This is a genomic window from Candidatus Enterococcus wittei, from assembly GCF_002140175.1.
Classification (GTDB): domain Bacteria; phylum Bacillota; class Bacilli; order Lactobacillales; family Enterococcaceae; genus Enterococcus_B; species Enterococcus_B wittei.
In genome coordinates this window covers 266,927-320,429 of record NZ_NGMO01000002.1, presented here as the reverse complement: position 1 = coordinate 320,429, position 53,503 = coordinate 266,927, and the positions used below count along the sequence as shown (strand labels likewise).

38 protein-coding genes are annotated in these 53,503 nt (G+C 36.8%); 10 read left to right on the top strand and 28 right to left on the bottom strand.

What is annotated here, in order from left to right:
- Both A5844_RS05755 and queA read right to left on the bottom strand, forming a co-directional pair.
- A partial coding sequence (locus A5844_RS05755) for an HAD-IC family P-type ATPase (RefSeq protein ID WP_086284313.1) occupies positions 1-2,149 on the bottom strand: 2,149 nt, incomplete at its 3' end.
- Between the two features lie 767 nt (positions 2,150-2,916).
- Positions 2,917-3,948 (bottom strand): tRNA preQ1(34) S-adenosylmethionine ribosyltransferase-isomerase QueA, encoded by a 1,032-nt coding sequence (queA, locus tag A5844_RS05750; protein WP_086284675.1) that lies wholly within the window; start codon positions 3,946-3,948, stop codon positions 2,917-2,919.
- 235 nt (positions 3,949-4,183) lie between these two features.
- On the opposite strand from queA, the gene A5844_RS05745 reads away from it, so the two are divergent.
- Genes A5844_RS05745 through A5844_RS05730 form a run of 4 tightly spaced genes read left to right on the top strand, consistent with a single transcriptional unit; the run spans position 4,184 to position 7,580 of the window.
- Positions 4,184-5,359 (top strand): betaine/proline/choline family ABC transporter ATP-binding protein, encoded by a 1,176-nt coding sequence (locus A5844_RS05745; RefSeq protein WP_086284312.1) that lies wholly within the window; start codon positions 4,184-4,186, stop codon positions 5,357-5,359.
- A 3-nt stretch (positions 5,360-5,362) separates the two neighbouring features.
- On the top strand, positions 5,363-6,004 hold the full coding sequence (locus A5844_RS05740; RefSeq protein WP_086284311.1) for an ABC transporter permease: 642 nt from the start codon (positions 5,363-5,365) through the stop codon (positions 6,002-6,004).
- Positions 6,001-6,918 (top strand): osmoprotectant ABC transporter substrate-binding protein, encoded by a 918-nt coding sequence (locus A5844_RS05735; protein WP_086284310.1) that lies wholly within the window; start codon positions 6,001-6,003, stop codon positions 6,916-6,918. The genes A5844_RS05740 and A5844_RS05735 overlap by 4 nt, the downstream gene beginning before the upstream one ends.
- Positions 6,919-6,923: 5 nt before the next feature.
- Positions 6,924-7,580, top strand: a complete 657-nt coding sequence (locus A5844_RS05730) for an ABC transporter permease (RefSeq protein ID WP_373419209.1) — start codon at positions 6,924-6,926, stop codon at positions 7,578-7,580.
- 596 nt (positions 7,581-8,176) lie between these two features.
- Here the strand turns inward: A5844_RS05730 and kimA are convergent.
- From kimA to A5844_RS05715, 3 genes are all read right to left on the bottom strand, one after another.
- Positions 8,177-10,000, bottom strand: a complete 1,824-nt coding sequence (kimA, locus tag A5844_RS05725) for a potassium transporter KimA (RefSeq protein ID WP_086284308.1) — start codon at positions 9,998-10,000, stop codon at positions 8,177-8,179.
- 317 nt (positions 10,001-10,317) lie between these two features.
- Positions 10,318-13,023: a YhgE/Pip domain-containing protein gene (locus tag A5844_RS05720; RefSeq protein WP_086284307.1), complete on the bottom strand. Its 2,706-nt coding sequence runs from the start codon at positions 13,021-13,023 to the stop codon at positions 10,318-10,320.
- Between the two features lie 271 nt (positions 13,024-13,294).
- Complete coding sequence (locus tag A5844_RS05715; protein ID WP_086284306.1) at positions 13,295-14,239, bottom strand: NADP-dependent oxidoreductase; 945 nt, start codon at positions 14,237-14,239, stop codon at positions 13,295-13,297.
- Positions 14,240-14,431: 192 nt separating this feature from the next.
- Between A5844_RS05715 and rpsN the strand changes: the two genes are divergently transcribed.
- On the top strand, positions 14,432-14,701 hold the full coding sequence (rpsN, locus tag A5844_RS05710) for a 30S ribosomal protein S14 (RefSeq protein ID WP_086284305.1): 270 nt from the start codon (positions 14,432-14,434) through the stop codon (positions 14,699-14,701).
- Between the two features lie 233 nt (positions 14,702-14,934).
- On the opposite strand, the gene A5844_RS05705 is transcribed toward rpsN, so the two are convergent.
- The 6 genes from A5844_RS05705 to A5844_RS05680 all read right to left on the bottom strand — a co-directional run bounded on the left by A5844_RS05705 (position 14,935) and on the right by A5844_RS05680 (position 22,097).
- Complete coding sequence (locus A5844_RS05705) at positions 14,935-15,300, bottom strand: type II toxin-antitoxin system PemK/MazF family toxin (protein ID WP_086284304.1); 366 nt, start codon at positions 15,298-15,300, stop codon at positions 14,935-14,937.
- Between the two features lie 10 nt (positions 15,301-15,310).
- Positions 15,311-16,429 carry an alanine racemase gene (alr, locus tag A5844_RS05700; protein ID WP_086284303.1) on the bottom strand — a complete coding sequence of 373 codons (1,119 nt, stop codon included), beginning with the start codon at positions 16,427-16,429 and terminating at the stop codon, positions 15,311-15,313.
- Positions 16,430-16,445: 16 nt separating this feature from the next.
- Positions 16,446-16,796: a holo-ACP synthase gene (gene acpS / locus A5844_RS05695; protein ID WP_086284302.1), complete on the bottom strand. Its 351-nt coding sequence runs from the start codon at positions 16,794-16,796 to the stop codon at positions 16,446-16,448.
- A gap of 816 nt (positions 16,797-17,612) precedes the next feature.
- Positions 17,613-19,142, bottom strand: a complete 1,530-nt coding sequence (gene cshA / locus A5844_RS05690) for a degradosome RNA helicase CshA (protein ID WP_086284301.1) — start codon at positions 19,140-19,142, stop codon at positions 17,613-17,615.
- Positions 19,143-19,461: 319 nt separating this feature from the next.
- Positions 19,462-20,814, bottom strand: coding sequence for a UDP-N-acetylmuramoyl-tripeptide--D-alanyl-D-alanine ligase (locus A5844_RS05685; protein WP_086284300.1), 1,353 nt, complete (start codon positions 20,812-20,814; stop codon positions 19,462-19,464).
- A 215-nt stretch (positions 20,815-21,029) separates the two neighbouring features.
- Positions 21,030-22,097, bottom strand: a complete 1,068-nt coding sequence (locus tag A5844_RS05680; RefSeq protein WP_086284299.1) for a D-alanine--D-alanine ligase — start codon at positions 22,095-22,097, stop codon at positions 21,030-21,032.
- Between the two features lie 212 nt (positions 22,098-22,309).
- Here A5844_RS05680 and A5844_RS05675 point away from each other — a divergent pair, with 212 nt between their 5' ends.
- On the top strand, positions 22,310-24,049 hold the full coding sequence (locus A5844_RS05675) for an ABC1 kinase family protein (protein ID WP_086284298.1): 1,740 nt from the start codon (positions 22,310-22,312) through the stop codon (positions 24,047-24,049).
- Between the two features lie 116 nt (positions 24,050-24,165).
- Here the strand turns inward: A5844_RS05675 and A5844_RS05670 are convergent, their stop codons facing one another.
- The 7 genes from A5844_RS05670 to A5844_RS05640 form a co-directional block, all read right to left on the bottom strand.
- Positions 24,166-24,531: a DUF2512 family protein gene (locus A5844_RS05670; RefSeq protein WP_086284297.1), complete on the bottom strand. Its 366-nt coding sequence runs from the start codon at positions 24,529-24,531 to the stop codon at positions 24,166-24,168.
- Positions 24,532-25,021: 490 nt separating this feature from the next.
- Positions 25,022-25,474 (bottom strand): YaiI/YqxD family protein, encoded by a 453-nt coding sequence (locus A5844_RS05665; protein ID WP_086284296.1) that lies wholly within the window; start codon positions 25,472-25,474, stop codon positions 25,022-25,024.
- Positions 25,458-26,831, bottom strand: coding sequence for a hypothetical protein (locus A5844_RS05660; RefSeq protein ID WP_086284295.1), 1,374 nt, complete (start codon positions 26,829-26,831; stop codon positions 25,458-25,460). The genes A5844_RS05665 and A5844_RS05660 overlap by 17 nt, the downstream gene beginning before the upstream one ends.
- A 556-nt stretch (positions 26,832-27,387) precedes the next feature.
- The gene (locus A5844_RS05655) at positions 27,388-27,990 is read right to left on the bottom strand and encodes a TVP38/TMEM64 family protein (protein WP_086284294.1); all 603 of its coding nucleotides are present in this window, start codon (positions 27,988-27,990) and stop codon (positions 27,388-27,390) included.
- Positions 27,991-28,210: 220 nt separating this feature from the next.
- Positions 28,211-28,840, bottom strand: a complete 630-nt coding sequence (gene udk, locus A5844_RS05650; RefSeq protein WP_086284293.1) for a uridine kinase — start codon at positions 28,838-28,840, stop codon at positions 28,211-28,213.
- A gap of 83 nt (positions 28,841-28,923) precedes the next feature.
- The gene (locus tag A5844_RS05645) at positions 28,924-29,619 is read right to left on the bottom strand and encodes a YjjG family noncanonical pyrimidine nucleotidase (RefSeq protein ID WP_086284292.1); all 696 of its coding nucleotides are present in this window, start codon (positions 29,617-29,619) and stop codon (positions 28,924-28,926) included.
- An 18-nt stretch (positions 29,620-29,637) separates the two neighbouring features.
- The gene (locus tag A5844_RS05640) at positions 29,638-30,354 is read right to left on the bottom strand and encodes a 16S rRNA pseudouridine(516) synthase (RefSeq protein WP_086284291.1); all 717 of its coding nucleotides are present in this window, start codon (positions 30,352-30,354) and stop codon (positions 29,638-29,640) included.
- Positions 30,355-30,676: 322 nt separating this feature from the next.
- Between A5844_RS05640 and A5844_RS05635 the strand changes: the two genes are divergently transcribed.
- The 3 genes from A5844_RS05635 to A5844_RS05625 all read left to right on the top strand — a co-directional run bounded on the left by A5844_RS05635 (position 30,677) and on the right by A5844_RS05625 (position 33,627).
- The gene (locus A5844_RS05635; protein WP_086284290.1) at positions 30,677-31,285 is read left to right on the top strand and encodes a 50S ribosomal protein L25/general stress protein Ctc; all 609 of its coding nucleotides are present in this window, start codon (positions 30,677-30,679) and stop codon (positions 31,283-31,285) included.
- A 406-nt stretch (positions 31,286-31,691) separates the two neighbouring features.
- The gene (locus tag A5844_RS05630) at positions 31,692-32,015 is read left to right on the top strand and encodes a DUF960 domain-containing protein (RefSeq protein ID WP_086284289.1); all 324 of its coding nucleotides are present in this window, start codon (positions 31,692-31,694) and stop codon (positions 32,013-32,015) included.
- Positions 32,016-32,247: 232 nt separating this feature from the next.
- The gene (locus A5844_RS05625) at positions 32,248-33,627 is read left to right on the top strand and encodes an MATE family efflux transporter (RefSeq protein WP_086284288.1); all 1,380 of its coding nucleotides are present in this window, start codon (positions 32,248-32,250) and stop codon (positions 33,625-33,627) included.
- Positions 33,628-33,931: 304 nt separating this feature from the next.
- Here A5844_RS05625 and A5844_RS05620 read toward each other — a convergent pair whose 3' ends face one another.
- The 5 genes from A5844_RS05620 to rpsO all read right to left on the bottom strand — a co-directional run bounded on the left by A5844_RS05620 (position 33,932) and on the right by rpsO (position 40,699).
- Complete coding sequence (locus A5844_RS05620; protein ID WP_086284287.1) at positions 33,932-35,239, bottom strand: hemolysin family protein; 1,308 nt, start codon at positions 35,237-35,239, stop codon at positions 33,932-33,934.
- 317 nt (positions 35,240-35,556) lie between these two features.
- Positions 35,557-37,548 (bottom strand): KUP/HAK/KT family potassium transporter, encoded by a 1,992-nt coding sequence (locus tag A5844_RS05615; RefSeq protein ID WP_086284286.1) that lies wholly within the window; start codon positions 37,546-37,548, stop codon positions 35,557-35,559.
- 98 nt (positions 37,549-37,646) lie between these two features.
- Positions 37,647-37,904: a GlsB/YeaQ/YmgE family stress response membrane protein gene (locus A5844_RS05610; protein WP_086284285.1), complete on the bottom strand. Its 258-nt coding sequence runs from the start codon at positions 37,902-37,904 to the stop codon at positions 37,647-37,649.
- A gap of 220 nt (positions 37,905-38,124) precedes the next feature.
- Entirely contained in the window at positions 38,125-40,245 is a 2,121-nt protein-coding gene (gene pnp, locus A5844_RS05605) for a polyribonucleotide nucleotidyltransferase (protein ID WP_086284284.1), read from the bottom strand.
- A 184-nt stretch (positions 40,246-40,429) separates the two neighbouring features.
- Positions 40,430-40,699: a 30S ribosomal protein S15 gene (gene rpsO / locus A5844_RS05600; RefSeq protein ID WP_086284283.1), complete on the bottom strand. Its 270-nt coding sequence runs from the start codon at positions 40,697-40,699 to the stop codon at positions 40,430-40,432.
- 245 nt (positions 40,700-40,944) lie between these two features.
- On the opposite strand from rpsO, the gene def reads away from it, so the two are divergent.
- Entirely contained in the window at positions 40,945-41,508 is a 564-nt protein-coding gene (def, locus tag A5844_RS05595; RefSeq protein ID WP_086284282.1) for a peptide deformylase, read from the top strand.
- 300 nt (positions 41,509-41,808) lie between these two features.
- Here the strand turns inward: def and A5844_RS05590 are convergent, their stop codons facing one another.
- The 5 genes from A5844_RS05590 to A5844_RS05575 all read right to left on the bottom strand — a co-directional run.
- The gene (locus tag A5844_RS05590; protein WP_086284281.1) at positions 41,809-43,287 is read right to left on the bottom strand and encodes a hypothetical protein; all 1,479 of its coding nucleotides are present in this window, start codon (positions 43,285-43,287) and stop codon (positions 41,809-41,811) included.
- 141 nt (positions 43,288-43,428) lie between these two features.
- Complete coding sequence (locus A5844_RS05585; RefSeq protein ID WP_086284280.1) at positions 43,429-44,919, bottom strand: hypothetical protein; 1,491 nt, start codon at positions 44,917-44,919, stop codon at positions 43,429-43,431.
- A gap of 138 nt (positions 44,920-45,057) precedes the next feature.
- Complete coding sequence (locus tag A5844_RS05580; protein ID WP_086284279.1) at positions 45,058-50,196, bottom strand: hypothetical protein; 5,139 nt, start codon at positions 50,194-50,196, stop codon at positions 45,058-45,060.
- 349 nt (positions 50,197-50,545) lie between these two features.
- The gene (locus A5844_RS14415) at positions 50,546-50,704 is read right to left on the bottom strand and encodes a hypothetical protein (protein ID WP_154670114.1); all 159 of its coding nucleotides are present in this window, start codon (positions 50,702-50,704) and stop codon (positions 50,546-50,548) included.
- 237 nt (positions 50,705-50,941) lie between these two features.
- A partial coding sequence (locus A5844_RS05575) for a hypothetical protein (protein WP_086284278.1) occupies positions 50,942-53,503 on the bottom strand: 2,562 nt, incomplete at its 5' end.

Sequence of the window (53,503 nt, the reverse complement as noted above, 5' to 3'; positions counted from 1 at the left end):
GACCTAAAGCAAAACCAGGCAAGCCATCTGCTACCACATTTACAAACAATAGCTGAACAGCTGTGAAAGGCGCTCCCCAACCTAACAACATCGCAAGCAAAACAATAAAAATCTCTGAGATGTTACAACTCAACAAGAAATTGATGGCTTTTCGAATATTTTGATAAACGGATCGCCCTTGACTCACTGCATCAACGATCGTTGCAAAGTTATCATCAGTTAAAATCATATCTGATGCACTCTGCGCAACGTCTGTACCAGCAATCCCCATGGCACAACCTACATCACTAGCTTTCAATGCAGGAGCATCATTGACACCATCACCAGTCATCGCTACAACCGCTCCTGTACGTTGCCATGATTTAACGATCCTGATTTTGTCTTCAGGTGTCACTCGAGCATATACAGAAAGGTCTTTGACCTTAGCATCTAATTCTTCATCTGATAATGCTTGTAGTTCTGATCCCGAAAGTGCTTCAGAACTGTTGGTTAAGATCCCTAATTCTTTGGCAATTGCACTAGCCGTCACTACATGATCTCCAGTGATCATTACAGTCTTTATCCCAGCCTTTTTCGCCCGTTTGATTGCTCCCTTACTTTCAGGACGAGGCGGATCGATCATCCCGATTAAGCCAATCAAACGTAGATCTTTTTCTAAAGCCTCTGAAGTGATCTCTTGGGGCTTTTCATCATAAGTGGCATAACCTACAGCAATGACACGTAATGCCCGCTTACCGAAGCGATCATTAACGACTGTAGCTTGTTCAATATCTCCAGAAGTAAATTTTGGTGCTAAAACATCAAATGCTCCTTTTGTAATGGAAATATATTGATCTCCCATTTTATGGACAGTCGTCATCATTTTACGATCTGAATCGAAAGGGATCTCATCGATTCTCGGATATTTTTCTTCTAATTCTGCTTTTGTATGATAATTTTCTTCGACTGCACGAACGATTGCTGCTTCTGTGGGATTTCCTTTGACAATCAGTTCATCGGCTTCTTTCTCCACAGTTACATCCGTACACAGAGCTGCCATCTTCAAGATTTCCATGGCACTATTCGTCATCGAATCTTCAATATCTGTGACCTCATCTTCTTTGCTCCAAACACGACGGACTCTCATTCTGTTTTGTGTCAATGTCCCTGTTTTATCCGAACAAATAACATTAGCTGTTCCAAGTGTTTCTACAGCTGGGAGTTGTCGAATGATGGCATGTTTTTTCGCCATCTTTTGAACACCGTAAGCCAATGTGAGTGTCACGATAACTGTCAATGTTTCAGGCACTGCCGCTACTGCTAGTGAAATCGATGTCATGAACATTTCAAGTAATGGTTCCCCTTGAAGCTCACCGATCAGAAACACTAAACCAGCTGCTACTAATGCTATGATACTGATTCGCTTCCCTAACTGGTTCAAGCGAACCTGCAATGGTGTTTTCTGCATGGTATGATCATTTAACAATCCAGCAATTTTACCCATTTCCGTTTGCATACCGATTGCTGTAACAATCGCTTTTCCACGACCTGCAGCAACCGTACAACCTTTAAAGACCATATTTAATTGGTCACCGAGAGAGTCATCTTCTTGACTTATGTAGCCTGCGTCTTTTTCGACAGCCTCACTTTCACCGGTTAAAGCAGATTCCTCTACGCGTAATTGTGATGTCTCTACTAAACGAGCATCTGCCGTAATGGCTGAACCCGATTCTAACACTAGCACATCGCCAACAACTAAATTCTCCGCGTCTACTTTTTCTACTTTACCATCTCGGATCACGGTTGCCGTTTGTTTATTCATATCCTGAAGCGATTCCAGTGCTTTTTCTGCATTTCCTTCTTGAACAATGGCTAACACTGAATTGATGATAACGATCGCGATGATCAATAGACCTTCAAATAGATCTCCATGTTCTGTGGCAAATGCAGTGTAAAAAGAAATCACTGCGGCAACTAATAAAATAATCGTTGTAAAATCAGAAAGGCTACGCATAAATTTTTTGAAGAGTGATTCTTTGGGGGCTTCATCGAATTGATTCTTTCCTTGTTTTTTACTTCGTTCCTCTGCTTCTTTGGTCGTCAGACCTTTATCAATCATTGTATCTGTTTCTTCTTGTACTTCTTCCACTGTTTTCTTGTATTCGTCCATCCTATACCTCCTTTAAATTAGTACACAAAAATAAGGTACTTATTTTAGTATAACATCTTCTTTTTAATTAATTCAACTAAATAAACTATATATATATGAAGAAACACAACAAAAAAAATGTTAGATTTCCCTATTGCAAACGCTACCAAAATATGCTATTATATAGTTGTAAGGAAGGAGGATACCATCAAATAAATAGAAGAATTTCTCGATAGAATAGAATAGGCAAACAAAGTTGTTAGAAGTACAGGTTTCACCTTAGAGAACATGTAAAGTACCTGAATATAAATAGTGAATGCGTATGACTGTTTGATACGATCAAAACAAGAAGTAGTCTGATACGTAAAAAATAAAGCAACATGAACATCTGAAAATTGAATAGGGAAAAGAGATAGTTCAACTATTGAAGTTGTAACGAAAACAAGATTTTTTGTTTATCAAGAAGAAATTCAACATCGTACTTTGCATGACTAATGGAAAGTTACACTCATTCTATTTATTTGATTCCTTCCGAAACGTACAAGCCCGACTGGTCGAGAGTCGGGTTTTTTTGTTGCTTCATCCTACTCCTCTACAAGAAATAGATTCTTATACTTCATCAAATAAGCCACAAAAAAAATCTTATTTCTCTAAAATCAAGTACATGACTTAGTTTAGAGAAATAAGATTTATCGTCCTACCTATTACCCATTTACTTAAACTCACTTTTTAAACTACTGGTTGCTTTGAATCCTAAACAGTAAAAAAAACTGATCATCGTCACCTATTTACTTCACAAACATCGCATCACCGAAACTAAAGAAACGGTAACGTTCTTCAATGGCATGTTGGTAAGCAGCTAGTGTTAATTCCCTTCCAGCAAATGCACTGACAAGCATGACTAATGTGGATTTTGGTAAGTGGAAATTTGTAGAAAAAGCTTCTACTATTTTGAATTGATAGCCTGGCGTAATGAAAATATCAGTCCAACCACTATCAGCTTTGATCTCTCCATCAAATTTTGTTCCGATCGTTTCCAGTGTACGAATCGATGTCGTACCTACCGCAACGATTTTCCCTCCATTTTTCCGAACTTGGTTCAAGCGGTCAGCGGCTTCTTCTGTCAAACGATAGAATTCACTGTGCATTTGATGTTCTTCGATTTTATCTACACTCACTGGACGAAATGTACCCAAACCTACATGTAAGGTCAAATAAACAAGCTCTACGCCTTTTGCTTTGATTTCGTCTAGGAGTTCAGTCGTAAAGTGCAATCCAGCTGTCGGAGCCGCTGCAGAACCGTTTTCTTTTGCATAGACTGTTTGGTAACGTTCTGGATCTTCTAAACGTTCCTTAATGTAAGGAGGCAATGGCATTTCCCCTAATGATTCAAGATTTTCTAAGAAAATCCCTTCATAAGTAAATTCGATGATCCGCCCACCATGATCTAATTCTTCTTTAACAGTGGCTTTTAATCGTCCATCACCAAAAGTAATTTCCGTTCCAACTTTTGCACGCTTAGCTGGTTTGATCAGCGTTTCCCATGTATCCCCTTCTGTATTTGTTAATAGCAAAACTTCCAAGTGGGCGCCTGTTTCTACTTTTTCACCATATAGGCGTGCTGGCAATACCCGCGTATTATTCATAACCAAGGCATCCCCCGGGTTTAATTCTTCTAGAATATCATGAAAATGTTTATCAGACATTTCTCCTGTTTCTCGATTGACTACGAGCAATCGAGAATGGTCACGATCTTTTAATGGTGTTTGAGCAATTAATTCTTCCGGTAATTCAAAATCGAAATCTTCTGTTGTTAACATATCGTCACTCACTTTCTATCTTTCCCTCCTATAGTACCATTTCTGACAATATATTGGCAAAAGCGGGAATTATTAGAAGCATTACGATGTTATGTAGATAACTCAATATATATAAATTAGTACAAAATCGCTTGTCAAACCAACTTTAACATAGTGATAACAGTCACAAAATTTGTATTCTCACGTTATTTTAGGCATACTAGTTATAGTGAAAATGAAAAAGAAGAGGTGCAATATGATCGAATTTCAGAATGTTTCAAAGATTTATAAAGGAGGAAAAATAGCGGTCGAAGATGTCAGTCTTTCCTTTGAAAAAGGAGAATTTATCTGTTTTATCGGTACAAGTGGTAGCGGGAAGACCACAATGATGCGAATGATCAATCGGATGACCGACCCTACGAGTGGACAGATCCTAATTGATGGAAAATCAGTCCAAGAAATAAATCCCGTGGAATTACGCCGAAAAATTGGTTATGTCATCCAAAGTATTGGATTGATGCCTCACATGACGATTCGTGAAAACATCACCCTTGTTCAAAGACTTTTGAAAGTCAGCCAAGAGGAACGAAATAAAACCGCAGAAAAAATGATCGATCTCGTAGAGCTTCCTCGCGAAATGCTTGATCGTTACCCTCATGAATTATCTGGTGGTCAGCAACAAAGGATCGGTGTTGTCCGTGCTTTAGCAGCAAATCAAGACATCATTCTGATGGATGAACCTTTTGGTGCTTTAGATCCGATTACGAGGGACTCTCTTCAAGACCTAGTGAAAGACCTTCAAGAACGCTTAGGCAAAACCATCGTCTTTGTAACCCATGATATGGATGAAGCAATCAAATTGGCCAGTCGCATTGCCATTATGAGCGACGGAAAAGTGATCCAATATGATACACCTCAAAATATCCTCCATCATCCAGCTAATGAATTCGTAGAAGAATTGATTGGAGAAGATCGCTTACTTCAAGCGAAACCAAACACGACTAGAGTTGGTGAAGTGATGTTGAATCAAGCCATCACCATCACACCAGAAAAGTCTCTACAAGAAGCAATCAAATTGATGCGAGAAAAACGTGTAGATACCTTATTGGTGACCGATAACTCCAATACATTAAAAGGATTTATCGATGTCGAAACTTTAGATCAAAAGCGGGGGAAAGTTTCCAGTGTGGGGGATATCTTGAATAAAGAAGTCTTTTACGTGAAACAATCTGCTTATTTACGTGATACTTTGCAACGAATTTTAAAACGCGGATTGAAATATGTACCAGTTGTGGATGAAGAAAATAAAGTTGTTGGAATCTTAACGAGAGCTTCACTTGTCGATATCGTTTATGATGTAATCTGGGGAGAAGAACACACTCCTTCTGAAGCAACAGGATCCAATATGCCTGAAGAAGCAAAGGAGGTCTAACAGATGTCCGAATTTTTACAGCAACATGGATCGGAGATACTGGCAAAAAGCCTTGAGCATCTTTACATTTCCGCCATTGCATTAGTTCTAGGAATAACTATAGCGGTACCTTTAGGCATACTATTGACACGTTTTCCTAAAATCGCCGCAATGATTATCGGCCTTACTAGCGCTTTACAAACGGTACCTTCTCTCGCCTTATTAGCGTTAATGATCCCTCTTTTCGGTGTGGGAAAAACCCCCGCAATCATTGCTTTATTTATTTATTCCTTATTACCAATTTTACGAAATACTTATATTGGTATGAAAAACGTAGATTGGAATTATCGTGATGTCGCAAAAGGGATGGGTATGACCAACCTACAGTCGATCTTTTTAGTAGAATTTCCCATTGCTATGCCGACAATTATGGCTGGGATCCGCTTAGCAGCAGTATATGTCATTGCTTGGGCGACACTTGCCTCTTATATCGGAGCTGGAGGCCTTGGGGATTTGATTTTTAGTGGTTTAAATAATTATCAACCAGACTTGATCATTGCAGGAACCGTTCCTGTGACAATTTTAGCATTATTAGCAGATTTTCTATTAGGTATCTTAGAAGATCGATTAACTCCAGTAGCTTTAAAGGAGGGAAATGACGAATGAAACGCCTGATGAATAGTATTATCCTTATATGTTCGGTCATTTTTCTTACCAGCTGTTCGTTTCCTGGTTTAGCAAGCAATACCGATGAAGATACGATCTCGATTACTGGTGGTATTACATCTGAATCCCAAATATTGGCGAGTCTAGTAGCCGGAATGGTGGAACATTACACAGAAAAAAATACAGCAATCATCAACAACCTTGCAACCACGACGATCAATCATCAAGCAATGATGAATGGTGATGCATCGATTTCTGCCGCACGTTATACTGGGACTGATTTAACGACTACATTAAATCTCCCCCCTGAAAAAGATCCAAAAAAAGCATTTGACATTGTCAAAGATGAATTTGAAAAACGATACAATCAAACATGGTTTCCTTCCTATGGTTTTGAAAATACCTATGTCTTTCTTGTCCGAAAAGACACAGCTGAAAAATACAACCTTTCTAAAGTCAGTGACCTAAAAAATGTCGCTGATCAATTAGTTGCTGGTGTGGATACTTCTTGGATCAACCGTAAAGGAGACGGTTATACAGGCTTCCAAGAAACGTATGGGTTTTCTTTTGAATCGATCCTTCCCATGCAGATCGGACTTGTTTATGATGCGGTGGAAGCTGGAAAAATGGATATCGTATTAGGTTATTCGACAGATGGACGGATCGCCAGTTATGATCTGGTGATGTTAGAAGATGATAGGAGCTTCTTCCCTCCTTATGACGCTGCCCCTGTCGTTGATAACAAACTCCTAAAAAACACTCCTGGTCTAGCGGAAGCATTACAGAAGTTAGGTAATACGATCAGTACAGAAAAAATGCAGCAATTGAACTACGAAGCAGATAATAATTTGATCGAACCTTCCGTAGTCGCTGAACGTTTCTTAAAAGAAAATCTTTATTTTGAAGGGAAGTGATCACTATGGAAAACATGAATTGGTTTCAACAGTTTATCTATTATTTCCAAGAAAATGGCTTTTATGTATTCTCTCAGTTTCTTCGTCATTTCTTGATCTCGATTTATGGCGTACTTTTTGCAGCTATCGTAGGGATTCCCATTGGGATCATGATCTCAAGAAAGCGAAAATTAGCAAACTGGGTGATTCGTTTGGCGAACATCATCCAAACTGTTCCTTCCCTTGCCATGATTTCGATCCTGATGATCGGTCTAGGACTAGGTGTGAATGTCGTGATCGTGACCGTCTTTTTATATTCTTTACTCCCTATTATAAAAAACACCTATACAGGCATGATCCAAGTCGATAAAAATATCCTTGACGTAGGTAAAGGAATGGGAATGACTGCCACCCAGCGCTTGTTTATGGTAGAATTACCTCTTTCTGTAGCGGTAATCATGGCAGGAATCAGAAACGCCTTAGTCGTTGCAATCGGGATTACTGCTATCGGTGCTTTTGTAGGTGCAGGTGGCTTAGGAGATATCATCATTCGCGGGACCAATGCAACAGATGGAACATCTATTATCTTAGCAGGCGCACTTCCTACAGCCTTCATGGCCATCATTACAGACTGGTTACTAGGAATATTGGAACGAAAACTAGACCCAGCAATTAATCATTAGATGTTACGTTAGTAGCAAATGATCTGAATAATAAGACAAAAAAAGGCTGAAACTGAAGTGTTTAACCCCGAGAAATAAGAAGGAATTCACGGAATATATTTTTCAAATTTTTGTGAATTTCAACTTATTTCCGAAAGGGTTGCTTCTGTTTGCGCCGTTTATACGTATTTAGAGTGTGTAACAAAAGGAAATAAACCTTTTGCTCCACGCTCTTTCCTTATTACCATCAATCATCTGGAGAAATACCGTTCATCAAGGTCATGAAAAAGACATTTGATTGATGTTTTTATTGTCGAAATACGGCTTCTAGAACACGAGACTGGGATAGAAGCGGCTTATACGTGTTTAGAGCATGAGACAAAATTGTTCTTTATTTTTGTCCCACGCTCGAATAGAATATGGATTTTCAATAATAACATACATAAAAACAGAGAAAGAATTGGTGTAATTATTTTTTCAATGAGTATTTCATATGCCACTTTAAAAATATCTTCCCCTCATGGTGTTACATAAATCAACTAAAAACCGACCGTGAAATAACATTCAATCACTTCACGGCCGGGTAATAAGGAGATATTTATAAGTGTGTCTTTTCTTTATTTCTTCAGATGATAACTATAGGTACTTACTACGATATTTTCACGCCAAGACAGTCGCAAACGTAGTCTTAGACTCGTTTGATTATGCAAGATATTTTGCCATCTGCGATTCGGCACAAATTGCGGTATCAATACTGTGGTTGTATAGTTTTGTTTTGTGGAATTTTTGCTGACTAGATCCACATAACGAATAATCGGGTTTTCAATCGACCGATAAGAAGAATGAACAATCGAAAAACGAACATCTGGGAAATGTTTCTTAAATTCTGCTTCGATCTCTTTTTCCTTTTTGACATCTTCATCTAATGATACATGCATCGCTACCACATAGTCTCCAATTGAGCGAGCATAATTCAATGCTCCGATATTTACACGAGTCACATTACCAACTAACACAATAACTGTGTTTCCATCAAACTCATGTAATTTTGCTTCATCTTCTAAACGAAGTTGTTCAGCTACTTTTTTGTAATGATCATGGATTTTATAAAAGACAAACATCACGATCGGCATGATAATAAAAAATGGCCAGATATCGCCCAAACGATATACGAATAAAATAGCTATAATCGCATAGGAAATGAACGCTCCTGTAATGTTAGCTAGAGATTTAGTCAACCATTTCTTACTTTCTTTTTTCCATTTTATCACCATTCCAGTTTGCGATAAGGCAAAAGGAATAAATACCCCAATCGAGTACAATGGAATCAAACGTTCCGTAGAACCATTGAAAATGAACAGTAAAGCAATCGATCCTAAAGCTAAGGTGATGATCCCATTTGAATAACCTAAACGGTCCCCACGATCAAGATACATGTGAGGCATGAACTTATCTTTTGCCAAGTTATAAGCTAAAACTGGAAAAGCAGAAAAGCCTGTATTAGCGGCTACGGCTAAAATCAATGCTGTTGCAAATTGAAGGATATAGTATAAGATCCCGTGTCCGAAAACAGCTTGACCGATTTGAGAAAGCACGGTTACTTCTTTTTCTGGAACAATTCCATACCAATAATTGATAAATGTGATCCCAACAAAGAAGAATCCCAAAATCAACGCCATCATCGTTAAGGTTGCTGCGGCATTTTTTGCACGAGGTTTCTTAAAAAATGGTACGGCATTACTGATGGCTTCCACTCCTGTCAAAGAGGAAGACCCTGAAGAAAAAGCTCGCAAGATCAAGGCAATCGAGACACCTGGAACGACTGCCCCTGGAAGAGCTGTTGCTTGCAGCGGAACGGCTCCTGTCACGATATTTAACAAACCTACAACAATCAATAATGAAATGATCAAAATGAACGTATAGACTGGAAATAATAAGAAGGAAGCAGATTCTCTTAATCCTCGTAAATTCAACATCATCAGTAAAACAACGATCGTTACCGAAATAGCGACTTGATGCCCAAATAGTGCAGGTACCGCTGAAGTAATCGCTTCGGCACCAGCTGAAACCGAAACAGCCACTGTCAGCATATAATCGATCAGTAAGGAACCTCCCGAAATCAAACCAGCATTTTTACCAAGGTTTTCGCTACTAACGACATAAGCCCCTCCCCCATGAGGATAAGCATGGATGATCTGACGATAAGATAGCGTTAAAGAAATCAATAAAATAATAACAAATGCAGCGATCGGTAATGAATACCAAATCGCAGCAGCAGATAATGCTACCAATACTACGACGATCTGTTCCGTTCCATAAGCAATCGAAGACAATGCATCAGAAGATAAGAGCGCTAAGGCTGCAAAACGTGTTAATTTATGTTCATCATTTTCAGCAGATTTTAACGGTTTCCCTACCAATAACCTTTTTAAGTAGTCCAATTTTTATACTCCTTTACACACCTTTTCTCTGCGAAATATTGGTGTCAAAATTTATAGTAAACAAGTTGTTATAGTACGCCCACAACATTGAAATGTCAATAAAATTACAGAAAATATTCATAAAAACAAGCAACTTTTTCAAGTGTTTTTTTCTCTGTAGATTTTCATACTAAGTAAGCTTTGTGAAGATGTAGATATAAAAAAACGAGCTTAGGAAAACGATCATCTCCTAAGCTCGTTGATTGTCTAAAGCAGGGTATCTTTTCATTAAATACTAGCCTGTTTTCTTAGCAACTTGCTAAACAAAAAGTCACATGTTAGTGGAAGATTCGACTCTCATGGGCAGCTTCCTTGAATTTCTTCATTTTCTCTTCAATAAATGGAAAAACAGCTGTCCCGATGATCCCCACTACAACGAACAAACCAATCAAGATCCAGATCGCTTTTGTGGCATTTGGCCAGTAAATCCCACCAGTAGACTCTCGTAACAGATTCACTGCATGCGTAAATGGTAAAAATGGATTGATCATCTGGAAGAATTTACCTGACACTTGAATTGGATAGTTTCCTCCACCACCAGAGATGGATAGTACGAGAATGATAATCGCAATTCCTTTTCCGACATTATCAAAGAGTGCCGCTAACACATAGACGATCATCATAAATGATAAGGCAATCAAAAGTGAAAATAGGACACTATATACTGGATTGACTACGTATACTCCAAGCAAGAAAATGTTCCCTAATGTAACGATTAGACTTTGAGCAATCGCCACCGTCAAGAAGGTCAACATCCGAGCAACGAACTGTTCACGTTTCGTAAACTTATTACGTTCTTTCTTGTCTAAATAATAATCGGTTGTGGCAACACTTGAAAGTAATACTGCCCCTACCCACAAACATAAAGCAGTGTAAAACGGTGTGCTTGCGGACCCGTTATTTGGAATTGGATACAACGCATTAGTTTGTAGTTCTACCGGTGATGTAAAGAAATCACTTTCTTTTGTGGCATCTAATTTCAATAGTTTGATTACCTCGCCAAGATCGACTTCTTCTTCTCCCTTACGGATCGCATCTGCCGCTTTGGCGATTCCTGCTTTGATACTAGGCCAGTCATTAGTGATCAGATCAGCCGCAGCATTGACTGCAGTTTCCACTTCAGGCATTTTTTCATTGACCGTTGTCATAGTGCTATTGATTTCATTTCTGATCGTTGGCCAATCATTTTGAACAAAATCAGCTGCTAAGCCTAATTTTTCTTGTAATACAGGAAGATCATTGTTGTAAAGATCTGCCCCTTTATTGATCCCATTGACGATAGTCTCCATATTACCATTTAACATCGTATTTGCATCATGGATTTCCTGTCCAATCGCTGGCATTTCTTTTTGATATTTCTCTAAGATCGCTACCACATTCGTTACCGTTTCTTTGGTTGCATTTAACAATGAATCAAAATCGATTTGTTCCGCTTGGCTTAACACACCCTGAGCGGTAGTGATCGTATCGATCACTTGATTCAAGAGTGATTCGACAGTTGTGCTGACATTATCTACTGGAATACTTTTGATTAAATTATTTACTGAAGCTGCAGCATTTTGAACTTCTTGAAGTAATTTTTTTACGTCATCGATGTTTCCTGTTTGGATTGCTTCATTCAATTGGACTAATCGATTTTGCAAATCAGTCAATAATAGTTTGACATTCGTTAAGGCATCGATCACTGGTTGTAATTTCGAACTTCCAGTATTTGCTTGCAATTGTTTCAAGAACGCAATCACTTGATCGATCGCTTTTTGTTGTTCTGGGATACTATTGATAAAACGAGTTAATACGTTATTGATATCTGTTTTCTCTTGATCAGTAAGTTGTCCATCTGCCACAGCTTCTTCAATTGTTGCTGCTAATGAACTAGTAGTAGTTGCTACTTGACTGATTGAATCTAAAGTCGTCTTCACACTCGTTGTGATCCCTGGAACAGCTTCTTTCAATTGTGTAGCAGCGTTCTTCGTATCTGTCGCCAAGTTGCTAGCTTGTGATTCAAGTTTTTTCACATCTGGCAAGATGGCTTGCACTTGTTGGATGATGGTTAATCCTTGTTTTGCTTCGTTGATTGCTTGATCCATCGTTTCTTCAATAGAAGAAAAGTCATTGTCGATTTCAGCAATCTGCTTTCCTGCATTTTGGATCTCAGGAATCTTTTGTTGAAGATCAAGAATGATTTTTGCTTGATCTTTCAACTCGGGCATCTTCTCATTCAATGCCACGACCTTTTGCCCCATTTCATCGACCTGTGGTAAATAATCGACAAATTCATTGGCTTTAGCTAGTTTATTTTTGATATCTGGTAGTTGCTTTTGTAAATCAAGCACTTGTTGGGTATAACCATCAATAGACCCTAAGTTTTCATCTGTGGATAAGATCATTGATTTCACTTTATTGATACTTACTAAGTTCGAATCGATATCATATCCGATTTCATTGAACACTCTTAGTAACGTATCACTAGCTGTTTTGATAAACTCACTGGAAATCTGTGATTGAATCGACGTTGCCCCTTTATCGGTGATTTTCGGTGCAATCGCATTGATTTTTTCATTTACTGTATATTCGATTTTGGGTTTCCTGATGTCCCCACTCGTAAAGCTTAATAGATCTTTTGAAAAATCTTCTGGTAAATAAATTCCGGCGTAGTATTTTCCCGAACGTACACCGTCTTCTAACTCCTGTTTCGAATCAACGAATCGCCAACCTAAATCTTTATTTTCATGAAGAGATTTAAGCACTTCTTTGCCGATTGCTACTTCATTTCCTTGAAATTCTGCCGGCTTGTCTGCGCTGTACACAGCAATTGGTAAATCACCGGTATTCCCATATGGATCCCACAACGCTTTGATATTAAACCATGCATATAATGAAGGGATAATCATGATGGCAATGATCAGAAGTGTGGCAATTGGGTTCTTGGCTATTCGTTTCCAATCAAGTAAATATAATTTAAGTGTATTTTTTATTGACCGCATAAATATCCCCTTCTTTTGTTTCAGCTGATCCACTTTATCATGTATTTCAACTTATTTTCAATAACTTTTTCATGAAAATCCCCTAAATTTTGACATATAAATCGAATTGTCCGAATGTTGCCCCGTTTACCTTAATAAAATATTAAAGTTCGTCTCTTTTACTTTATCATCATTTATGTAGGAAAGATATTTATAAGGTAATCATCGACAAAAAGTCTGCACCATTTATAGCATGGACAGACTCTTTTTCAAACATAGACGAAATATATTCTTAATCAAATACCAAGCTTATTTTTCCAGCTGGTGGATGACCTTCCATTTTCTGGTGTGCCACAATCACATTTGCCAAAGTGGCTGGTAATGTTTCTGCTATCTTTATGGCAAAATGACCTTGTTGATAGGCGGAAAAAAGATGATCAAAGGCTTCCCTATCTTGATATTCTTTTCTTGGAATATACATTTCATAAAAACCATTTTTTTCATTACGTAAGGATAATTCCGGTAAATCATTTAACGCAATATATCGACCACCTTCTTTCATGATCTGGATCCCTACTTTTCCTTGTCTGCTTCCCTTGGTGGCATCGATCACGATATCTGCTTGATCAGCAAAAACTTCCCCAGGATTTTCTTCATCATAGGCAGAAAAATGGGAAACTCCTAGCTGTCTCACACTATGTTCATTTCTTTTAGAGGCGCTTGCTAATAGATGGATTCCTTTTTCATGAAGTAATTGGACAAGACTTCTCCCTACATTACCAGATGCTCCTAGAATCATGACAGTATCGGTGGGTTGTATATCCAGTAGATGAGTAATCAAATGATACGCTGTAATTCCCGGAGTGACGATTGCTGAAGCTTCTGCCCAATTCATTTTTTCGGGTAATTTTGCTATTTTCTTTACCGGTACAACCACTTCTTCCCCATACGTACCTCCTAATGCGTGCAACGCAACACGATCTCCTACATGAAAATAATTTACACCCTCGCCTACTTCCGTAATGATCCCTGCACCATCGTTTCCTAGAACATAAGGAAATTTCAACGTACGCTCGGCTTTCATTTTTCCCAAACGAACCGCTACATCATAAGGATTGATACTAAAAGCTTTTAAATTTATTCTCACATGCTCTGCAGTAACTTCACGTGGTTGTGCCAAAATCTCCTCAAATACCTCTTCTGCCTTTCCATAACCGTTTATGGCAAATCTTCGCATCGTTCAGCCCTCCCCTTTTTCTTTCAGTTTACGTACGACAAGCACTTTTGACAAAAGAAGCGCTTCGATTTTATTTATTTTTTCGTTTTCGAGAGAAAAAAATTGTCTTTTAAAAAAGACTATGATATAGTAGCTACTCAATCAAACGTAATCATTACGTTTTACATAAAAATTTATTGGAGGAAACGATAGATGGCAAAAAAATCTAAGATTGCGAAAGCAAAAAAACAACAAGAAATCATTGCTCAGTATGCGTCATTACGTCAAGAATTAAAAGTTCAAAAAGATTATGAAGGTTTACGTAAGCTTCCTTTAAGTGCACGTCCAGAACGACTTAAAAATCGTGACATGATAGATGGTAGACCACGTGGATATATGCGTAAGTTTGGTATGTCTCGTGTGAAATTCCGCGAGTTAGCTCACCAAGGACTGATCCCAGGAGTGAAAAAAGCTAGTTGGTAATGTTAAAATCCACTTTTTCCACCCTCTCACACCAAAAATAGCCCCTTCATAATAAATAAGCCGGATCATTTCGAAAGGCAGAAAAACTACTTTCGAAATGATTCGGCTTATCTTTTAGAGCTAGTACTGGTCCCAACTACAACTTTTATTTAGCATTTTTATTTTTAGTACACGCTAGGACGACCCTTTTCGTTTTCATCAACCTTTTATATGTAAAAGTGTGCTGTTTTATCTTATGATTTTGCGGCAGGCATTAACGCTTCAATACCGACACTGATTTTTAGCGCACGATCGACTTCTAACATGATTGGCCGTTCTAAGTGACATACTTTTTCTTTTAGCCTTGATTTATCAATTGTCCTGATTTGTTCAAGCAGGATTACAGAATCTCTTTCTATACCAGTTCCAGTTGCTTTTATTCCTATATGCGTAGGCAACTTGGGCTTGGCCATTTTGGCAGTGATAGCAGCAACAATCACTGTGGGACTGAAATGATTTCCTAAGTTATTTTGAATCACCAATACAGGACGTGTCCCACCTTGTTCTGACCCTACGACTGGAGAAAGATCAGCAAAATAAATATCTCCTCTTTTTACCATACGCCTCTCCTTACTCTTGATATTCTCTAGGAATTCGAGGTCCTAGTATACATGCAACTTCATAATGGATCGTTTCCATTTGATCCGCCACATCTTGCATCGTAATTTCCTCTTCACCACTTTGACCAATTAGCGTTACTTTGGTCCCTACCGGTAGTTCATAAGGAAGTCTCACCATCAATTGATCCATACAAACTCTTCCTACAGTTTCACAATAGACACCCTCAATTAACAACGAGAAACCTTGCATTTTACGTAACCAGCCGTCTGCATAACCAATGGGTACAGTACCAATCCATTCTTCTTTGGGAGTTACATAGGTCTCCCCGTAGCTAATTCCTTCACCTGCAGGTAGTTTTTTCACTTGGATCAATTCAGAGACTAACTCAAGTGCTGGTCTTAAAGGGTAAACTTCTGCTAATTCATGTCCTGAAGGATTCAATCCATACATCGCTACCCCATATCGGATCATATTTCCAGGCGCCTGTTCGTGCCACAAAGCAGTAGCACTATTACTACTATGGATGTATCGGGGTAGCTCTGGAAGATTTTCAATCACTTCTAAAAAACGCTTATTTTGTTTTTCCCAATAAGAGGTATCTGCCTGATCCGCTGTTGAAAAATGAGTAAAGATTCCTTCCCACTCCAACACCGAACTATTTTGCAGATAATTGACTGCTGCATTCACTTCTACGGATGAACGAAATCCAATTCGCCCCATGCCTGTATCTACTTTCAAATGAAGTTTAAGTGGGTGCTCTAAGTGACGTTCTTCTAAATATCCAGTTACATGCTCCAACCACTCTTCATTCCCAGCTGTAATAGATAGATCATGAATAACTGCTAACGTCAACGCATCAACAGGAACCATATTCAATACAAGAATTGGTTGTACGAAGCCTGCTTCTCGTAATTCGATGCCTTCGTCTAAAGTAGCTACACAAAAGCCAGAGGCCCCTCCAGCTTCTGCCGCCTTGGCAGTTTCGACTGCTCCATGACCATAACCATTTGCTTTTACTACAGCAAATAATTCTTTATCACTTAATCGAGAAACTTCATTTGCGACATTTTCTGTAATTGCTTTTTTATGTATAATCGCTTTCGTTGGACGATGCCAAGCAACAACCATTATTATTTCCTTCTTTCTAGTCTTCTAAAATAATCTGTGCAAAAGCTAATTCATCTGTATGTGTGATACTGACCCAAATCTTCCCCTGATGAGGTGATTTTGTCACGATTGGCTGACCAGCTTCATTTTTCAAAATCTCAATCTCTTGAAAAGTGACTTTCCCGATACCTGTCCCCCAAGCTTTTGAAAAAGCTTCTTTACACGCATAACGACCGCCTAAAAATTCCACTTGCCGATGAAAGGGTAACCTACGAAACATTTCGATTTCACTTGGTGTTAGCACACGATCAATAAAACTCGTTTTTTCTTTGATGATCTTAGCAATTCTCGACAGTTCAACTGCGTCAATTCCAATTCCTGTTATCATACATGACTTCTCTTTTCAAAAAATTTTAGAACACCCTAATTCTACCAAATTTTTAGTATTTTACCACCAATAAGTCTAGAAATAACAAAAATGAAAAGTCAACTAGAGAAAATCAGCTGGAAAATTTCGATATCATTATAAAAATGAATTCCATTTTTAAACATAACATTTAAAAAAATAATTCTTTTAAACAAACGCTTATAAATAAATATGAATAAACGTCTGTAGCAACGCAATTTATCTTCTCCCACCTGAGAAAATAACGAATAGCTAGTTACGTTCTCTCACTCTTTATTTCAGTTTTGAATACTAATCTGCGAAACATAAAATCCGTCACATAATAAACTTTACTATTTTAAAAAACATAAAAATTATTTTAACATTGATTTTTATAAAAATCAGCTAATAAAAAATGATTAGATTAAACTTGGTTTTTTCTTAATAAATAGATAATACATCCATTTATTCTATAAAATAGATCAAATAAAAAAATACTTTATAATCTTATATTACATAACTAAAATAACTTTATTTAATACGTTATTCAATTATCATTATTGATTGAAATCTCCGATCCTCTCTCTCAATTTATTTCCTTATATAAAAATCAACCCGATCAGACAGTTTACCTGATCGGGTTGATTTGATATTTAAGGACTTTTGTTTTGAGAAGAAACGTGTTCCCAGCCTCATCAAATTGACTAGCTAGAGTTAATTCCAACCCCTTCAGTATCAAGTTGAAACCCGAAAAATAGGGAAACTATTTTTCACAAACTCAAACTTAACACTCAGAGCTTAACGCATCATGTTCTCAGCTTAATCATTATTCGTACGGATCACAAACCCACGCTTTTTATCATTTGTGCGTTTGCCACTACCGCTGTCTTTTTGTTTATTGTGGTTTTTACTGTAACTACCTTTTGCTGATTTGTTACCACGATAGTTTCCGTTGTCACGACGGTTACGGTTGTTTCCGCCACCTCCGCCACCACGTTTTCCATTTTTATTATAGCCTTTTTTCTGCATAGGCAATGGACGTTCTGGTGTGATTTTTACTGGGGTTGCATCAGATGGATCTTTTGCTGTTGTTTTCAATAACAACGCAACAAGATCTTGAGCAGAATATTCTTCTAACAATTTATCTGCGGTTTGCAAATATTTATCTAACCCATTTTCTGCCAATTTTTCTTCGATTTGCTCAACTGCAGCACCTAGCTGTCCTTTGAACGCTTCTTTTTCAGTTGGCGGACGTAAAGTTGTCATCCGTTTTTTCGTTAAGTTTTCAATAACATGTAGATAGCCCATTTCATTTGGTGTCACAAATGTTACAGACATTCCACCTTTACCAGCACGCCCTGTACGACCAATACGGTGAACGTAGCTTTCTGGATCTTGAGGAATATCATAGTTGTAAACGTGTGTCACACCTGAAATATCCAAGCCACGAGCAGCAACATCCGTCGCTACTAGAATATCTAAATGGCCGCTCTTGAATGAACGTAGCACACTCATCCGTTTTTGTTGAGAAAGGTCTCCATGGATTCCTTCTGCACGATAGCCACGAGCTTCTAGACCACGTGCTAATTCATCCACACGACGTTTTGTGCGTCCAAAAACGATTGTTAATTCTGGTGATTGAACATCTAATAGACGTGTCATTACATCGAATTTTTCATATTCTTTTGCACGCACGTAATATTGGTCAATCAAATCAGCTGTCATTTCTTTGGTTTTGATCTTCACGTGAGTAGGATCTTTCATGAATTTCACACCGATGCTTTTGATTGCTGGCGGCATTGTAGCTGAGAATAATAATGTTTGACGTTGATCAGGTACTTTTGAAATGATACTTTCAATATCTTCTAAAAAGCCCATATTCAACATTTCATCCGCTTCATCTAAGACTAATACTTCAACAGTACCAAGTTTCAATGTGTGGCGGTTGATATGATCCAACATACGTCCTGGTGTACCAACAACGATATGTGGACGATCTTTCAATCCACGGATTTGGCGACCGATGTCAGCCCCACCGTAGACAGCTTGTACACGTACACGTTTGTCGCGACCAAGGCGGTAAAGTTCTTCTTGTGTTTGGATGGCTAATTCACGAGTAGGTGCAATAACTAATCCTTGCAACTCTGAACGTGTAGTATCAATTTTTTCTAGCATAGGCAGTCCAAATGCAGCTGTTTTACCTGTCCCTGTTTGCGCTTGTCCAATTACGTCTTTTCCATCTAAGGCAAGTGGAATCGTTTCTGCTTGGATTGGCGTCGCTTCTTCAAACCCTGCACGCTCTACTGATTGTAATAATTCTGGTGATAATTCTAGTTCTTTAAATTTCAAATGAATCCTCCTATATGGTTGTTAACTGAGGATGTAGCTAAATATTGCTACCCCGTCGATTGTTCGGTCAAAGTGTTTGTTTCTTTTGACAGTGGCTATGCATGTTTTTCATCTAGCACTAGCCTCTATGCACCACCGAAAAATCACTTTGCGAAGTTTAGGCATTAGAAAAGCCAAACGGGTCGCGTTCAGCTTTATCATTATTATGACATCTGGCTTTAGCAATTACAAAAAATGATAAACCCAGTCCAATTTCTCTTCATCTTTCGGCAATAGGTTATTCTAACATATTATTTTGTTTTCTGCAAGTTTACAGGTCTTATTTCATTCCTTGTAATTCCTGCACTACTTCAATCAAGCCCATACTGTTGCTTCCTTTTAGCACAATAGTATCTGTTGGTTGTAGCTCTTTTTTGACTGATGAAATCAATTTTTCTTTGTCTTCTTCTATATAAAAAACAATAAGTCCAGGATATTTCTGTGCGAGAGCTTCTTTTAAAGCACGCATTTGCTTTCCATATAAAAAGATTTTTGAGAATGCTTCAGGAGTAATATGTTCACTCATCTTCGCATGCATTGCTAAAGAATCTTCTCCCAATTCTAGCATATCTGCTAGTACAGCTAATCTTCGTCCAGGGGTAGGAAATTTTGCTACCGTATCTAAAACTAAGCCCATTGCAGTTGGATTGGCATTGTACACATCACTTAATATCGCTGCACCATTTCCAGCAGTTAACCATTCTGTCCGATTTTGTGTGACGGCTACACTGGCTAAGCCACGCTGAATCGCCGCAATATTGATGCCAAAAAAGCGTCCAATAGTATAAGCGATCAATGCATTGGTTACATTGTAGCTTCCAGGTAATGGAATCGTCATAGTCTCTCCAGCAACTTCAAAAATAGTTTGTTGCTTTTCTTCTAAGATGATCTTCGCAGAGATATCTCCCTCATTGATCCCAAATGTTTGGATTCTTTGTTTCAGAAAATGTGTTAATGGTGGGAGCAAGGGTTCATTTTCTGGAATAACCAACAATCCATCAGCCACTAATCCATCAGTGATCTCCATTTTTGCTTTAGCAATTCCTTCTCTTGAGCCTAAATTTTCAATATGTGCTTCTCCGATCATGGTGATAGCCGCCACTTTAGGTTGAGCCATCAAGGATAACTCTGTAATTTCATGGGCATGATCCATTCCCATTTCCAAAACGATTTTTTCTGTGTCTTCTGGCATATGCAAAATAGTATAGGGCATGCCAATATTATTATTGTAATTTCCTTGTGTCTTATAGGTTTTATATACTTGAGATAAGACAGATGCGGTCAGATCTTTCGTTGTTGTCTTCCCATTACTTCCTGTAATCGCAACAACATCAGCACCTACCTTTGCTAAATAATATTGTGCTAGTTCTTGCATCGCTTTCAACGGATCTTTTACAGGGATGACCTCGATTCCTTCAGGCGCTTTTTCCAAATTCCAGCTCCAAAAAGAAGCGACTGCACCGTTAGCGAGTGCTTGCTCAATAAATTCATGACCATCTCTTGTTCCAGCGAGAGGAACAAACAAACTCCCTTCGGTCACTTTTCGACTATCAAACTCCACATTCGTAATTGTTTTTGTTGAATCATGCTGACTTCCTACAGCTTGTGCAATTTCTTGTATGGTTATATTCATCTTTCTCGGTCCTTTCCACTTAAGGCGAGTAGTCATCAAACAGCACGTTGAGTGAATACGTACCGTTTCATCACTCCAATTAGTAAGGTTGCGAAAATAGTCATTGTGAAAGTGTCAGGACTCAATCCCTTTACTTTCATCAGCTCATCATGACTATTCCACAACCTTTATCTTTCATTTAGCTTTTATTTTTCTGCGTAACTGATACATCCATTTTATTCAAAAAAACTTTGTCTCTGATTATAACGATTCAAGCCTAACTGGATCAACTCTTCAATCAAATCACCGTATTTAAGTCCCATATTTTCCCACAATAAAGGATACATGCTGAAAGCCGTAAATCCCGGCATTGAATTTAATTCATTAAGAAATAATTCATTTTTATTTGTTAAGAAGAAATCACAGCGACTCAAGCCGCTTCCACCTAACATCGTATAAGCGATTTTTGCATATTCTTGAGCTTTTTGATGAACTTCTTCTGGCACCTCTGCTGGAATCTGCATTTCGATTTTATTATTTATATATTTTGCTTCATAGTCGTAAAAGGCTACGTCTTTGACTACTTCCCCTGGCAACGTTGTACGCACGTCTTCGTTTCCTAAAACAGCGACTTCGATCTCCCTTGCTTCGATCCCTTGTTCGACGATTGCTCGTGAATCATATTGATAGGCAGTAGCAAGTGCTTGTTGCAGTTCTTCTCGGTTCTCTGCTTTTGAGATCCCAACACTTGAACCCATATTTGCTGGTTTCACAAACATTGGATAAAGCAATGAACCTTCACATTGATCAAATACTTTTTTAGGATTTTCTTTCCACTGATTTTTCAGTACAGGAACATACGGAACTTGTGGGACACCCGCTGCTTGTAAAATATATTTCGTCATGATCTTGTCCATCGCACAAGCACTCGTTAAAACACCTGCACCAACATAAGGCATGTTCAATGTTTCTAAGAATCCTTGAATCGTTCCATCTTCTCCATTTGGCCCATGAAGAACAGGAAAGACGATAGTGCCTTCTTCTTTGATTTCCCCTGGATTGATGACTTTCCCGGTAAATCCTTCGGTCATTTTACCACTTGGATCCCACGTTAAGTGTAGATCCGCTTCACTGGCAGGTTTTTCGGTTAATAATGGGCCTTTCACCCATTGTCCTTCTTTGCTGATAAATACGAGTTGAACTTGGTAATAGGCATAATAAATTGCATTTAAAACTGAGAACGCTGAAAGGATCGAAACATCATGTTCCGCACTGCGTCCGCCATATAATAAAGTAATCTTCAAAAGATTGTCCTCCTGTATTCGTTATCGTTCCATTTTTACTTCATATTTTAGCACAAAATCAAAAGATTCAAACATCTTATTTTAAAAAAGGTGAAGAAGCTTTCGATCATTCGTCAAACTCCTCGTTTTCTTTCCTCCATCCTACCCCTTTCTATCAGAATAGTTGTCGCATTTTTCCTTTGCAGTTATGATAAGAGAAAGGAGTGAAGATCATGGCAAAAACCCACGGTCGTTTAACCGAAATTTTACGTGTTCTTATAAAATTTAACGTCATCCCTAACTTGATCCAGCAAAAAAATCCCGATCAAGTCAAATCCGCTTTCGAAGAATTAGGTCCTACCTTTATAAAAATTGGACAAATGCTTTCTGTTCGAGATGATTTGCTCTCTCCAAATTTCACGAAGACTTTTAAAACACTACAAGACAGTGTGCCTAGTGATTCCTTCGAAATAACTAAACACACGATTGAAACTGAATTAAACGAGTCTCTTGAGACGATTTTTGATGAATTCAACCAAATTCCCTTTGCCTCTGCTTCAATGGGACAAGCACATCGGGCCATATTGAAAAATGGTGAAGCAGTAGTCGTCAAAGTCCAGCACCCTAATATTGCGGAGGAAATCCTCATGGACTTGCAATTGTTTGAACGAGCTATTCCTTTAATCAAATATATTCCTGAAACTAGTGTGATCGACTTGAAAGGGGTACTACAAGAAGTCAAACGTTCCTTAACAAACGAATTGGATTTTTATAAAGAAAGCCAAAATGGTGCGCAATTCTATCAATTGAATGATCATTGGCGAGAGATCCGCACCCCTAAAATCTATGAAGCTTTCTGTTCTAAAAAAGTCATTGTGATGGAGGAAATGTCTGGTGAAAATTTAAATCACCTCATGAACCTAAAGGAATCAGACTCCTCAATCATTGAAACAATCGGAAATTCTCAATTAAAACAGCAGATCGCCAAACTACTGATTGAACACTTTATGAAACAAGTCTTTGATGATGGCTTCTTTCACGCAGATCCTCACCCTGGGAACTTATTATTCAAAATCTTAAGTCCGGAAGAAGCAGAAAAAAATGTGACAACCGACACGAAGGAATACCAAAAAGAATTAGGTGCCTTTACGGTTAAAGCAGAAACAAGCGTAACCGAGCCATTACAGCCTTATGTTCTCAGCTACATTGACTTTGGCATGATGGGTCATCTATCTACTTCCCTTCGCCAAAAATTAGTGGAAGCCGTGCTTGCCCTTTACACTAGAGACTTATATCGGATCGAAAAAGCAGTAGTTCTTCTGTGTCAACAAGAAGGCGCCTTTGACGAAAGCAACTTTCACCAGCAACTAGCAGATTTTTTAGCTCAATACTTAGACTCACCTATTGAAGATATTGATTTGCAGCAAGTCTTTACACAAATCATTAAAATCTGTCACCAAAATCATTTACAGATTGATCGCGATATTACGCTGCTTTTGAAAGCTTTTAGCACCTTAGAAGGTGTGATTCGTGTATTAGATCCTGAAATCTCATTGATGGAGGTTGCTTCTCCTTTTGCACAACGATATTTCTTAACACATCTATCCCTTGAAGACACGCTGAAACAAAGCGGTTTGGATTTGTTTGAAAGTATGAAAACTGTACCCAAACTTCCGCAACAGATCCATCACTTAATTGAAGCTTGGGGAAATGGTCAAGGGAAAATCAACTTAGAGCTAAAGAAGCAAGACCAATTATTCAACCGCATTGAAAGCATGGTCAATCGCTTAGTCTTTGGTGTGATCTTAGCTGCTTTGATCGTGGGTTCCTCTCTCTTAGTTCAGGCAGCTCCCACTGATCAAGTCAACTTTATCACTATTTTAGGTATTTTCACTTATACGATAGCAGCTGTAGTGATTCTATTTTTAGCAATCGATACCTTGATCACCTATTTTAAAAAACGCCGAAAATAAGCCGAAGAATCCCCGAAATAGAAGAAACTATCTTGGGGGTTCTTTGGCTTACCACTTAAAATCAATTATACTTACAAGTCGCTCAAAGCGACCAAACTCCTACTTAACATTTACATCTATTCCATTTTACGTTCGTCTGGGACAATCCCTTGATTCAATAACCATTTATGGAAGAACCATTCAGCGACTCCAATCAACAATGCAGGTACTAGAACTCTCATCCAAATATCAGATAGATCATTCATAAAGTATAGATATGCCCAGATAATAAGGGCTGCTGATCCAGCATCAGCAATCGTAGCTGGGATATTTCCTAATTTTCTCAAAATCAGTAGATCACCTAAAACATAAATCATTACAACAATGATCACCCCAATAATGGTAGAATCCATAAAACTAACACCGTATAAACCAGTTAACACGATCCACAAAATTGCCCAAATCATAATTGCTTTTACTACTAACGCTTTTACATGTTTCATTTTTTTCACTCCTCTCTTTAATTAGAAGAACATGACCAATAAATTAAAATACACTAATTATTATATCATCTGTGCCACAAAGCAATCAAAGAACTCGCTCTATTTCTAGTAAATTCAAAAAAACAACCCATCCTAAAAAGGATAAGGTTGTCACATTTATTTACAGGAATCTGAAATATATCTATTTTTTTCGAAAAAACCATCTACCATGCGTATACGCTGAGCATTCGCTCTCATTAATAGCGCAGACGTTTAGACAGAAAAGAAGTAAAAGATTCTAAAAATCGCTTTTTTATCATTTGGTAAATAATACTTGCGCCTCCATCAGAAATTCAACTTCTAAGAGATCCACGGCTGTTTTGTTCAAAAACAACTATTAATTTAGCTTTAGTATACAAGTTCACACCCAGTAGAGTAATAGTTTAGTTGCGATCTAAGCATTCTTTTAATAGAAAAAGTCTTTGTTCTATCTGTTTTTCTTGCCCATCATTTACTCAGTCCATTGTACGGTCAATGCCCCTTTTAAAGCCTTTTTAAACCGCTGATGATCTTGTGGTGTAAATGGTTTAGGTCCTTTTGTTCGGACACCCGCTTTCCTCATCTGACTGCTTTGGTAGCGTTGTTCCAGCAATCCATTGATATTCGTTGCATCGAATTCTTTTCCTGATTGATGAAAGACTCGTACGCCCTTAGGCAATACAAGGGAAGCTAGGCCATAATCTTGAGTCACTAATAAATCACCTTTACGGATCATTCCAACAATTTTATAGTCTGCACTATCCGCCCCTTTATCGACATAAATAAAGTGTACTGTACTTGGGTATTCTTTATTGGTGTAATGATCTACACTTGTAACGATCATTACTTCGACTTGATGTGCGGTAGCAATTTCGATGACATCTTCTTTGACTGGTGAGCCATCACCATCAATGAATATTCGCATGCTCTTCCTCCTTTTTCCATAGAAGATAAACAATGATCACCCCGATGATCAATAAACCGATATTCCCCCACTTCACATATTCCATCAATTGAATCGTGGATGCAGGAACAGGAAGCTTTCCTGTCAGCTGTAATAATATGCGTACTGGCTGATCCAATAATTGAGCTGCCCCAAGCATCAATGCCATCAACAGAAATTGGTGGGAAACACTACCTTTGTTTTGTGTCGTAAACTTGGTGATCACTCGTCGATCTGTAGGAATAGCTGTCTCTACGTCACAATATCTCTGATTCAACCAACTGTTCATTACCGTATACCAGAAACTAAGTAAAAATATCCCGATCCCAAATAGTTGAGAAAACAATAAAATCAGCAAAGAGCTAAGTAAACCGATCAATTGCAGCAATACTGGTGAAAGAGTAGATAACTGAAGAACGGACTTTCCAGAGAGTTTTGCTAAGACCACCCCTGCCACATAAGGTAAATACAGATAGACACTTAATCGATCAAACCCAAATACGCAACCTATATACAATGTACTAAATAAAAAGAGAAAATTGCCAAACATCCCACTCAAAAAAGTAAACACATTTAGCCATGATGACAATTTCCAGTTCTTTCTTGCTCTTCCCAGATAAAATGCAGCTAACAGGAATAGGAAGACAAATCCATAAATAGCGAAGTCAAACAACTGAGGGTCCATAAGAAGACGGGCATTCCTCAACAGAAACAAAAGAATAAAAAAAACAAGGAAAAGAAACAATTCTTTTGGAACTACTATATGTGATTTGATTTCTTTAAAGTCAAGTTCATATCGTGGATAATGACTGACAGTATGATACGCCATGATATAAAATAACGTATACAATGCCAACGTAACTACTATCTGTACAGTACCAACTGATTCAATCGAACGAAATAACACCACTAATAAAAAAAGAGCGAACGGAATTTTATTGGCTGTCATATTCGTGAATCCCTGCTGTTTCTCATGATAGTTAACCGTCAGATTAGCTGGAGTTAACCAGGAGGCACTCAAACCTAGTAAAATACTAGAGAGATAAAACAAGGGGAAATAAACGACCCCTAATATCCCGATGAATGAACCCGCTCCTCCCATCAATAAAGCAATCATCAATAAAGTATAGCTATCCAAACCAAAACGGAGACTGCTCACTAAAAATAAACCCGTCATCCGAAAAGTATAAAATAAAGTAAATGGGAGCACTAAGGACCAATTTGTTCCATCGCTTAGTCCTAAAAACAACAGATAAGGGATCAAGATCACAGTATTACTTAAAATAAACGGTGCGGTTTGCGTGAAATTCCGCCCGAATTGTTTTATTTTATTGAACATATTAAAAGCTCCTTAAGCAATTAATTCCATTTTTTTGTAAAAAGCAACTTATTTCAAAAAAATAGTCCACTTAGATTAAAAGATTCTACTGTACATCAATGCGAGACCATCTAAGTAATTACTGATGACTTGCACACCAGATTATCAGTAGATAAAAAGATTATACCATAGGGAAAAATGAAAAAGCAGGCTACTGATCAATTCCTCTTGAACCTTTGCTTTCTTCATTGTCATAAAAAGATAAACAAAAAAACAGGAATTTCACAAAAATTTGACTAGCAAATTTTGGAAATCCCTGTTTTTCGAAGTTAGACATCACTGTCCTTCTTCACTGGTGCCTGAAAAATCAGACAGACAAGTCCTTCTCCACAAAAGTCTTGTCCAGCACGCCTACATTCCGGTAGGTGATCAAAAGATCTTGTGCCGCCAAAATCAATTAGATCTCTATCAATCAGAGAATCTTCTCGACCCGTCGCATAAAATATACTTTAACACACATCATTGGTTTAAGCGAGTATTTTTTTATTTTCAACCTCAATGTACCCACCGATTTAGGTTACCAATGGCCCTGAGCCTGATGGAACAAGTATAGCATGATCATACTGTAGATTGCTACAGACCAAGGTTTTAATAAGATCACGATCTGCATATATTCTTTAAATGTCAACTTTGTCAGTCCAGCTACCAAACAAATCAAATCATCAGGTGCAAAAGGTAATAACATAGTCACGATCAATACTTTTTTGATATTTTGCGTTTTGTCGGTGACTAACTGTTCGAATTTCTGATATTTTTTGGGAGATAAAATAAAGCGGACAAAGCTTGTACCATAGTAACGTACGAGTAAAAAACCAATAGCTTCCCCTATAATCAAGCCAATACAACTATATAGCAAGCCCCAGCCATTCCCAAACATCAGCATACCAGCCACCGAAGAAATCCCCCCTGGAAGAATCGGAACAATCACTTGAATAATCTGTATCATGATAAAAAGAAAAACTGCATACTTACCAAACTGTCGCATAAATTGTTGCAACGAATGGGCTGATTGAAAAATCCCATGCTGGTACCCATATATGATTAGGCCTAAAACAAGTAATAGACCCACTATTGGTGCTAGTTGTATCCCCTTTTGTATCCATGTCTTTTTCTTCGTCATTGTCTCTCCCCGCGCTCTTCCCGTTTTTCATCCTTCTTCAGTGTGCTTGTCTTAGCAACCTTATCAAACGCTCCCTTATAAGCTTAAATAGTTCTTCCACATCACAGTTATCATTGATATCAAGGGCTTTTGACTAAACAAAAAAACAGTTGAGTGACAAGGGAGGATGCTGTCCTTAACTCTCATCCCCCTAGATCTCTCGTCAACTGTTCTTATACTCTTATTGATGGTTCAAAAAGCTTGCGACTTTCGTTGTGATCAAATCAATGGCTACGTGATTTTCTCCACCTTCTGGCACGATGATATCTGCATAACGTTTCGTTGGTTCAATGAATTGGTGGTACATTGGTTTTACTACCGATAAATACTGTTCGATCACTGAATCTAACGTTCGTCCACGCTCTTCCATATCTCGCTTGATCCGACGAATGATCCGTATATCATCATCTGTATCCACATAGATTTTGATATCCATCAAATCACGCAAACGTTCATCTTCTAAAATCAAGATACCTTCTAAAATAATCACTTCTTTTGGTTCCTGAATAATCGTTGCTTGACTTCTTGTATGAGCAACGTAATCATAGACCGGTTTTTCAATGGCTTCATAGTTCAGTAGTTTTTCAACATGCTGGATCAATAGATCATTATCAAAAGCAAAGGGATGATCATAGTTTGTATTCAAACGTTCTTCAAAACTCAGATGGCTTTGATCTTTATAATAAGAATCTTGCTCAAGCATCATGATGGAGTGATCTGGAAAGTGACTGAATATCCCACGACTGACACTTGTTTTCCCGCTTCCTGATCCGCCCGTCACACCAATGATAATTGGCTTGCTTTTTGTCATTGACTAAAACCTCTTTCATATCCGTTTTTTCATTCTAATCTATTATAGCGAAAAAACACAAAAATGCACTATTTTTCTGAAAATTAGTAAGGATCGATTTCCAGTAATCCATAAAGTTCATCCAATGAATCGATACGATGAGTCGGTTGGATTTCAGGGATTTCTGGCAAGCGATTCTTATTGAACCAAATCGTGTCGATCCCCGCTTCGTTACCCCCTTTGATATCAGATGTTAATGAATCTCCGATAATTACTGTTCGTTCCTTATCCAACTCAGGAATGGCTGCAAAAACATAGTCAAAAAAAGCTTTCATTGGTTTTTGGGCTCCCACATCTTCTGACACAAAGATCTTTTTAAAATACCCTATCATCTTGGCGTCTGTTAGTCGTTGATATTGAGTTTTAGAAACCCCATTTGTCACAATATATAGATCGGCTTTCCCAGTTAATGTTTGAAGTAGCTGATGGCTTCCTGTGATCATATCATGACCTTGATTTAAATAATGGCGATATCTTTGTTCTAATGCTTGACTATCCACCGTTTTCCCAAATTGCTGAAAAAGCAATCCAAAGCGATTGCCTGTCACTTCTTCTCTCGTCATATTCCCTTTTTCGAATTCACGCCACAAATGATGGTTCAATGCTCTGTAGCTCGTTTGGATTTCTGGTGTCAATGTCATGCCTTGTTCTGCAAATAATTCATTCAAAGCTTTTGCTTCAGTCAACTGAAAGTCCAGTAATGTATCATCGACATCAAATAATAGTGTGTGGTATTTCATTTTTACACCTACTTCTTTCTATTTAAAATATGGCTCTAATAGTTTCAATTCTGACAAGGTCAACGAACGATACGCACCTTGCGCTAAATTCATATCTAATTGTAACGGCCCCATCTCGATACGTTGCAATGCAGTGACTTTCTTTCCACAAGCCAAGAACATTTTTTTCACTTGATGAAATTTCCCTTCTTGGATAGTCACCTGAACGACACTTTCCTGTTTATTCGCATGAAGGATCTTTAAATCAGCCGGCAAACATTGATACCCACCTTCAAATATAATTCCTTCTTTAAAAGCTAGTTGATCTGCTTCTGTCACTTCTTCGTTTACTATGGCTCGATAAGTTTTTAATACTTTTTTATCAGGAAGCAACATTTCATAGCCTAGTTGTCCATTGGAAGTGATCAGCAATAAACCAGTGGTTGTACGATCCAGACGGCCTACTGGATATAATGGTTGTTCTTTGTCAGCAGAAGCTAACAAATCAATGACTGTTTGATTCTGTTTATCTTTCACAGCTGTTACAGCTTTACTTGGTTTATTTAAAAGAAAGTAAACTTCATTGGTTTTTAAAATCTCGCCAGCAACTTCGATATGATGAAGTTGACTATCCACATTACGGTTTTGTTTTTGCTCGACTATCCCGTCGATCCGTACTTGCTTCATTGCAAACAGTCGCTTCATCTCCGTACGACTCGTTGCAAGCTTCTCTTCAATCAATTTATCTAAACGCATCGATACTTCCTTTCCACTCCCCACAAGCATTATAACCTTAATGAATCGTATTGAAAATTAAAAAAAATGTAATTCCTTGACTTAAACCTCAATTCGAGTTACGGTTAAATTGTAAAGTGAATTGGATTTCTCATACACAGCGTAATGACCTGGTGGAGAAAAGTTGAATCCTGACTTTCTAAGGGGAGATGTACGCATCTGCCCTTTTGCGTTTTTATAGCGCCGCTACCCGATAGTGTGCAAGAGACCTTGTTAAATTCACTTAAATAAAACCTGTCTGTGACCAAAACAGGCAGTCACATTTTAAGGAGGAATTTTGGTTATGTCAGTATCATTAGAAGTAAGTAAAAGAGAAGTACGTCCCCGTTCATTAAGAAACAAATTGCGTCATGAAGGAAAAGTTCCAGCAATCGTATATGGTTACAATGTAGAAAGTACCCCTATTTCATTTGATGGACAAATTTTCAGTAAAGTATTACGTGATAATGGGGCAAATACCGTTTTCACAATGAGCATCGGCGGAAAAAAAGTCAACACATTGATTCATAAAGTCCAAACAAACACTTTTACTAATCGTTTTGAACACGTGGAATTTTTGTCTGTAAATATGACAGAACAAACAGAAGTCGAAACGGAAGTTGTTCTTGTTGGTGAATCTACTGGTGTGAAATCAGGTGGTGTGTTAGCACAAAACCTATATACAGTAGTTGTTTCAGCTACCCCTGATCAATTGCCAGAACGTATCGAAGTAGATATTACTAACTTACCATTAGGAAGCTCTATTACGGTTGCTGATCTGCCTAAAGATTCAGCATACACGATCGTAACAGACGGTGAAGAACAAATCGCTGCCGTTGTTTCTCCAACAGAAGAAGGCACCTCTACTGGTGAAGCAGCTGAACCAGAAGTTATCGGTTCTACGGAAGAATAATCTGCTTGATTTTTTAAGCGAAGCTGTGACGAAAGTCATCGCTTCGCTTTTTTTCAGTTGCTTTTTCTAAGTATCATCAAAAAATGGAGTTTAACGAAAACTATTTTATAGACAATGTTTATTGAAAAAATTTCAATGGTCAATAAAAAAAGTAAAAACTATTTTACAGTTTTACAATATTTTCCTGTAAAACCTAGATTAAATGACTGCCTATTTTCTTGAAAAACCTGGCTTCTTACTAGCTCTTTATAATTTCTTATATTTTAAAAAAAAGTATGCAAATATTGTTGCATTTTTTAAAAATGTCTATTAGAATGAACCAACGTTAAAGAAAGTATCAAACGTTTATCCTGAACAAAATAAATTGTCCTCGTAGTTTTTCTACTATAAAAAGGAGGTTAAACACATGTTTGAAAGTTTTGATGGTAGTCGTAACCGATACGCCTCATTAGGTGTTGTGTCCAGTTTGCCAGATGAACTGATTGATAGTATCTGGTTTGTGATTGATTTAGACCTTAAAGGCGTGATTCCTTTGGATAATATTTTAGCCTTCGATTTAATCGACAATCATGGAAAAGTAACCTTGCATTTTTCACAACCTGAAAGCAGTATAGAGATGGGTATTGATTTGCCGTACACTTACTCTCCACAGTTTCCAGCGCAAGTGTACGCTTATGATGATGGAACAAAAGAAACAATTCTCCTCCCAAGCGAAATTAGACAATATTAAAGAAGAACCTTTTGATTTGTACGTTAGGCCAAGTAGTTGAATCTTTGATTTTAATTTTTAATTTTAATCTTGGAATCACTTCTTGGCTACTTTTATGATGCGCCTAATTGTAAATTTTCAGAAAACACAAAGCATTTAATGGTCGTTTTTTTCATTGAATTCTAATTGGTATTACTAGGATAAACGCTATATACTACTAACTAAATTTTAAAAGAAATAAGGAGTTTAGAAGATGCGCGATTTAACAAAAGGAAGTCCAGCTAAACTGATTTTATTATTCACTATCCCTTTATTGATAGGTAATGTCTTCCAACAGTTTTACAACATGATCGATATGATCATCGTAGGACAAGCGTTAGGAAAAAATGCGCTAGCTGCTGTAGGTGCTACAGGTAGTTTGACATTTTTGATTATTGGATTTGCCCAAGGTTTAACAGCTGGTTTAGCCATTATTACCTCTCAACGTTATGGTGCTAAAGATTTCCGAGGTTTAAAGAAAAGTTTTGCTACAAGCGTCATGATTAGTCTAGTCGTCACTGTGATTTTAACTGTCCTTAGTTTAGTATTTATTCGTCCGATGCTTCAATTGATGCAAACACCTGCCGAAATTATTGATCAAGCACAATCGTTTATCGTGATCATCTTGATGGGGATTTTTGCAGCTGTCAGCTTCAATTTACTATCAAATGTTATTCGTGCACTTGGTGACAGTCGTACACCATTATTATTCTTGATCATCGCTGTCATCGTCAATGTGATCTTAGACCTCGTTTTGATCATCAACTTTGGTATGGGCGTTGAAGCTGCTGCAATCGCAACAGTGATCGCACAAGTAGTTTCCAGTCTTTTATGTTTGGTTTATATCAAGAAAAAGATTCCGTTACTCCAATTGCGTAAAAAAGATTTTTCTTTTGATAAAGAAGAAATCCGTACTCATTTGAATGTAGCTTTACCAATGGCTTTTCAATCATCGATCATCGCTGTTGGTGCTATCGTTTTACAAGCAGCTTTAAACAGCTTAGGAACAGATGTTGTAGCCGCTCAATCAGCAGCAGGACGTATTGATCAATTTGCCAATCAACCAATGATGTCCTTTGGTATTGCAATGGCAACATTTGCTGCGCAAAACTATGGTGCAAAACAATACGGCCGGATTTTACAAGGTGTTCGTCAAACATTGATGATGAGTATTGGTTTTAGTATTTTCGCTGGTGTCGTAGTGATTGTCTTCGGTCGCTCATTTGTAAGTCTATTTGTCAATCCAGCAGAAACACAAGTTTTTGATTTAGCGCAAACGTATTTTAATATCAATGGCTCCCTTTATTGGATCCTAGCTATTTTGTTCATCTTACGTTATACGCTACAAGGTCTTGGTCAAAGTAAAGTACCAACAATTGCCGGTATGATGGAATTACTTATGCGTTCATTTGCAGCCATCATCTTGACAGGAATCTGGGGTTACCCAGGAGCAGCGGCTGCTTCTCCACTTGCATGGGCAGGATCTGTTGCTGTCTTACTTTATTCTTACCTACGGTCAATGAAACATTTGAAACAATTAGATGCCGAACAACAATTCTCAATGGAAAATGTCGGCATCAGCTATGAACAATAATCGATTTAAAAAGCATGGTATAACGCCACAACAAAAAAGCCGAAAGATCCGAAATAGCTTTGACTATTTCAGGATACTTCGGCTTTTTTGATTAGCGGCTATGAAAGAAGGAATCTTACTGTCGCCGGTCTCCTGCTCGAATACCATTCATAGTTGTGGCAGTAGCGCTTCTAGTCGTAAATAAGACAGTAAATCGAAGAACAACTCCTCAATTTTACGATTGATTGACTTAATTCCGAAGAAAACTATAAAACAGAAATAGCTGATTTACACTCTTCATCTTTAATCTGATCAGTTATTTACCTTACTTCTCAATTCCTTTTGTTGGTAAAATCATCAAGTTAAAATAATCAATATGGGCGTGATTGTATTCTAATACTGTAAATTGAAATTGCTCGATCGTAATAACGGTTCCTGGTTCAATTTCCTTTTGATGATTAGACATAAATCCAGCCAATGTAATAAAATTAGACTCTTCAAATTCAGGCACATCTACTTTGAAGTAACGCTCAAAATCATCTAAAGTTAATTTCCCTGAGAGAATATAACTTCCATCTGTTTGCTTCGCAACTAGTGCTTGATCCACGTCTGTTTCATCTCGGATCTCTCCCACGATTTCTTCTAAAATATCTTCAATTGTCACAAGTCCACTTGTGCCACCATACTCATCTTTTAAGATCGCAATATGTTTCCCTTTTTTTCGCATGATCGTTAATAATTTCTTGATTGGGATCGTTTCTGCTGATACGATTGGCTCTTCGATCAACTCTTCCACTGGTAATTGATCATCTTCAAACGATTGTTTGATTAGATCAGGTAACGTAACATAACCTAAAATATTATCCTTTGATTCCAAGATTACAGGATATCTCGTATGCCCTCGTTCGATGGAGGCTTTTATTGCTTCTTTGACCGTATCCGTTGCTTCAAAAACTTGCATGGATGTACGATCCACTTGAATATCTTTAGCTAAGGTATCATCAAACTCAAAGACATTTTCCAAATACTGGTATTCCTCTTTACTAAGTTCACCTTTCTCATAAGAGTTCAAAGCCACTAAAGTCAATTCTTCTTGAGAAAGTGTCTCTTCCCCTTCTGAAACGAGTTTCACTCCCAATAACTTACCTAAAGCAGCCGCTGAATGGTTCAATACCCAAATAAACGGAAACATCGCAAGATAAAAATAATGCAATGGTTTGACAACAAATAACACCACTTTTTCGGTATTGACGATACTATAACTTTTTGGTAAAAGTTCCCCGACTACGACATCAATGTACGTTACCAGGATAAATCCTAAAGCAACAGAGATCGTCATACTTAAGGCAGCGCTAAAAGGTAGGCGCCCGATCCATGGTTCTAATAAAGCGGCGACTGAGCCTTCACCGACCCACCCGATAATCAGACCGGTCAATGTGATCCCCAGTTGACTTGCTGACAAATAGTCATCTAAATGATGAGTGACGTGCAGCGCTAGTTTTGCATTTTTCACCCCATCTTTTTCTAATTGTTCTAACCGTGAACGTCTGATTTTTACTAAAGCAAATTCACTCGCTACAAAAAACGCCGTGATTGCAATCATCAAAAATAAAATCACAAAATTAAGTACCATTTATTTCGCCTCTCTTTTCACCTTCAATTGTACAACTTTTCATAAAAAGAGCCTAACGAAGAAGTCTTTTATCAAAGACCAATAAATATTTTTCACAATGACTAGTAACTGCACGCCAGTTGACTACTCAGTCTAGTTTAACAATGTCTCCTCTATTTTAGGAAAGAATCTCAAGACCCTCCGCGCCAAAATAACGTAATTCCTGATTTTTCCATCAGAAACAAAAACACCTCAAAACTAGATTGTAAATCTAATATTTGAGGCGTTATTCAAATCAGTAAAAAAAAGATCTAGCGTTTTTCACTGATTGGGTGTTTTTATTTTCGTTCTTTCAGCCAAGTTTTTCTTGTATCTCCAATCAATAGTGGCACTGTTTCATGTTTGACTTCGCTGTACTCTAAGCCAAACCATGTTTCAGGTGTCGTAGCGATTTTCTTGGTGGCAAGTTTCGCTTGCATGATCTGACGCTCCCATTTACCAAGAGTTGTCACGTTCGAGACGACTTCATCGATCAAGATGAATTGGAAATCTCCCACTTCTCTTCCTGGTGTTAGTGAATACATTTGCGGCTGTTTTGGTAAACGTCCTTGTTTCATCAAATCATGAATGATTTGACGTACATAGACATTGATTTCTTGTTGGACACGGAATCCCAGAAATAGATTGACTTGGACAATAAAGTCTGTATCCATCATATCGACTTGATATTCTTTCGTATAGGGTTCATCTGTAACTTCTAAATGAACAAACCAATAAACTTTTGCACGTTTCGGTCGTTTGTCTAAGATTGAATAAACAAATTGTCTACCGACCTTGCCGTCTGCCATATCAGGAACTAAAAATACGACATTCGTCTGATAGATTGGCAATGACTTATCTTCCTTTAACTTTTCAAGTTGAGGAATATAGTCTTTTAAGACAACTTCTTCAGCCATCGATTCACGAATGATATTGCCTTGTTCCCACACAAACATGACCGCTAAAATCACTAGAGCAATCAACACAGCGACAAAACCACCGTGGAAAAATTTTACGATACTAGAAATAAAAAAGACAACTTCGATCGTACCAAAGAAGAAGGTAATCACATGAGCCAGCCATTTGGAATAACCACTTTGTATCAAATAGAAATAAAGCAAAGCGGTCGTCATCAACATTGTCACCGTTATAGATAGTCCATACGCTGCTTCCATATGATGAGAAGTTCTGAAGGTTACCACAATAAGAGAACAAGCAATCCACAAAATCAAATTCACAGCTGGGATATACATTTGCCCAATGCTACTCCCTGGATACATGATTTTCAATCGTGGCAATAGTTTTAGTTTGATTGCTTCAGAAACTAAAGTAAACGATCCAGTAATCAATGCTTGTGATGCAATGATTGCAGCAATCGTGGCAAATCCTACACCGATGATCGTGAAACTAGCGGGCATCATTTGGAAAAATGGATTCAAATTTTCAATCTGCTGGGTTCCAGGATTTTGATAAACATTCAACAACCATGCTGCCTGTCCAAAATAATTCAGTACTAAACATACTTTGACATACGGCCAACTCAATCGAATATTTCGTTTCCCTACGTGCCCTAAATCAGAATACAAAGCTTCTGCTCCAGTAGTCGCCAAGAAGATATTTCCTAAAATAAATAGACCTAATTTATTATCCGGACTAAAAAGTATTTGCACAGCATAATAAGGGTTCAATGCCCGAATAACTGTCCAATCTAAGCTAAAGTTCAATAGCCCCATGCCACCTAGAAAGGTGAACCACAAAAACATGATTGGTCCGAATGCCTTACCTACCACTTCTGTTCCAAAACGTTGAACCATAAATAAAATAAAAATAATGACTAAAGTAATAATGACGATGATATTTTGATCGTTTCCAAAACGGTCAAAAAACTGTGGAATGCCTCTTAATCCTTCAATCGCTGTTGTCACAGTTACTGCAGGTGTCAACACACCATCTGCTAATAGAGCTGCACCACCGATCATCGCAGGAATAATCAGATACTTACCACCTTTTCTTACTAATGTATATAAAGAAAAAATCCCACCTTCACCATGATTATCTGCATTCAAAGCAATCGCAACATATTTAATCGTCGTCAACAATGTCAACGTCCAAAATATCAGTGATACCGAACCGATAACAAAATCCGGATTAATTCCTTTTAGACCACCGTTATCTTCAACTATGGCTTTCATCACATAAAGTGGACTTGTCCCGATATCCCCATAGACGACACCCATAGCTACTAAAAGTCCTGCCATTGAGATTTTCTTCGTATTGTGTTTCGTTGTCACTTCTCCCCCTCATTTCATTGCTCATTAGCTATATCTAAATTTCATCTCATTATCCAAAGAATATACCTAAGTGTCAACAACTTAAAATAAAATAACCACTAACGATGACGTCTCAGATAATCTGCTGTAAAAGAATAAGTCGCTAAACAAACAATTGCTCCAATTAAAGAAGGAATCAAATAAAATCCACTGATAGCTGGACCTAAATCTCCTAGAACGAACTCCCCTAACCAGCTTCCTAGAAAACCAATCAAGATATTCCCTGTAACACCCCCAGGAACATCTTCATTCAAAATCGCTCCAGCAATCAAACCTAATACTCCACCGGTAATGAGGGAAAGTAAAAAATGAACCATTTTTGTTCCTCCTTTTTTATTTAAATAACTTAAATATTTTAAAGAAAATAAAGAAATGATAAAAAGAAGCGCTTTTTAATAAGCTATAAGGCAAAAAATAAGTGTACTACTTCAGAAAATACAAACACTATTTTCGTAGCAGCACACTTATTTAGAAAAAGAAGTTTTACGTCATGTCATTTGATCATAAAAATCTGTACAACATACTTATCTTCACTTCTTATTTGGTTTCTTTTGCTTTGTCATCAGCCAACATCGCTTTTCTTGAAAGGTTCACGCGTCCTTGTTTGTCGATTTCAGTTACTTTTACTAAGACTTCATCGCCTAGTTTTACAACATCTTCCACATTATTGACACGTTCATTTGCTAGTTGAGAGATATGGACTAAGCCATCTTTTCCTTTGATCAAGTTCACAAATGCACCAAATTTCTCGATACGAACAACTTTTCCAAGGTAGACTTCGCCAACTTTTACTTCTTTTGTCAAATCTTCGATGATCTTGATTGCTTTTTGGATCATTTCTTTGTCAGAAGAAGCAATGCTTACTTTTCCTTCTTGGTCGATATCGATTTTCACACCAGTTTCATCAATGATTCCATTAATCGTATCGCCACCTTTACCAATCACATCTTTGATTTTTGAAGGTTCGATTTGGATCATTTCGATTTTTGGTGCATATTGACTTAACTCTTCTCTTGGCGCAGCAATCGTAGATGTTAGTTCTTCTAAGATCTCCATACGTGCTTTTTTGGCTTGAGTTAATGCTTCAGTCAAGATTTGTTCTGTGATTCCTTGGATCTTGATATCCATTTGAAGCGCTGTGATCCCATCTTTAGTTCCGGCTACTTTAAAGTCCATATCTCCTAAGTGGTCTTCAAGTCCTTGGATATCTGTTAAGATCGTGTAGTTTTCTCCGTCAGATACTAATCCCATGGCAATCCCAGCAACTGGTGCTTTGATTGGGACACCTGCATCCATCAATGCCAATGTACCAGCACAAATACTTGCTTGAGAAGAGGAACCATTTGATTCAAGTACTTCTGCTACTAAACGGATTGTGTAAGGGAATTCTTCCTCAGAAGGGATGATTTGTGCTAAAGCACGTTCCCCTAAAGCTCCATGTCCAATTTCACGACGTCCTGGTGAGCCAGCTCGACCAGTCGAACCAACAGAAAATTGTGGGAAATTGTAATGATGGATGAATCGTTTGCTTACTTCTACACCTAAGCCGTCAATGATTTGATGTTCTCCTAAAGGTGCTAAGGTACAAGCAGAAAGTGCCTGTGTTTGTCCACGAGTAAATAACCCAGAACCATGAACACGAGGTAATAGACCAACTTCTGATGCTAACGGACGGATTTCGTCTAATTTACGACCATCTGGACGAATCTTATCAATCGTGATCAATTCACGAACAACATCTTTTTCAAGGTCTTCAGTAATTTGTTTCACTTCTTTTAGTAGCTGTCCTTCTTCTTCATGTTCTGCAAACTTTTCTGCATAAACTTCACGTATATCCTGTTTCACTTGCTCGATATTGTCTTCGCGGGCTAATTTTTCTTCTGTCATGACCGCTTCTTTCATCGTGCTATATGAGGCATCAAAGATTTCTTTCTTCAAATCTGCATCTACTTGAAGTAATGAAACTTCCATTTTCTCTTTACCAACCGCTTGGACGATTTCTTCTTGGAAGGCTACGAGTTCTTTGATTGCTTCAAAACCAAATAACAAAGCACCTAACATATCTTCTTCAGAAACTTCTTTCGCACCACTTTCAACCATGTTGATTGCTTTTTTGGTACCTGCTACAGTTAATTCGATATCTGTTGCTTCGGCTTGTTCAACAGTTGGGTTCAATACGTATTCGCCATTCACACGTCCAACTTCGACACCAGCAATTGGTCCATCGAATGGAATATCTGAAATCGATAAAGCAATAGAAGAACCTAACATCGCAGCCATTGCAGGTGAGCAGTCTGTTTCAACACTCATTACGATATTAGTTACTTGAACTTCATTACGGAAACCTTCCGCAAACATCGGACGAATTGGACGGTCGATCAAACGAGCGGTTAAGGTTGCTTCGGTACTTGGACGACCCTCACGTTTGATAAAACCACCAGGGATTTTACCCGCTGCATACATTTTTTCTTCATAATTGATCGTCAATGGGAAGAAGTCTGTATCTTTTGCTTCTTTTGAAGCCACTGCGGCACTCAAAACAACAGTATCTCCATAACGGACTAATACCGCTCCGTTTGCTTGTTTTGCTAATTGACCGACTTCGATCTCTAAAGGACGTCCGCCCCATGTTGTTTTAAATACTTGTTTTTCTGACATAATTACTCCTTTTCCTTTTCGTGAAAGCCAGACGCTACTAAACAAATGAAAACCGCTAAATAAAAGATTTGGCACCTTTCATTTGGTTAGTAGGAGTCCATCAAGCTTGTTCACAAAAAAATAGCTTTTTTATCTTAAAGTAAAAAAAGTGAGATTCACGTGAACCTCACTCTCTTTTAAAAAATTAACGGCGTAAGCCTAAACGTTGGATCAATTCACGGTAACGTTGAACATCAGTTTTACGTAAGTAAGCTAATAAGTTACGACGATGACCAACTTTTTTCATTAAACCACGGTATGAATGATGATCTTTTTTATGAACACGAGCATGTTCATTCAAGTGATTGATTTCTTCAGTTAGTACAGCGATTTGTACTTCTGGAGAACCAGTATCTCCTTCATGGCGTGCGTATTCTTTCATGATTTCATTTTTACGTTCTTTTGAAATTGCCATTTTTTCCACCTCTTTCAATTATTCCCCTGTAACTGAGTAAAACGTTGGTGATTCGCTTAACCAAGTGACAGGATATATGCTATAAGCACACAGCTATACTTTACCCGAATCTGTATGAAAAATCAAGTAGAGAATCCTTAAGAAAATCTAGTTTAACAAACAATCCTACTACTACTTTTGGAAATTTATGGTAAACTAGAATCCGAAAATAGTCTAGTGTCTAATAAGAAAGGGGTACATATTCCATGATTACAATGGATAATATCATTCGAGAAGGAAATCCAACGTTACGGGAAGTAGCAAAAGAGGTGTCCCTTCCATTAAGTGAAGAAGATCTTTTACTAGGAGAAGAAATGTTAGAGTTTTTAAAAAACAGCCAAGATCCTATCAAAGCTGAAGAATTAAACTTACGGGGGGGAGTTGGTCTTGCAGCTCCACAGCTTGATATCTCGAAGCGCATCATTGCTGTCCACGTACCAAGTACTGATCCAGAATCAGATCAACCTACCCTCAGTACGGTCATGTATAATCCAAAAATCTTGAGTCATTCTGTCCAAGATGCGTGCTTGGGAGAAGGAGAAGGTTGTCTATCTGTCGATCGTGAAGTTCCTGGTTATGTCGTCCGTCATGCAAAAATCACTGTCTCTTATTACGACAAGAATGGTGAAAAACAAAAAATCCGTTTAAAAAACTACGAATCGATTGTCGTTCAACATGAAATCGATCATATCAATGGTGTAATGTTCTACGATCATATCAATGAAAAAAATCCATTCTCATTAAAAGAAGGCGTATTGGTGATCGAATAATTGATTCTACCTACCAATCATTATTTTGACGATTTACCTTAATTTTCAAATGAAGCTAAGAACGCAAGAACCAAGTTGCGTATCTCAGCTTCATTTTATTATTTTTATGTACTATCTTACAGACTTATTTTTAAAATAGAAATAAACCTCTTTTTTATTTTTAATGATTACTTCTTTTACTTCAAAGTCCACCTGATATAATGGATTTCTTCGAATTTTTAGTTATCCTCATTCACTCTTTTATTAACTATTGAAAGGATGAAGCATCTATTCACTATTTAATACCTGACTGTTCTTCACTTACTTTTGCAACTCACTGATTGGCGTTTGCTGTTTCGTGACTAATTGTTTTTTTCCTTGAAACTTGCTCTCATATTTTTTCATATTAATATTATGAATCAAATTGGCGAAAGTTGCTTGTTCATTTAACCTAGGTGACGCTACTTGCGAAAAAATTGTCGGATTATTTTGGGAAACTTTTGATACTAATTGACTCAACGTTTGCTTATCATATTCCCTGCCTAGTCTTTCCTTTTTATTTTTTTCCCGCTGCTTTATCTCTGTCACTATTTCTCGATTCTTCTCTTCCAAACAAGCAATGAGCACTTCAGCCATTTTTTTAGCCACTTCAATCTTTATTGAAGACAATCGAGCACTTAATACTTTGATTGTATCGCAATTTTGATTCTTAACAAGACTTAGTTGGTCCACCTCGATCTTCCTAATATCTTCATTGCATAGTCTGCCTGGTGGTTCGATTAATGATTGAATATTTGCTTTCAATTGTTCTTTATTTTCGTTCGAGATCTGACCGCCATTCTCAAGCATTTTTGGAATATAAGGATCAACAGAAAAGATTAAATGAATTTGTTGATGCCACCACTTTCCTTTTATATCAATATATGAAAATGGAATCTCTACAAGTTTGCCTTTCTTATACAGATAATAATCGAAGATATAATCAAAATGTTGATTCCAGTCCTTGTCCTCACCCTTCACTGCTAAAAGGAATCTTCTTCGCATCTCTAATGTTGGCTCCAGATGTTTCAAATTCCATTTTGGTGTTATCTCTTTATGCATAGAACGAAAGAGGTCTGTTCGACAATTGAATAAGATCATTGATAAAGAAGTTTCTACTTGACTAACAATACAATTACCCACACTTTGTTTTTTCAGAATGACACTGGAGATGGGTCTAGCCTCATTTGAAAGTTCAGCAAGGGTCTTCAAAATGTAATATTGTTCTGTGTTTTTGATATCACGTTCCAAAAAAAATAGGTGACTTAATTTTTCAATATTTGATAAGGGTATTTGAAAATAGGAAACACTAGAGCGATCATAAAAATGTTCGGTGTCGACTTTCATAACAAAAAAGCGATTCTTTTTTTTATACACTGTTAATCCCACAAGATGTCTGGGGGCTTTCACATCTTTTTCTACATACATGGTAGATGGAAAAAGCATAAAATCGGTTGGATCATCATTAGTCATCGTTTCGAAGACTGCATGTAACTGTCTTTTTTTCTTAAAATCATAGAATGCTTTCGTTCGCTTCAATGACTCAATAATCTTTTCTTTCCGTTCCTTCTCAATAAAAAAATCGTTCTGATCATTCTCTAACATCTTAATGTAGGTTGAAAACAATAATTGATAACCTTCCCCTGTATGAAAGACTCTATCATTTCTTTTTAGTGATAAAGTCAGTGCCAGCATATCGACTCTTTTTTCAAATTCTCTCACTTTTTGCTCATTTGTTTTCTTTTCCTCTTTCGTCAACATATGGTTCCTCCAAAATAGAAAATAGCTTTTATGACAGTTCATCTGTATGTATATTGAGGGTGGGACTGATTTCTACCTTTTTTCATGTTTGCCATCAAATGATCAATTTTTTTCTCACTACATCAGGAAATAAGAAAATGATTATTTTTCATATTGTGGGCTCTGTTTTTTTATATTTCTCATATTTTGTTGGCTAAAATTTCGAAATTCGTGTTGTGATTTTTTCACTTTTTCCATGAGTTCGGTCAATTTGGATTTTTCAATTGTGACTTTTTCGTTCGAACTGGTAGATATTTTCTGAAAATTCTTGGTACGCTCAGAAACAGTTTTTGATACTAACTGATTCAATGTTCGATTGGAAATTATTCCGTCCTGGTTTCCCTTTTCTAGTTCTTTACGTCGTTTTATTTCTGCTTCTATTTCTTTATTTTTACGTTTCAAACAAGTAATGAGGATTTCTGCCTTTTCTTTAGCCACTTCAATCTTTATTGAAGACAATCGAGCACTTAATATTTTGATCGCATTACTCTTTTTTTTCGTAGCAAGCTGTAGTCTAGGCAACTCGCTTTTTCTGATACTCTCCTTGTATAATTCATCCACCAGTTCAATGGGCGTTCTAGCGTCTTCTTTCTGTTGTTCTTTGTTTACTGGCAGTATCTGACCGCCACTCCTAAGCATTTCTGGAATATAAGAATCCAAAGAAAAGATTTTATGAATTTTCCGATACCACCACTTTCCTTTTATATCAATATATGAGAATGGGATCTCTACAAGTTTGCCTTTTCTATACAGATAATAATCGAAGATATAATCAAAATGTTGATTCCAGTCTTTGTCCTCACCCTTCACTGCTGAAAGAAATCTCCTTCGCATCTCTAACGTTGGCTCCTGATGTTTTAAGTTCCATTTTGGTGTTATCACCTTATGCGTACCTAAACGAAAGAGATCTGTTTGACAATTGAATAAGATCAGTCTTAATGAAGCTTCTACCTCACTAATGATACAATTACCAATACTTTGTTCCTTCAGAATTATCCTTGGGATTGTTCGAACTTCATTTGAAAGTTTAGCAAGGGACTTAAAAATGGAATATTGCACTGTTTTTTTGGTATTACGTTCCGAAAAAAATAGTTGACTTAACTGTGCAATACTTGGTAAAGGAATTTTATAATAGGATACGTTCGAATAATTATAGACACCTTGTTTATCCACTTTCATCACAATGAAGTGATGCTTTTTTTTATACACTGTTAATCCCACAAGATGTTTGAGCTCTTTCTCATTTTTTTCTACCTGAATGACAGAGGGAAAAAGCATAAAATCAGTTGAGTCATCGTTGGACATTGTTTCAAAGACTGCTTGAAGTTGTTGTTGTTTCTTAAACTGATAGAATGCTTTCGTTCGCTCCAATGACTGAATGATCTTTTTCTTTCGTTCTTTTTCAATAAAAAAATTGTCATGATCACTTTCTATCATTTTGATATAAGTTGAAAACAGTAATTGATATCCTCCATTTCCCTCAAAAAATTGGTCATTTCCTTTTAGTGATAAAGTCAAAGCCAACATATCGACTCTTTTCTCAAATTCTTTCGTCTTTTGTTCATTTGTTTTTTTTTCTTCTGTCGTTAACATACGGTTCCTCCAAACCAGTTAGACCCAGTAGAGCTTTATGTATATTCGAAGAAATTCATGACTGATTTCCACTTTCTTTTCATGCTCAGGATTATATGGTTATTTTCGAGATTAGTAACATTAAATTTAGGATCACGATTATTTTTCGATTTGTATTTTCCGTTTTTTTGCACTTCCCACGTCTTGTGGGCTAGAATTTCGAAATTCGTGTTGTGCTATTTTCACTTTATCCTTAAGTACAGTCAATTCTGATTTTTCAACTGTGTCTTTTTCGTTCGAACCGATAGGTGTTTTCTGAAAACTCTTGGTACTCTCAGAGACATTTTTTGATACTAATTGATTCAATGCTTGATTGTAACTTTTCTCGTTTTGCCTTCTCTTTTCTATTTCTTCACGTTGTTGTAGTTCTGCGCCTATTTCTTTATTTTTGTCTTCCAAACGAGAGATAATGTACTGGGTTATTTCTTCCGCTCGTTGGATTTTTATGAATGGTAATCGTTCGTTAAATAGCTTGATTTTATACTCATTTTCTTTTATGGCATTTTTTAAATTAAGAAAAGGCATTTCTCTGATTGGGTTCATATATAACCTGCCTGTTGGATCAATTTCTCTTATTTTTTCTTCTTTCAGCGAAGATTTCTCCGTTGATATTTGTCCGCCATTTTTCAACATTTCTGAGATGTAGGGATCCATGGAAAAAATCTTTTGAATTTTCAAATATCTTATCGGATCATGTGCTTGAGTGGTTAGAGAAGAGTCACTGACAAGTTTCCCTTTTCTACAGAGGTAATAATCAAAGAGATAATCAAAATGTTGATTCCAGCCTTCATCCTCGCCCTGCATGGCAGTAACAAATCGTTTTCGCATTTCTATCGTTGGCTCAGAATGTGCCAAATTCCATTTAGGATTTACCATCGCTTTCTCAGATAAACTAAAAATGTCTGTTCGACAATTGAACAAAATCATTCTTAACGAAGCTTCCACTTCACTAACTATATGTTCTCCCGGCTCTTGGTATTTCATGGTTATAGCTGATATAGCTTTAACCTCGATTGAAAGATCCTTAAGGCTCTTAAAGATGTCATTTGTTCCTCGTCTTACATAACCACGTTCCCCCGAAAATAATTGACTTAATTCTGCAATGTGACTGGAAGGAATCACAAAACAGGTGACGGTTTCGTTGTCGAAGCTTCGTTGTTTGTCCACTTTCATCACGAGGAAGTGCTCATTTTTTTTATATACCGTGAATCCACACAAATGAATCCTGTCTGTATTATATCTTCTGGAAGAAACCGCAGATAGAAACAGCATAAAATCAGTAGGATCATTGTTTCTCATTTTTTCAAAGACTGTTTGTAACTGTTCTTTCTGCTCAAAATCATAAAGTGCTTTCGTTCGCTCTAATGACTGAATGATCTTTTCCTTTCGTTCTTTTTCAATAAAAAAATTGTCATGATCATTTTCTATCATTTTGATATAAGTTGAAAACAGTAATTGATACTCTTCTTTTGCCTTAAAAAATCGATCATTTTCTTTTAATGATAAAGCTAAGACTAGCATATCCACTCTTTTTTCAAATTCTTTCGCCTTCATTTCTAATTCTTTACGTCGTTGTATTTCTGCCTCTATTTCTTTATTTTTGTCTTCCAAACGTGAAATGATATATAGGGTTATTTCTCTTGCTCGTTGAATGTGTATGAAAGGAAGTCGCTCGTTAAACAGTTTGATTTTATACATATTAGCTTCTAGAGCGTTCCCTAATTCAATAGAATTTATTTCTTTGATCGCACTCTTATTTAGCAAGCCTGACGAATCAATTCCAATTATTTTTTCTTGTGACAACTCGGTATTTTTGGTTGACATTTGACCGCTATTTTTCAACATTTCTGGAATGTAGAGATCCATGGAGAAAGTTTCTTGCATTTCCCAATATCTTCTAAGATCGTGTGCTCGAATGTCTAAAGAAGAGTCACTGACTAGTTTTCCTTTTCCGCATAAATAATAATCAAAGAGATAATCAAAATGTTGATTCCAACCTTCGTCCTCGCCTTTCATGGCAGTAACAAATCGTTTTCGCATTTCTATCGTTGGCTCAGAATATGCCAAATTCCATTTAAGGATGACCTTCGGAGTCTCAGATAAATTAAAAATGTCTGTTCGGCAATTGAATAAGATCGTTTTTAACGAATCTTCCACTTCACTAACTACATGTTCACCCAGCTCTTCGTATTGCATGATTAGGGTGGAGGTCACTTTAACCTCACTTGAAAGCTCCTTAAGGCTCTTAAAGATGTCATTTGTTCCTCGTCTTACATAACCACGTTCCCCCAAAAATAATTGACTTAATTCTGCAATGTGGCTGAAAGGAATCTTAAAATAAGTGACGATCTCGTTGTCGAAGCTTCGTTGTTTGTCCACTTTCATCACGAGGAAGTGCTCATTTTTTTTATATACCGTAAATCCACGTAAATGAACACTATTTTCATTATCTCTACTTGAAGAAACTGCAGATAGAAACAGCATAAAATCAGTAGGATCATCGTTGCCCATCTTTTCAAAGATAGCTTGTAACTGTTCTTTCTGCTCAAAATCATAAAGTGCTTTCGTTCGCTCTAATGACTGAATGATCTTTTCCTTTTGTTCTTTTTCAATAAAAAAATTGTCATGATCATTTTCTATCATTTTGATATAAGTTGAAAACAGTAATTGATACTCTTCTTTTGCCTTAAAAAATCGATCATTTTCTTTTAATGATAAAGCTAAGACTAGCATATCCACTCTTTTTTCAAATTCTTTCGCCTTCATTTCTAATTCTTTACGTCGTTGTATTTCTGCCTCTATTTCTTTATTTTTGTCTTCCAAACGTGAAATGATATATAGGGTTATTTCTCTTGCTCGTTGAATGTGTATGAAAGGAAGTCGCTCGTTAAACAGTTTGATTTTATACATATTAGCTTCTAGAGCGTTCCCTAATTCAATAGAATTTATTTCTTTGATCGCACTCTTATTTAGCAAGCCTGACGAATCAATTCCAATTATTTTTTCTTGTGACAACTCGGTATTTTTGGTTGACATTTGACCGCTATTTTTCAACATTTCTGGAATGTAGAGATCCATGGAGAAAGTTTCTTGCATTTCCCAATATCTTCTAAGATCGTGTGCTCGAATGTCTAAAGAAGAGTCACTGACTAGTTTTCCTTTTCCGCATAAATAATAATCAAAGAGATAATCAAAATGTTGATTCCAACCTTCGTCCTCGCCTTTCATGGCAGTAACAAATCGTTTTCGCATTTCTATCGTTGGCTCAGAATGTGCCAGATTCCATTTAAGGATTACCTGCGGAGTCTCAGTTAAATTAAAAATGTCTGTTCGACAATTGAATAAGATCGTTTTTAACGAATCTTCCACTTTACTAACTGCATGTTCACCCGACTCTTCGTATTGCATGGTTATAGGGATCGCTTTAATCTCACTTGAAAGCTCCTTAAGGCTCTTAAAGATGTCCTTTGTACTTCGCCTTATATAATCACGTTCCCGCCAAAATAATTGACTTAATTTTGCAATGTGGCTGAAAGGAATCTTAAAACAAGTGACGATCTCGTTGTCGAAGCTTCGTTCTTTATCCACTTTCATCACGAGGAAGTGCTCATTTTTTTTATACACCGTAAATCCACATAAATGGACACTATTTTCATTATCTCTGCTTGAAGAAACTGTAGTTGGAAACAGCATAAAATCAGTGGGGTCATCGTTTTTCAGCTTTTCGAAGACTGCTTGGAGTTGTTTTTTCTTCTTAAATTGATAGAAAGCTTTCGTTCTTTTCAAAGACTGAATGATCTTTGCTTTTCGTTCTTCTCCAATAAAAAAACTGTCCTGATCGTTCCTTATCATTTTGATATAAGTTGAAAACAGTAATTGATACTCTTCTTTTGCCTTAAAAAATCGTTCATTTTCTTTTAATGATAAAGCTAAGACTAGCATATCCACTCTTTTTTCAAATTCTTTCGCCTTCATTTCTAGTTTTTTGCGTTGTTGTAGTTCTGCATCTATTTCTTTACGTCGTTGTAGCTCTGCGTCTATTTCTTTATTTTTTTCTCTCAAACAAGTAATGTTGAACTCCGCCACTTCTCTAGCCAATTCGATTTTCATTGAAAGTAATCGAGCGTTTAATATTTTAATCTTATAGCTATTTTGTTCTTTACCTTGAATTAGTTCCTCCACTTCACAATCTCTAATATCTTTTTGGCGTAATTTATTTCGAGGACCCAACCACTTTTTAATGTTTTCTTTCATTTGATCTTCCTTAACAACTGGGATATGTCCATTACATTCCAATATCTCTGGGATATAAGGATCCATAGAAAAGCTTGAACGAATTTGCCGATACCACCACTCATCCGTCAGAAAAAACTTTGATGAATCAATTTCACCAAGTTTCCCTTTTCTACAGAGATAATAATCGAAGATATAATCAAAATGTTGATTCCATACAGGATCATCGCCTTTTAGAGCTAAAAGAAATCGTCTTCGCATTTCTAAAGTCGACTCTTTTTTCGGATTCCACTTAGGTGTGACCGAAACCTTTGGATTTAAACAAGAGATGTCTACTCGACAATTAAATAACGTCGTCTTTAAAGAAGCTTCTAATTCATTTACCATACAGTTAGCAGCAGTTTGCTGCTTCATGCTTAAGGCTAAGATGGGGTTAATATCACTTGAAAATTCAGCAAGCCTACTTAATACGTAGTAAGGTTCTCTCGCTTCATAGTCACGTCCCCAAAAAAATAATTGACTTAAATCCGCCATTTTTGTTAAAGGGATTTCAAAGCAGGTTACATTGCTATAATCATAGTGTCTTTCTTTATCGACTTTCATCACGATCAAGCGATTATTTTTTTTATACACTGTTAAGCCAATATAGTGTGGGGCAACTCCCACAAATCCTTCTATATAAAAACTAGATGGAAAAATCATAAAATCAGTTGGATCATTGTTGACCATTTCTTCAAAGACAGATTGTATCTGTTCTTTATTCTTAAAATCATAAAACGCAATCGTTCGCTCTAATGATTTCATAACCTTATTTTTTCGCTCTTTTTCAATAAAAAACTCCTTTTTATCAAGATCAATCATTCTGATATAGGTTGAAAAAAGTAACTGATAATCTTTGTCTGTCCTAAAGAATCTATCCTCGTTGTCTTTTAGCGCTAAAGCTAAAGCAAGTATATTTGCTTTTGTTGCAAATTCATTATAATTTTCCTCATTATCCTTCATCATATTTTTCCTCCAAAATAAAAATTTATAATTTTTTTGTTATACAGTCTAATAGTTCTTTTCCCAGTATTTGCCTTTCTGTTTTTTCTCTTCTGTTAGCATAAGATACCTTCAAAATAGAAAGTAGATTTCACAAGCATAGATATATGTATATTCAATAGATAAGGCTTATCCCTTCCATTTTTTCATACTTAAGTTTACAAAATCAATTTTTCATAGTTGTTCACATTAGGAGTTTGACTCATGGTTACTACTTGTATGGTATATTTTTCGCTTATTTATGAGGGAGGTTAATGCTCGAATTATGATTTTTTCAATAATACAATGAATTTAGAAGGTATTACTACTCCAACTAGGTCTTTCTCATATGAATTCTTCCTTTATAGTTGGATGGCTCACAGATTTCTCTTTTTATTTTTCTCGACCCTAATGGATTCTTATCTTGTACTGCTCGTCTTCTTTCAAAGATAAATGTTCCCCGTATTTTCTTTTTCATTGTTGATTTTGGCATTTAATATCTCCATATTTCAGGCATTGCTCCCCAAAGAGATTGCGCAAACTAATTTGTATCTAATAAAATAGCTCCATTTTTCAACCTATCCTAATTTGATAAATATATCGAAGCACACTATTCATCACAAATCGTTTTTTCTTTCCATTTACCTAATACTTAGTCTAGTGTAAGCAAATAGAATCGTAAAAACATTATAGCTGTTCGTATGTCTATGCTATCTTTACTGTTTTTTGTTTACTTACACCATCTACTGATTGAACCTTTATTCTTATTGACTAGCGATTCTCTCTTTTGGGACTCGTTCTCACTTCTTTTACCGATCAAATAAGCGAAGGCTCTACCAATTAAAAAAGAGAGTGTTGATTCTTCATTTAAAGTACCCGATATTGATTGTGAATGACTTACTGACCGATTTGGGGTAACCTTCGATACTAATTGATTCAATGTTTGCTTGGAATATTTCTCATTTTCCCTTCTCTTTTTTATTTCTTCGCGTCGCTGTATTTCTAACTCTATTTCCTTATTTTTGTATTTTAAACAGGAAATGATGTATCTTGTTATTTCTTTTGCTCTGGGAATCTTCATGGAAGAAAGTCGTGCTTTAAATAGATTGATCTTATCTGTATTTTTTGTTAAGGCATATTCTAGTAGATCCATAGAATCTATTTTTTTTATTTTTCTCCCATATAAGATTTGTGGTGGGTCAATTCCACTGATATTTTTTTGTAGAAGTGGAACACCAGTTTTTCGAATTTGCCCTCCATTATTCAATGTTTCTAAAATATAAAGATCCATAGAGAAGATAGACTGAATTTCTTCATACCATAAACTGCTCAGTTTTTTATCATATGAATAATTTCCTTCTCCAAGCTTCCCTTTTCTATATAGATAATAATCGAAGATATAACCAAAATTTCGATTCCAGTCTTTATGCTCGCCTTTCACAGCAAAAAGAAATCTTTTTCTCATTTCTAAAGTTGACTCGGAATGTGCCAAATTCCATTTAGGAGTTACCTTCGCTTTCTCAGATAAACTTAAAATGTCTGTTCGACAATTGAATAAGATCATTCTTAATGAAGCCTCTACTTCACTAACCACACAATTTCTAGTCTTTTGGTGCTGCATGGTTATGGCTGGGATCGTTTTAAACCCATTTGAAAGATCAAGAAGGCTTAAAAAGATGGCAAATGGTTCTAGTATTTTAATATAGTGACATGTTTCAAAAAATAATCGGCTTAATTTTTCAGTGTTCTTTGAAGGAATCTTAAAATAGGTGACATTCTTGTTATCGAAGCTTCGATCTTTATCCACTTTCATTACGAGAAAGTCCTCATTTTTTTTATATACCGTGAATCCACACAAATGAGATTTCGTTTTATCTAGGCTAGTTAAAAAAGCAATTGGAAAAAGCATAAAATCTGTTGGATCATCATTGATCATCTTTTCAAAAACTGATTGTAGTTGTTCTATATTCACAAAATCATAGAATGCTTTTGTTCGCTCTAACGACTGAATGATCTTTTCCTTACGGTCTTTTTCGATAAAAAAATCATTCCTATCATTTTCTATCATTTTGATATAAGTTGAAAACAATAGTTGATAACATTTCCCTGTCTGAAAGAATTGATCATTTTCTTTTAGTGATAAAGTCAAAGCTAGCATATCGACTCTTTTTTCAAATTCTTTTGCTTTCATTTCTATTTCTTTGCGACGTTGTATTTCTGCATCTATTTCTTGATTTTTATCTTCCAAACGAGAAATAATGTACCGAGTTATTTCCTCCGCTCGTTGAATTTTTATGAATGGGAGTCGCTCGTTCAATAGTTTGATTTTATACTCATTTCCTTCTATAGCATTTCTTAAAATAACATAATCCACTTCTTTGATTGACCTATGATTTAACATGTTTGATGGATCAATTCCTCTTATTTTTTCTTCTTTAAATGGACCATTCTCCATTGGTATTTGACCACCATTTTTCAACATTTCTGAAATATATGTATCCATGGAAAAAGCCTCTTGAATTTCCAAACATCTGATTACATCCCTTGCACAAGTTGCTAAAGAAGAGCCACTGACAAGTTTCCCTTTTCTACAGAGGTAATAATCAAAGAGATAATCAAAATGTTGATCCCAGCCTTCATCCTCACCTTTCATAGCAGTAACAAATCGTTTTCGCATTTCTATCGTCGGCTCATAATGTCCCAAATTCCATTTAGGAGTTACCTTCGCTTTCTCAGATAAATTAAAAATGTCTGTTCGACAATTGAACAAGATCGTTCTTAATGAAGCTTCTACTTCACTAGTCACACAATTTTCAGTCTTTTGGTGCTGCATGGTTATGGCTGGGATCGCTTTAACCTCACTTGAAAGATCAGCTAAACTCTTAAAGATGTCCTCTGTTCCTCGTCTTACATAACCACGTTCTCCCCAAAATAATTGGCTTAATTCTACAATATGCCCTGAAGGAATCTTAAAACAAGTGACGGTTTCGTTGTCGAAGCTTCGTTGTTTGTCCACTTTCATCACGAGAAAGTGCTCATTTTTTTTATATACCGTGAATCCGCACAAATGGATACTATTTACATTATGTTTGGTTGAAGAAACCGTAGATAGAAACAGCATAAAATCAGTGGGATCATCATTGCTCATCTCTTCAAAGACAGTTTGTAACTGTTCTTTCCTCTCAAAATCATCGAATGCTTTTGTTCGCTCTAACGACTGGATGATCTTTGCTTTACGTTCTTTTTCAATAAAAAAATCATCCTGATCATTTTCTATCATTTTGATATAAGT

Coding starts and splice junctions, on each gene's coding strand:
- udk (WP_086284293.1), bottom strand. CDS start 28,840: ATGACAAAAAGCAAGCCAATTATCATTGGTGTGACGGGCGGATCAGGA.
- A5844_RS05740 (WP_086284311.1), top strand. CDS start 5,363: ATGTCCGAATTTTTACAGCAACATGGATCGGAGATACTGGCAAAAAGC.
- acpS (WP_086284302.1), bottom strand. CDS start 16,796: ATGATAACAGGAATTGGAATTGACGCAGTTGAACTGTCGAGAATTGCT.
- A5844_RS05635 (WP_086284290.1), top strand. CDS start 30,677: ATGTCAGTATCATTAGAAGTAAGTAAAAGAGAAGTACGTCCCCGTTCA.
- A5844_RS05720 (WP_086284307.1), bottom strand. CDS start 13,023: ATGCGGTCAATAAAAAATACACTTAAATTATATTTACTTGATTGGAAA.
- A5844_RS05655 (WP_086284294.1), bottom strand. CDS start 27,990: ATGACGAAGAAAAAGACATGGATACAAAAGGGGATACAACTAGCACCA.
- def (WP_086284282.1), top strand. CDS start 40,945: ATGATTACAATGGATAATATCATTCGAGAAGGAAATCCAACGTTACGG.
- A5844_RS05665 (WP_086284296.1), bottom strand. CDS start 25,474: ATGCGAATATTCATTGATGGTGATGGCTCACCAGTCAAAGAAGATGTC.
- A5844_RS05675 (WP_086284298.1), top strand. CDS start 22,310: ATGGCAAAAACCCACGGTCGTTTAACCGAAATTTTACGTGTTCTTATA.
- A5844_RS05660 (WP_086284295.1), bottom strand. CDS start 26,831: ATGTTCAATAAAATAAAACAATTCGGGCGGAATTTCACGCAAACCGCA.
- pnp (WP_086284284.1), bottom strand. CDS start 40,245: ATGTCAGAAAAACAAGTATTTAAAACAACATGGGGCGGACGTCCTTTA.
- A5844_RS05610 (WP_086284285.1), bottom strand. CDS start 37,904: ATGGTTCATTTTTTACTTTCCCTCATTACCGGTGGAGTATTAGGTTTG.
- rpsO (WP_086284283.1), bottom strand. CDS start 40,699: ATGGCAATTTCAAAAGAACGTAAAAATGAAATCATGAAAGAATACGCA.
- A5844_RS05745 (WP_086284312.1), top strand. CDS start 4,184: ATGATCGAATTTCAGAATGTTTCAAAGATTTATAAAGGAGGAAAAATA.
- rpsN (WP_086284305.1), top strand. CDS start 14,432: ATGGCAAAAAAATCTAAGATTGCGAAAGCAAAAAAACAACAAGAAATC.
- queA (WP_086284675.1), bottom strand. CDS start 3,948: ATGTTAACAACAGAAGATTTCGATTTTGAATTACCGGAAGAATTAATT.
- A5844_RS05625 (WP_086284288.1), top strand. CDS start 32,248: ATGCGCGATTTAACAAAAGGAAGTCCAGCTAAACTGATTTTATTATTC.
- A5844_RS05580 (WP_086284279.1), bottom strand. CDS start 50,196: ATGATGAAGGATAATGAGGAAAATTATAATGAATTTGCAACAAAAGCA.
- A5844_RS05715 (WP_086284306.1), bottom strand. CDS start 14,239: ATGCGAAGATTTGCCATAAACGGTTATGGAAAGGCAGAAGAGGTATTT.
- A5844_RS05730 (WP_373419209.1), top strand. CDS start 6,924: ATGGAAAACATGAATTGGTTTCAACAGTTTATCTATTATTTCCAAGAA.
- A5844_RS05630 (WP_086284289.1), top strand. CDS start 31,692: ATGTTTGAAAGTTTTGATGGTAGTCGTAACCGATACGCCTCATTAGGT.
- A5844_RS14415 (WP_154670114.1), bottom strand. CDS start 50,704: ATGCCAAAATCAACAATGAAAAAGAAAATACGGGGAACATTTATCTTT.
- A5844_RS05735 (WP_086284310.1), top strand. CDS start 6,001: ATGAAACGCCTGATGAATAGTATTATCCTTATATGTTCGGTCATTTTT.
- alr (WP_086284303.1), bottom strand. CDS start 16,429: ATGGTTGTTGCTTGGCATCGTCCAACGAAAGCGATTATACATAAAAAA.
- A5844_RS05670 (WP_086284297.1), bottom strand. CDS start 24,531: ATGAAACATGTAAAAGCGTTAGTAGTAAAAGCAATTATGATTTGGGCA.
- A5844_RS05590 (WP_086284281.1), bottom strand. CDS start 43,287: ATGTTGACGAAAGAGGAAAAGAAAACAAATGAGCAAAAAGTGAGAGAA.
- A5844_RS05585 (WP_086284280.1), bottom strand. CDS start 44,919: ATGTTAACGACAGAAGAAAAAAAAACAAATGAACAAAAGACGAAAGAA.
- A5844_RS05705 (WP_086284304.1), bottom strand. CDS start 15,300: ATGGTAAAAAGAGGAGATATTTATTTTGCTGATCTTTCTCCAGTCGTA.
- A5844_RS05640 (WP_086284291.1), bottom strand. CDS start 30,354: ATGCGTTTAGATAAATTGATTGAAGAGAAGCTTGCAACGAGTCGTACG.
- A5844_RS05645 (WP_086284292.1), bottom strand. CDS start 29,619: ATGAAATACCACACACTATTATTTGATGTCGATGATACATTACTGGAC.
- A5844_RS05620 (WP_086284287.1), bottom strand. CDS start 35,239: ATGGTACTTAATTTTGTGATTTTATTTTTGATGATTGCAATCACGGCG.
- A5844_RS05685 (WP_086284300.1), bottom strand. CDS start 20,814: ATGAATATAACCATACAAGAAATTGCACAAGCTGTAGGAAGTCAGCAT.